General features: G+C 57.4%; 52 protein-coding genes, 2 tRNA genes and 1 pseudogene (1 of these 55 running past the window's edge). 31 read left to right on the forward strand and 24 right to left on the reverse strand.

Annotation, left to right across the window (positions count from 1 at the left end; translation table 11 throughout):
- The 5 genes from DM826_RS01805 to DM826_RS01825 form a co-directional block, all read left to right on the forward strand.
- On the forward strand, positions 1-635 hold the 3' portion of the coding sequence (locus tag DM826_RS01805) for a cation:proton antiporter (RefSeq protein WP_120100740.1). It extends 1,045 nt beyond the left edge of the window; the window shows 635 of its 1,680 coding nt (coding positions 1,046-1,680); its start codon lies beyond the left edge, outside the window; the stop codon is at positions 633-635.
- A complete protein-coding gene (locus tag DM826_RS01810; protein ID WP_120100743.1) occupies positions 635-2,464 on the forward strand; it encodes a Na(+)/H(+) antiporter subunit D in 1,830 nt (609 codons plus the stop codon). The genes DM826_RS01805 and DM826_RS01810 overlap by 1 nt, the downstream gene beginning before the upstream one ends.
- Before the next feature lie 41 nt (positions 2,465-2,505).
- Complete coding sequence (gene hisD, locus DM826_RS01815) at positions 2,506-3,774, forward strand: histidinol dehydrogenase (RefSeq protein ID WP_120100746.1); 1,269 nt, start codon at positions 2,506-2,508, stop codon at positions 3,772-3,774.
- Positions 3,775-3,832: 58 nt separating this feature from the next.
- Positions 3,833-4,198 carry a HesB/IscA family protein gene (locus tag DM826_RS01820; protein ID WP_120100748.1) on the forward strand — a complete coding sequence of 122 codons (366 nt, stop codon included), beginning with the start codon at positions 3,833-3,835 and terminating at the stop codon, positions 4,196-4,198.
- A gap of 75 nt (positions 4,199-4,273) precedes the next feature.
- Positions 4,274-4,600: a hypothetical protein gene (locus tag DM826_RS01825; protein WP_120100751.1), complete on the forward strand. Its 327-nt coding sequence runs from the start codon at positions 4,274-4,276 to the stop codon at positions 4,598-4,600.
- 23 nt (positions 4,601-4,623) lie between these two features.
- Here DM826_RS01825 and aglJ read toward each other — a convergent pair whose 3' ends face one another.
- A complete protein-coding gene (aglJ, locus tag DM826_RS01830) occupies positions 4,624-5,634 on the reverse strand; it encodes an S-layer glycoprotein N-glycosyltransferase AglJ (protein WP_120100753.1) in 1,011 nt (336 codons plus the stop codon).
- A 146-nt stretch (positions 5,635-5,780) separates the two neighbouring features.
- Here aglJ and DM826_RS01835 point away from each other — a divergent pair, with 146 nt between their 5' ends.
- The 6 genes from DM826_RS01835 (at position 5,781) to ftsY (ending at position 8,867) form a co-directional block, all read left to right on the forward strand.
- Positions 5,781-5,933: a 50S ribosomal protein L39e gene (locus DM826_RS01835; protein ID WP_120084282.1), complete on the forward strand. Its 153-nt coding sequence runs from the start codon at positions 5,781-5,783 to the stop codon at positions 5,931-5,933.
- 2 nt (positions 5,934-5,935) lie between these two features.
- Entirely contained in the window at positions 5,936-6,211 is a 276-nt protein-coding gene (locus DM826_RS01840; protein WP_120084123.1) for a 50S ribosomal protein L31e, read from the forward strand.
- A 6-nt stretch (positions 6,212-6,217) separates the two neighbouring features.
- Entirely contained in the window at positions 6,218-6,883 is a 666-nt protein-coding gene (locus DM826_RS01845; RefSeq protein WP_120100756.1) for a translation initiation factor IF-6, read from the forward strand.
- A 132-nt stretch (positions 6,884-7,015) separates the two neighbouring features.
- Positions 7,016-7,192, forward strand: coding sequence for a 50S ribosomal protein L18Ae (gene rpl18a, locus DM826_RS01850; RefSeq protein ID WP_120100759.1), 177 nt, complete (start codon positions 7,016-7,018; stop codon positions 7,190-7,192).
- Positions 7,189-7,662 carry a prefoldin subunit alpha gene (gene pfdA / locus DM826_RS01855; RefSeq protein WP_120100762.1) on the forward strand — a complete coding sequence of 158 codons (474 nt, stop codon included), beginning with the start codon at positions 7,189-7,191 and terminating at the stop codon, positions 7,660-7,662. Before rpl18a ends, pfdA begins: the two co-directional genes overlap by 4 nt.
- Positions 7,663-7,697: 35 nt before the next feature.
- Complete coding sequence (gene ftsY, locus DM826_RS01860; protein ID WP_120100765.1) at positions 7,698-8,867, forward strand: signal recognition particle-docking protein FtsY; 1,170 nt, start codon at positions 7,698-7,700, stop codon at positions 8,865-8,867.
- An 83-nt stretch (positions 8,868-8,950) separates the two neighbouring features.
- Here the strand turns inward: ftsY and DM826_RS01865 are convergent, their stop codons facing one another.
- Entirely contained in the window at positions 8,951-9,811 is an 861-nt protein-coding gene (locus tag DM826_RS01865) for a hypothetical protein (RefSeq protein WP_133304617.1), read from the reverse strand.
- A gap of 51 nt (positions 9,812-9,862) precedes the next feature.
- Positions 9,863-11,341, reverse strand: a complete 1,479-nt coding sequence (locus DM826_RS01870; protein ID WP_120100769.1) for a S8 family peptidase — start codon at positions 11,339-11,341, stop codon at positions 9,863-9,865.
- A 191-nt stretch (positions 11,342-11,532) separates the two neighbouring features.
- Between DM826_RS01870 and DM826_RS01875 the strand changes: the two genes are divergently transcribed.
- Positions 11,533-12,930, forward strand: coding sequence for a signal recognition particle protein Srp54 (locus tag DM826_RS01875; protein WP_120100771.1), 1,398 nt, complete (start codon positions 11,533-11,535; stop codon positions 12,928-12,930).
- Positions 12,931-12,968: 38 nt separating this feature from the next.
- Here DM826_RS01875 and surE (DM826_RS01880) read toward each other — a convergent pair whose 3' ends face one another.
- Complete coding sequence (surE, locus tag DM826_RS01880; RefSeq protein WP_120100774.1) at positions 12,969-13,802, reverse strand: 5'/3'-nucleotidase SurE; 834 nt, start codon at positions 13,800-13,802, stop codon at positions 12,969-12,971.
- Between the two features lie 43 nt (positions 13,803-13,845).
- Positions 13,846-14,229 carry a secondary thiamine-phosphate synthase enzyme YjbQ gene (locus DM826_RS01885; protein WP_120100776.1) on the reverse strand — a complete coding sequence of 128 codons (384 nt, stop codon included), beginning with the start codon at positions 14,227-14,229 and terminating at the stop codon, positions 13,846-13,848.
- A gap of 80 nt (positions 14,230-14,309) precedes the next feature.
- Here DM826_RS01885 and DM826_RS01890 point away from each other — a divergent pair, with 80 nt between their 5' ends.
- Positions 14,310-15,287: a nucleoside recognition protein gene (locus tag DM826_RS01890; RefSeq protein WP_120100779.1), complete on the forward strand. Its 978-nt coding sequence runs from the start codon at positions 14,310-14,312 to the stop codon at positions 15,285-15,287.
- A gap of 32 nt (positions 15,288-15,319) precedes the next feature.
- Here the strand turns inward: DM826_RS01890 and DM826_RS01895 are convergent, their stop codons facing one another.
- The 5 genes from DM826_RS01895 to DM826_RS01915 all read right to left on the reverse strand — a co-directional run bounded on the left by DM826_RS01895 (position 15,320) and on the right by DM826_RS01915 (position 17,727).
- On the reverse strand, positions 15,320-15,730 hold the full coding sequence (locus DM826_RS01895; RefSeq protein WP_120100897.1) for a GNAT family N-acetyltransferase: 411 nt from the start codon (positions 15,728-15,730) through the stop codon (positions 15,320-15,322).
- Between the two features lie 225 nt (positions 15,731-15,955).
- Complete coding sequence (locus DM826_RS01900) at positions 15,956-16,264, reverse strand: DUF7123 family protein (RefSeq protein WP_120100781.1); 309 nt, start codon at positions 16,262-16,264, stop codon at positions 15,956-15,958.
- On the reverse strand, positions 16,261-16,542 hold the full coding sequence (locus DM826_RS01905; protein WP_120100783.1) for a hypothetical protein: 282 nt from the start codon (positions 16,540-16,542) through the stop codon (positions 16,261-16,263). The genes DM826_RS01900 and DM826_RS01905 overlap by 4 nt, the downstream gene beginning before the upstream one ends.
- Before the next feature lie 209 nt (positions 16,543-16,751).
- The gene (locus tag DM826_RS01910; RefSeq protein ID WP_120100785.1) at positions 16,752-17,174 is read right to left on the reverse strand and encodes an RNA-binding domain-containing protein; all 423 of its coding nucleotides are present in this window, start codon (positions 17,172-17,174) and stop codon (positions 16,752-16,754) included.
- A complete protein-coding gene (locus DM826_RS01915) occupies positions 17,164-17,727 on the reverse strand; it encodes an AAA family ATPase (RefSeq protein WP_120100788.1) in 564 nt (187 codons plus the stop codon). Before DM826_RS01915 ends, DM826_RS01910 begins: the two co-directional genes overlap by 11 nt.
- 90 nt (positions 17,728-17,817) lie before the next feature.
- On the opposite strand from DM826_RS01915, the gene DM826_RS01920 reads away from it, so the two are divergent.
- The 3 genes from DM826_RS01920 (at position 17,818) to DM826_RS01930 (ending at position 19,692) form a co-directional block, all read left to right on the forward strand.
- Positions 17,818-17,892, forward strand: a tRNA-Arg gene (locus DM826_RS01920).
- 227 nt (positions 17,893-18,119) lie between these two features.
- Positions 18,120-18,518 carry a PAS domain-containing protein gene (locus DM826_RS01925; protein ID WP_165853224.1) on the forward strand — a complete coding sequence of 133 codons (399 nt, stop codon included), beginning with the start codon at positions 18,120-18,122 and terminating at the stop codon, positions 18,516-18,518.
- Between the two features lie 94 nt (positions 18,519-18,612).
- Positions 18,613-19,692, forward strand: a complete 1,080-nt coding sequence (locus tag DM826_RS01930; RefSeq protein ID WP_120100793.1) for an NAD(P)/FAD-dependent oxidoreductase — start codon at positions 18,613-18,615, stop codon at positions 19,690-19,692.
- Positions 19,693-19,704: 12 nt separating this feature from the next.
- On the opposite strand, the gene surE (DM826_RS01935) is transcribed toward DM826_RS01930, so the two are convergent.
- On the reverse strand, positions 19,705-20,526 hold the full coding sequence (surE, locus tag DM826_RS01935; RefSeq protein WP_120100796.1) for a 5'/3'-nucleotidase SurE: 822 nt from the start codon (positions 20,524-20,526) through the stop codon (positions 19,705-19,707).
- Positions 20,527-20,638: 112 nt separating this feature from the next.
- Here surE (DM826_RS01935) and DM826_RS01940 point away from each other — a divergent pair, with 112 nt between their 5' ends.
- Complete coding sequence (locus DM826_RS01940; protein WP_205738781.1) at positions 20,639-21,007, forward strand: DUF5798 family protein; 369 nt, start codon at positions 20,639-20,641, stop codon at positions 21,005-21,007.
- Between the two features lie 36 nt (positions 21,008-21,043).
- On the opposite strand, the gene DM826_RS01945 is transcribed toward DM826_RS01940, so the two are convergent.
- Both DM826_RS01945 and DM826_RS01950 read right to left on the reverse strand, forming a co-directional pair.
- Positions 21,044-21,469 carry a CoA-binding protein gene (locus tag DM826_RS01945; protein ID WP_120100798.1) on the reverse strand — a complete coding sequence of 142 codons (426 nt, stop codon included), beginning with the start codon at positions 21,467-21,469 and terminating at the stop codon, positions 21,044-21,046.
- A gap of 56 nt (positions 21,470-21,525) precedes the next feature.
- On the reverse strand, positions 21,526-22,374 hold the full coding sequence (locus DM826_RS01950; protein ID WP_120100801.1) for a geranylgeranylglycerol-phosphate geranylgeranyltransferase: 849 nt from the start codon (positions 22,372-22,374) through the stop codon (positions 21,526-21,528).
- A 118-nt stretch (positions 22,375-22,492) separates the two neighbouring features.
- Here DM826_RS01950 and DM826_RS01955 point away from each other — a divergent pair.
- Both DM826_RS01955 and DM826_RS01965 read left to right on the forward strand, forming a co-directional pair.
- A tRNA-Arg gene (locus DM826_RS01955) sits at positions 22,493-22,567 on the forward strand.
- A gap of 1,342 nt (positions 22,568-23,909) precedes the next feature.
- On the forward strand, positions 23,910-24,389 hold the full coding sequence (locus tag DM826_RS01965) for a hypothetical protein (RefSeq protein WP_120100806.1): 480 nt from the start codon (positions 23,910-23,912) through the stop codon (positions 24,387-24,389).
- Positions 24,390-24,443: 54 nt separating this feature from the next.
- Here the strand turns inward: DM826_RS01965 and DM826_RS01970 are convergent, their stop codons facing one another.
- The gene (locus DM826_RS01970; protein ID WP_120100809.1) at positions 24,444-25,322 is read right to left on the reverse strand and encodes an alpha/beta fold hydrolase; all 879 of its coding nucleotides are present in this window, start codon (positions 25,320-25,322) and stop codon (positions 24,444-24,446) included.
- A gap of 380 nt (positions 25,323-25,702) precedes the next feature.
- On the opposite strand from DM826_RS01970, the gene DM826_RS13135 reads away from it, so the two are divergent.
- Positions 25,703-25,840 carry a hypothetical protein gene (locus DM826_RS13135; RefSeq protein WP_205738782.1) on the forward strand — a complete coding sequence of 46 codons (138 nt, stop codon included), beginning with the start codon at positions 25,703-25,705 and terminating at the stop codon, positions 25,838-25,840.
- 1,057 nt (positions 25,841-26,897) lie between these two features.
- Here the strand turns inward: DM826_RS13135 and DM826_RS01975 are convergent.
- The 3 genes from DM826_RS01975 to DM826_RS01985 form a co-directional block, all read right to left on the reverse strand.
- A complete protein-coding gene (locus DM826_RS01975) occupies positions 26,898-27,632 on the reverse strand; it encodes a cytochrome c biogenesis CcdA family protein (RefSeq protein ID WP_120100811.1) in 735 nt (244 codons plus the stop codon).
- Positions 27,629-28,171 carry a TlpA family protein disulfide reductase gene (locus DM826_RS01980; RefSeq protein WP_165853225.1) on the reverse strand — a complete coding sequence of 181 codons (543 nt, stop codon included), beginning with the start codon at positions 28,169-28,171 and terminating at the stop codon, positions 27,629-27,631. The genes DM826_RS01975 and DM826_RS01980 overlap by 4 nt, the downstream gene beginning before the upstream one ends.
- A gap of 121 nt (positions 28,172-28,292) precedes the next feature.
- Positions 28,293-28,661, reverse strand: coding sequence for an ArsR/SmtB family transcription factor (locus tag DM826_RS01985; RefSeq protein WP_120100816.1), 369 nt, complete (start codon positions 28,659-28,661; stop codon positions 28,293-28,295).
- A 154-nt stretch (positions 28,662-28,815) separates the two neighbouring features.
- Here DM826_RS01985 and DM826_RS01990 point away from each other — a divergent pair, with 154 nt between their 5' ends.
- Positions 28,816-29,337 (forward strand): GbsR/MarR family transcriptional regulator, encoded by a 522-nt coding sequence (locus DM826_RS01990; RefSeq protein ID WP_120100900.1) that lies wholly within the window; start codon positions 28,816-28,818, stop codon positions 29,335-29,337.
- Between the two features lie 21 nt (positions 29,338-29,358).
- Here the strand turns inward: DM826_RS01990 and DM826_RS01995 are convergent, their stop codons facing one another.
- From DM826_RS01995 to DM826_RS02005, 3 genes are all read right to left on the reverse strand, one after another.
- Entirely contained in the window at positions 29,359-29,910 is a 552-nt protein-coding gene (locus tag DM826_RS01995; protein ID WP_120100819.1) for a hypothetical protein, read from the reverse strand.
- 132 nt (positions 29,911-30,042) lie between these two features.
- Positions 30,043-30,348 carry a DUF7562 family protein gene (locus tag DM826_RS02000; protein ID WP_120100821.1) on the reverse strand — a complete coding sequence of 102 codons (306 nt, stop codon included), beginning with the start codon at positions 30,346-30,348 and terminating at the stop codon, positions 30,043-30,045.
- A 2-nt stretch (positions 30,349-30,350) separates the two neighbouring features.
- Positions 30,351-32,015, reverse strand: a complete 1,665-nt coding sequence (locus tag DM826_RS02005; RefSeq protein ID WP_120100823.1) for an NADH-quinone oxidoreductase subunit D — start codon at positions 32,013-32,015, stop codon at positions 30,351-30,353.
- Positions 32,016-32,098: 83 nt separating this feature from the next.
- Between DM826_RS02005 and DM826_RS02010 the strand changes: the two genes are divergently transcribed.
- The 3 genes from DM826_RS02010 to DM826_RS02020 all read left to right on the forward strand — a co-directional run bounded on the left by DM826_RS02010 (position 32,099) and on the right by DM826_RS02020 (position 34,144).
- On the forward strand, positions 32,099-32,785 hold the full coding sequence (locus DM826_RS02010) for a helix-turn-helix domain-containing protein (RefSeq protein WP_120100826.1): 687 nt from the start codon (positions 32,099-32,101) through the stop codon (positions 32,783-32,785).
- Positions 32,786-33,220: 435 nt separating this feature from the next.
- Entirely contained in the window at positions 33,221-33,466 is a 246-nt protein-coding gene (locus DM826_RS02015) for a DUF7861 family protein (RefSeq protein ID WP_120100829.1), read from the forward strand.
- 72 nt (positions 33,467-33,538) lie between these two features.
- Entirely contained in the window at positions 33,539-34,144 is a 606-nt protein-coding gene (locus tag DM826_RS02020) for a class I SAM-dependent methyltransferase (protein WP_120100832.1), read from the forward strand.
- A 14-nt stretch (positions 34,145-34,158) separates the two neighbouring features.
- Here DM826_RS02020 and DM826_RS02025 read toward each other — a convergent pair whose 3' ends face one another.
- Positions 34,159-34,881, reverse strand: a complete 723-nt coding sequence (locus tag DM826_RS02025; protein WP_165853226.1) for a ZIP family metal transporter — start codon at positions 34,879-34,881, stop codon at positions 34,159-34,161.
- Positions 34,882-35,046: 165 nt separating this feature from the next.
- Here DM826_RS02025 and DM826_RS02030 point away from each other — a divergent pair, with 165 nt between their 5' ends.
- Complete coding sequence (locus DM826_RS02030; protein ID WP_120100836.1) at positions 35,047-36,414, forward strand: restriction endonuclease; 1,368 nt, start codon at positions 35,047-35,049, stop codon at positions 36,412-36,414.
- A gap of 253 nt (positions 36,415-36,667) precedes the next feature.
- Positions 36,668-36,814, forward strand: a pseudogene (locus DM826_RS02035) (IS1595 family transposase); the annotation flags it as partial.
- Positions 36,815-36,864: 50 nt separating this feature from the next.
- Here DM826_RS02035 and DM826_RS02040 read toward each other — a convergent pair.
- Positions 36,865-37,419, reverse strand: coding sequence for an adenylate kinase (locus tag DM826_RS02040; RefSeq protein WP_120100840.1), 555 nt, complete (start codon positions 37,417-37,419; stop codon positions 36,865-36,867).
- Complete coding sequence (locus DM826_RS02045) at positions 37,419-37,709, reverse strand: DUF5789 family protein (RefSeq protein WP_120100844.1); 291 nt, start codon at positions 37,707-37,709, stop codon at positions 37,419-37,421. Before DM826_RS02045 ends, DM826_RS02040 begins: the two co-directional genes overlap by 1 nt.
- A 167-nt stretch (positions 37,710-37,876) precedes the next feature.
- Between DM826_RS02045 and DM826_RS02050 the strand changes: the two genes are divergently transcribed.
- From DM826_RS02050 to DM826_RS02060, 3 genes are all read left to right on the forward strand, one after another.
- A complete protein-coding gene (locus DM826_RS02050; protein ID WP_120100847.1) occupies positions 37,877-40,192 on the forward strand; it encodes a hybrid sensor histidine kinase/response regulator in 2,316 nt (771 codons plus the stop codon).
- A gap of 246 nt (positions 40,193-40,438) precedes the next feature.
- Positions 40,439-41,221: an SDR family oxidoreductase gene (locus tag DM826_RS02055; protein ID WP_120100850.1), complete on the forward strand. Its 783-nt coding sequence runs from the start codon at positions 40,439-40,441 to the stop codon at positions 41,219-41,221.
- A 1,027-nt stretch (positions 41,222-42,248) separates the two neighbouring features.
- Positions 42,249-42,968 carry an SDR family NAD(P)-dependent oxidoreductase gene (locus tag DM826_RS02060; protein WP_120100853.1) on the forward strand — a complete coding sequence of 240 codons (720 nt, stop codon included), beginning with the start codon at positions 42,249-42,251 and terminating at the stop codon, positions 42,966-42,968.
- Between the two features lie 163 nt (positions 42,969-43,131).
- Here DM826_RS02060 and DM826_RS02065 read toward each other — a convergent pair whose 3' ends face one another.
- Positions 43,132-44,838 carry a sensor histidine kinase gene (locus DM826_RS02065; protein WP_165853227.1) on the reverse strand — a complete coding sequence of 569 codons (1,707 nt, stop codon included), beginning with the start codon at positions 44,836-44,838 and terminating at the stop codon, positions 43,132-43,134.
- A 353-nt stretch (positions 44,839-45,191) separates the two neighbouring features.
- Between DM826_RS02065 and DM826_RS02070 the strand changes: the two genes are divergently transcribed.
- Both DM826_RS02070 and DM826_RS02075 read left to right on the forward strand, forming a co-directional pair.
- Complete coding sequence (locus DM826_RS02070; RefSeq protein ID WP_120100858.1) at positions 45,192-47,519, forward strand: response regulator; 2,328 nt, start codon at positions 45,192-45,194, stop codon at positions 47,517-47,519.
- Positions 47,520-47,728: 209 nt separating this feature from the next.
- Complete coding sequence (locus DM826_RS02075) at positions 47,729-48,247, forward strand: hypothetical protein (protein WP_120100864.1); 519 nt, start codon at positions 47,729-47,731, stop codon at positions 48,245-48,247.
- Positions 48,248-48,466: the final 219 nt, after the last annotated feature.

Here is a 48,466-nt window from a genome sequence, read left to right on the forward strand (position 1 = left end):
CTGCTCACGCGTTCATGAAGCTCACCCTGTTCTTCTGTGCGGGGATCATCCACGTCGAAACTCATACCGACTACATCAGCGAGATGGCCGGCATCGGCAAGCGGATGCCACTGACGATGCTGGCCTTCGGCGTCGCCGCTGCGGGGATGGCCGGCATTCCGCTGGTCGCCGGCTTCGTCAGCAAGTGGTACATCGTGATCGGAGCCTTCGAGGGCGGCAACGGGATCTTCGCGGGCGTGCTGTTGCTCTCGGGGATTCTCAACATCGCGTACTTCTGGCCCATCGTCTACCAGGCATTCTTCGAGACGCCCGATGATACCGACGAGAAACCGCTGGTCGAAGGCCCCTATGGCGGCCGCGACCGCGTGGTTGCTGATGGCGGCGACGCTGCCGATCACGCTGTCGACGATCATCATGCTGACAGCGATCACGACGATGGCCACCACCACGGCGGCCCACCAGCGGGCGGCTGGGAAACCCGCGACTGGCGCGGCGGCGAGAGCACGTGGTTCATGCTCGGCCCGATCCTGACGGCGGCCTCGCTGTCGCTAATTTTGGGGGTCGTGCCCCATACCGCCGTCTTCCTCCGAATCGTCGAGACCATCGTCGGGAATCTACCGGGGGTGATGGGCTGATGACCGCCCCGTTGACCGCCGTTCCGCCGGGGGTCGTCCTGCTGGCGGTCGCCGTCCTCGTCGCGCTGCTGCCGCGCCGCACCGGCCACGCGCTGGGTATCGCTGCCTCCGCCGTGACGCTGGTGTGGGTGTGGACGATCCCTGCGGGAGCATACCTCCAAACCCAGTTCCTCGGCTTCGAGGCGGTGCTGTTCAACGTCGATCAGTTCTCCCGACTGATGGGGATCATCTTCGCACTCATCGGCGTCGTCGCCGTACTGTACTCCTACGCCAGCGAGGCCGAGAGCCTGCAAACTGCGTTCGCGCTCTCGTATGTCGCCACCAGCTTCGGGGCCGTCTTCGCCGGCGACTGGCTCACGCTCATCTTCTGCTGGGAGCTGATGGCCGTCACCAGCACGCTGCTCGTCTGGCACTATCGCGGGAAGGCAGTGCGAGCGGGCTACCGCTACGCCATCTTCCACGGGATCGGCGGCACGCTGCTGATGGCCGCCATTCTCCAGACCTACGAGGCGAAAAGCACCTTCCTCTTCGCGTCGGTGCCTGGCGGCCCTGAGGTGGCTGGCATCGCTGCCGGCCTGCCGGCCGCACTCGCGGCCATCGGGATCGGTGTCAACGTCGGCTTCATCGGCCTGCACACCTGGCTTCCGGATACCTACCCCCGACCGCATATCGCCGCCAGCGTCTTCCTCTGTGTGTTCACGACGAAGACCGGTGTCTACGGGATGTACCGGGCGTTCCCGGAGGGCCACCTCGCCATCGCCTACATGGGCGGCGGGATGGCCGTCTTCGGGGCGACGTTCGCGCTGTTCCAAAACGACATGCGACGGCTGCTCTCGTATCACATTCAGTCGCAGGTCGGCTACATGATCGCTGGCGTCGGCATCGGCGGCGCGCTGGCGCAGTCCGGCGCGTTCGCCCACGTCTTCAATCACATCCTCTACAAGGGACTGCTGTTCATGACTGCCGGCGTCGTCGTCTACCGGACAGGCGAGGAGAACCTGAAGAAACTCGGCGGGCTGGCACGGGAGATGCCGATCACCGCCGGCGCGTTCACGGTTGCCGCGCTGTCGATCGCCGGCTTCCCCGGGTTCAACGGCTTCGTCAGCAAGGGGATCATCATCTCGGCGAGTCACTACGCCTTCGGTGCGGGGCCGCTCCCGATCGGTGAGTACCACACGCTCGAATGGCTGCTGTTGCTCGGTGGGATTGGCACCTTCATGTCGTTCATCAAGTTCGGCTACTACGCCTTCTTCCATGGCACTCATGACGGCAGCGTCGCCGACGCGAATACCGGCCAAAGCGTCGCCATGCTGGCGGTGGCAGGACTCTGTGTCTTCTACGGGATTGCCGTCCCCACATTCCCGCTTGCGTCGATCCTGCCTGCCAACGTCGGGCTGTTCGGTCTCCTGCCGTTCGACGTGACAAGCGACGCTGTTGTCGCACATGTGTACAAAACCTATACCGTCGGTCACATCGTCGAGGGCGTCGTCCTTGCGGCCGCAGGGCTGATCGGCTTCCGACTCACGAAGAAACCGCTCTCGAAACTCGGTCGCGTGCCCGATATTGATGCGATCTACAATCGAGTCGTCTTCTACGGTGGCCGCAGTGTGATCGTCGGCGTCACCGAACTCTACGCTGCCGTTGATCGCGCTGTGATGGGTGCCATCGCCCGCGCCAAAGCCGTCGGCACCGACCCGCAGGCGACCGTCCAGCGCCTCGGCTTCGGCAGCGACGAGCAGCCGCCGATACTTCGCTCGGGGATCGGGCGGAGCGTCTTCGTGTTGCTCGCGGTGGTGAGTCTCGCCGTGGCGATCCTGTTGCTCGGCTAGGGGATGGAAACGGTTTTTCGCCGGCCACCCGAAGCCGCCGTATGAGCTACCGAGTCATCGCGGATCTCTCGCCGGCCGAACGGACGGCCTTCTTCGAGCGCGACGCCGGCATCGACGCAGTTCGGAGCGACGCCGCCGGTATCATCGACCGCGTCAGCACGGAGGGCGATGTCGCGCTGCGTGACCTCGCCTCGAAGTATGACGATGTCGAGGTCGGCAACCTCGACGTTACCGATCTCGCCGAACGCGCCCACGAGGATGTTGACGACGAGATTCTCGATGCTATCAAGACCGCCGCCGCCAACATCCGCGAGTTCCACGAGCGACAGGTGCCCGACGACTGGCGCGAGAACTTCGACGGCCGCGAACTCGGCCGCCGGTTCCGCCCGCTTTCGGCGGTCGGCGTCTACGCGCCCGGCGGCACCGCCGCCTACCCCTCCAGCGTGCTGATGGGCGTCATCCCAGCCAAAATTGCTGGCGTCGACCACGTTGCCGTCGCTACGCCGCCGGCCGACCCCATGAACCCGGTTACGCTCGCAGCAGCCCACGAAGCGGGTGCAGATGCGATCTACGCCGCCGGCGGCGCGCAAGCGATCGCGGCCCTCGCCTACGGCACCGAAACGGTCACCCCAGTACAGAAGATCGTTGGCCCGGGCAACAAGTGGGTGACCGCCGCGAAGGCCGAGGTTCGCGGCGACGTGGAGATCGACTTTCTCGCCGGGCCCAGCGAGATCCTTGTCGTCTGCGACGAGACAGCTGACCCAGAGCTTGTCGCCAGCGACCTGATCGCCCAAGCCGAACACGACCCCAACGCCTCCGCGGTCGCTGTTACCGCCGACGAGGCCACCGCTGAGGCGATCGACGATGCGCTCGATGAGCAGGTAGAGGAACGCGACCGCGCCGAGATCATCAGTGACGCCCTCGACAACGACGCCAGCGGCGTCCTCTTGGCGCGATCGATGTCGGAAGCCGTGTTGTTCGCCGAGGAGTACGCTGCCGAACACCTCTCGATTCAGGCCGACGACGACGAGGCGATCCTCGATCGGATCGACTCGGCGGGCAGCGTTTTTCTCGGCCCGAACACGCCGGTGGCTGCCGGTGACTACGCCTCCGGCACGAACCACGTCCTCCCAACTAACGGCGGCGCAAAACGGTTCGGTGGGCTCTCAGTCGACGCCTTCCTGCGGTCGACGACAGTCCAGCGACTCGATTCGGAGGGCCTCGACGAGCTCTCGAAGTCGATCACGACGCTCGCGGAGGCCGAAGGGCTGGAAGCCCACGCCGAAAGCGTTCGCCGCCGCTTCGAGTAATGGCTCCTGATTACGTTTCGCCGTCACTGTTAACAGGCTCGGCTGACGATGGCTGGGTATGAGCACGAGCACCGCCGACGGCAGCCCCGAGGAGGCCGTCGAAGTCACGGAGCAGGCTGCCGAAAAGGCCCTCGCGTTGATGCAAGGTGAAGGGATGGACACCGATGTCGGCGGCCTCCGGCTGTTCGTCCAACAGGGCGGCTGTGCCGGCCTCTCCTATGGGATGCGCTTCGACGACGAGCCAGAGGACGACGACACGATCACCGTTCATCATGGCCTGCGTGTCTTTGTCGATCCCTCAAGCCTGAACTACATCGGCGGCAGCAGCCTCCAGTACGAGGACGGGCTGCAGGCCGAAGGGTTCCACGTCGAAAATCCCAATGTCGTCTCCGAGTGCGGCTGCGGTGAAAGTTTCAGAACCTGAGGCGATTTGTTTCGTTTCGGCCACAACGCGGCTGGTGTGGCTGGGTTTTTACGATCCGAGCCCAACGTGTCACTAATGGCAGCGAGGCCGCCCCAAAATGAGACGTCGGAGCCCGAAGTAATCGCGTTCGGCATCGCCGCGCTCGCCGCCCGGCTTGAGACAGCCGATATCGACTACCCGGCGACAAGCCGCGATGTCTGTGCGGCCGTCGCCGACACCGAGATTCCGGTTGACAGCACCGGCAACACCGTTGAGTTGGCGACCGCACTCGACCGCCTGCCCCAAGATGAGTTCGCCAAGCAATCGGAGCTGCTTGATATGCTACATCCGGTCTTTGAGGAACAGCGCAAACAGGCCGCCACAAGCGTTGTTGGTCGACTCCGGGCCCTGTTGCCGATCTAACCGGTCAATCTAATTGCCGGTTGTTATCGATCTGACTTGGCGACCGGCTGGTCAGCCTCGCCCTCTGTCGGCGTCGGCTCCGGTCGGTCTGTCGTCGTTGCTGATCGGTCGTCGGTGAGACTGCTGTCGAGGCGATCGATCCGGTCGCGCTGTTCGCGATGCAGCGACTGGATCATATCCGCAAGGAAGCCGAAAATCAGGAGTTGCACACCGAGCAGCAGCATCGCAACCCCGCCGATAGCGATAAGCTGGTGGCTGATATTGACAGTAAGCCACCGCCAGATGACAAACGCCAGCATGACGACGCCGACGGTCGTCGAGCCGAGGCCAACGCTGCCGAAATAAAACAGCGGGTTGTTGGTTTTCGCGTTTCGGTACAGTTCAAGCAGGATGATGCTACCGTCCTTGATCGGATGGAGGTTGGTCGCCGAGCCATCGGGTCGGGGGCGGTAGGTGATCGGGACGACCGTAGTGGTGATGCCATGCTTCGCACACTGGATCGCCATCTCGGTTTCGATACCGAAGCCGTCGGCCGTCAGCGTCAGTCGCTCGAAGGAATCGGTTGTGAACGCACGGTAGCCTGAAAGGATGTCGACGTAGTTCTCGCCATAGATCACGCGGAAGATAGTGTTGAAAAAGCGGTTGCCGATCTTGTTGAGCGACGTCATCGCGCCGGACTGCATGTCGGCAAACCGGTTGCCGATGACGTGGTCGGCCTCACCGGCGATCAGTGGCTCCAACATCGCCTCGGCGTCGGCGGCGCGGTAGGTCATGTCGGCATCGACCATGAGGACGTACGGCGCGTCGATGTGGGCGACAGCCTGCCGAACCGCCTGCCCCTTGCCGCTGCCGGTCTGGGTGATGACCGTTGCACCGGCCTCCGTGGCGAGCTCCCGTGTCCCATCACTGGAGCCGCCATCGATGACGAGAATATCGGTGAAGCCGGCGGCCTGATAGCTGGTGATCACATCGGTGATCGTCGTGGCCTCGTTGAGCGCCGGCAGCAGGATACAGACATCCGCACTCGAAGCCATTGTCGTGGTGTCGGCACCCGAGCCCTAAAACCCTGTGTGGTTGCAGGCGGGTGGGCCGCGTTGGTGCCGCCCCATGCGTTGTGTGGCCACGTCGATCCGTCGGGATGGACAGGATTTTAAGCGGTGCTGTCCGAGAAGCTGGTACTATGGGAAAGAAATCGAAAGCGCAGAAAAAGCGGCTGGCGAAGCTTGACCGCCAGAACCGACGGGTGCCGACGTGGGTCATGATGAAAACCGATATGGAAGTTTCGCGCAACGCGAAACGCCGCAACTGGCGGCGGGGCGACACTGACGAGTAACGATGAGTACGAGTGATTTCGAGGAGCGCGTCGAGACGGTGCCGCTCCGCGGCGTGAAGGCTGTCCCGACCCAAGAGCGTGCCGACCGCGCGATGACAATCATCCGCGAGCACCTCGCACAGCATTTCAACGTCACCGAAGACGAGGTTCGGCTCGATCCCTCAATCAACGAGGCGGTCTGGGAGAACGGCCGACAGAACCCACCATCGAAGCTCCGGGTTCGTGCGGCCCGGTTCGTCGAAGACGACGAGACGATCGTCGAAGCGGAACTCGCCTAACGCACCGTGTTACGCACGTCTGTTGCCGGCTCGCCGTACGTCGGTGTCTTCGCGCATGCGAGCACCGGCTGTCTGCTCGTCCGGCGTGATATCGACGACGAGACAGCCGAGGCGATCGCCGACGAACTCGGCGTCACAGCGGTATCGACGACGATCGGTGGCTCGGGAACGGTCGGCTCGTTGGCTGCCGGCAACGACAGCGGGCTCGTTGTCTCCAGTCAACTCACCGACCGTGAACGGGAGACGATCGCCGACGCTGCCGACGGCGTCATCGCCGAACTCCCCGGCCGCATCAACGCTGCCGGCAACGTTGTCCTCGCCAACAACACCGGCGCGTACGTCCATCCTGAGCTCGACGACGAGGCGGTCTCGGTCGTCGAGGAGACCCTCGACGTGCCGGTTGTTCGCGGCGGGCTCGGTGATCGACAGACCGTCGGCACCGCTGCCGTCACCAACAACACCGGCGTGCTGTGTCACCCGCAAGCGCGGGAGACCGAGTTGACAACGATCGAGGAGCACCTCGATGCCTACGTCGACCTCGGAACCGTCAACTACGGGACACCGCTGTTGGGCTCGGGGCTGCTCGCCACCGATGAGGGCTTTGTTGTCGGTGAGGAGACGACCGGCCCGGAGATCGGACGGATCGAAGACACCCTCGGCTTCATCGAGTAGCGGGCCACCGCATCGGCTATCGGTTTTCGCGTACAGTGTCCACTCCACCGCGTCGATGAGTGCCATCGGGGTGTCGGTCAGCCTCGCCCCGAGTAGGAAGATACTTCCCCGTTGCTGCCGGAACAACGAGGCATGAGTCAGTTTACGATTCGCGGCGAGTTCGACGGCCGAACCGGGCCGCGAACCTTCACAAAGGAGATCGACGCCGAAAACGAAAATGTCGCCCGCGAGCACATCCTCTCGCAGTTTGGCAGCGAGCACGGGCTCAAACGAACGCAGGTCACGATTCAGGAGGTGTCCGCACAATGATGGGAAGCGGTGGCGGCGGTCAGCAGCTCCAGCAACTCCAGAAACAGCTCGAAGCACTCGACGCTGAGGTCGAAGAACTAGAGGCCGAGATCGACGAGCTCGAAACCGAACACGCCGAGATCGACGAGGCGATCGACGCCCTCGACACCCTCGATAGCGGCTCGACGGTGCAGGTGCCGATCGGCGGCGACGCCTACCTTCGCGCGGAGATCCAGGATATCGACGAGGTCATCGTCAGCCTCGGCGGCGGCTACGCGGCCGAACAGGAACAAGACGACGCCGTCGACGCCCTCCGCTCCAAACAGGACACGATCGAGGAGACCATCGAGGAGACCGAAGCCGAGATCGAGGAGCTCGAAGACGAGACCGAAGACCTCGAAAAACAGGCCCAGGCGATTCAACAGCGGATGCAGCAACAGCAGCAACAGCAGATGTCGAAGATGGAAGAGATGCAGGGCGGCGACGAGTAACACCCACCTGCACCCTGATCTACTGAGGACAAGCCGTGTTTGATGGACTCAAAGACAAGCTGAACTCGTTCCGCGAGGATGTCGAGGAAACCGCCGAGGAGGCGGCCGACGACGCGGACGAGCCAGCCGACGACGTCGATGAATCGACCGCGAGTGCCGACGCTGCCGAAACTGAGGCTGCCGACGCCGAGAGTGTCGCTGTCGACGACAATGATTCCGACGACAGCGCGGCCGCGGCTGCTGCCGAGACCGACGCTGAGACACCCAGTAGCGACGAAAGCGATAGCGACGACGCCGACGACTCGTCATCGGGGCCGGGAACGCTGAAACGCGCGGCCGCCTTCGCGACCGGCAAGGTCATCATCGAGGAAGACGATCTCGAAGATCCACTGTGGGAGCTTGAGATGGCCTTGCTGGAGAGCGACGTGGAGATGAGCGTCGCCGAGGAGATCCTCGATACCGTCGAGGAGACGATGATCGGCGAGACGCGCAAGCAGGTCGAAACGACCGGCGAACTCGTCGAGCGCGCGCTCCACGACGCCCTCGTCGATGTGATCAGCGTCGGCCAGTTCGACTTCGACGAGCGAATCGCCGAGGCGGACAAACCGATCACGATCGTCTTCACCGGCGTCAACGGCGTCGGTAAGACAACCTCGATCGCCAAGCTTTCGGAATATCTGGCTGATCGCGGCTACTCGTCGGTCATGGCCAACGGCGACACCTACCGCGCCGGCGCGAACGAACAGCTTCAACAGCACGCCGAGAATCTCGACCGAAAGATCATCACCCACGAGCAGGGTGGCGATCCCGCCGCCGTCATCTACGACGGCGTCGAGTACGCCGAGGCCAACGACGTGGATGTCGTCCTCGGCGACACAGCAGGACGGCTCCACACCAGCGACGACCTGATGTCACAGCTCGAAAAGATCGACCGCGTCGTCGACCCTGATATGACGCTGTTCGTTGACGAGGCCGTCGCCGGCCAGGACGCCGTCATGCGCGCCCAGGAGTTCAACGACGCCGCCGCAATCGACGGGACGATCCTGACGAAAGCGGATGTCGATGCCTCCGGCGGCGCGGCGATCTCGATCGCCTACGTCACCGGGAAACCGATTCTCTTCCTTGGAACCGGGCAGGGGTACGAGCATATCGAGCCCTTCGAGCCGGAGGAACTGGTCGATCAGTTGCTCGGCAACGACGAGTAGAGCGGTCTGATCGCTGCTTTTGACGAACAAAACTGTAGACCTGTGGCGTAGCCGCCGGCCTGTGTTCTGATTGTAGGTGGTGTTCAGGCAGAGATCTCTCGCTCAACAAGCTCCCACGACTCGATCGTGGGCTGACTACAGTACACACTGCGGTTGCCGGTCTGACTATCGGCCAACCGCGGGTCGCCAGCGAGTGCCATTGCGATCGAAAGGCGATCCGTGATCGGTTGTTCGTACTCGATGACCAGCTCAACGGTTTGGGGCTCACTGAAACATTCCCTGCCGGGTGGCGAAAGCAGATTCGAGCCGACGGCCGGTTGGTCGGCGACGAGCAGATACGTCCGCTCCCAGCCCCTCGCCCACGTCGGCGTCGTCGGCGTGATCTGGCCGATCTGCTCGACCTCGTGGGCCGTTGTGAGAAATCCGTCGTCGATGTACGCTCGCAGCGGGCGCATGCGAATGTCACTGTTGTTCTGCAGTGTGAGCTCGATGCTGTTGACGATGTCGACGCTACTGTTGTTTTCAAGGCTGAGCTCGTAGTCGAGATCGATCGTCGGCTGCCACGGCCGCCGCGTCAGTTCCGTCTCCCCGTCGTAGAGCACGAGCTCATGATCGAGTGATTCGACAGTTGCGATCGGGTGAAGGATGGCATCAACCCCGTCCTCCAGTGGTACACGGACAAAGCGTTGCTCCGGACGGAGCTGTGTCTGAAAGACGCTGTTACCCGATTCGGTGACAACGACCAGCCGCGTCGCGCCGTGATCCTCGACCAGTTCGACAAGGAGGTCGACAACGCGAGGATTGGCGCGTTGTTCGGTACTGAGCGAGGCGATGTATGTCGGCTCCGAAGCTAGTGCTGTTTCACTCGCCGCACAGCCGCCAAGCGCGGTCGCCACCCCGGCGGCGAGTGTGCCCACCACCGCACGCCGCGAAACCGGACTCACAGATCTCCCTTGCCGCTGAGAAAATAAACCGGCATCGCTGCCGCGTTGCGATCAGTTGCGACAGACATCGACCGGAATCGAGAGACTTGTGTTGGCTGTCGTGACCGTGATCGAGGACGTTCGAGGCGCGGCACAGGCGATCCCACGTGTGCCCCGAATCGTTGTGGTGGCTGTCCCATTGAGCGTGACACGGCGAGAGCCAACCCGCTCGCCGTCCACGGAGAGTATCACGAGTTGGCTGTCGGTGACGTTGCCGACGTTTTTGATCGTCGCCTCGAAGGCAACAGGCTCGTTTCGGCCGAGGCGATGATCCGTTGGGCCGTCGTGTGTGAGTCTCGTGACCGCGAAGTATGGGGGTCGATCAGCGACCGCTGCGACCGCGTCGTAGCCGTCGATGACACCGTAGCCGTATCGTGTGTCTGGCGGCGTCGCTCCTGGGTAGCGAGCGGTCGCCAAGAGCGCGCGATCGATCTCGGCCGGTGTGAGGTGGCGATCGCTGGCGGCCTGCATGAGCGCGACCACACCCGCGGCGTGGGGCGCAGCAAAACTGGTTCCTGCGGTGCGCGTGAAGCCACCGTCGGCGGTTGTTGAGATGGTCGTCGCGGGGGCGACGACGGTCGGCACGACGTACGATTCCGGCCAGTCGTACTCGTAGATCGGCCCCGCCCCCCAGCGAGCGCGTGTTGAGATGATGTTGCCGACTGAGTAATCCTCGACAGCCCCGGTGGCGTTGGTCGCGCCGACCGACAGCGCGCTGTAGACGCTGCCCGGCGAGGTGATGCCGCCGTCGCCCTCGTTGCCGGCGGGGACGACGACATAGATCCCCGCGTCGCGGGCCCGCTCGATCGCCTCGATGTATCGATCGTAGTAGACGCGCTTGTGGCCGATGTTGATCAGCAACACGTCGGGCCGCTGGGGATGGTCGATCGCCCACTCGACACCGCGGAGGACGGTCGTGGTTCGGGCGGTGCCGTCGCCGTCGATCACCTTCCCGTGGAGCAGCGTTGCGTTCGGTGCGACCCCGAAGCGTGTCCCGTCTGGTGTTTCGGTGCCGACGAGGACGCCGGAAGTGATCGTGCCGTGGTTGCGATCGTCGAGGGGCTCACTCCGGTTGCTAACGAAATCTTTCCAGCCGTCGTCGGCCAGTGTGAGTGACTGGTGGGCGTCGGTGGCAACTCCGGAATCAAGGACGGCGATCGTTGTGTTTTCGCCGCGCGTGTCGAATGCGGGCCAGACCTCGTTGACACGGAGTAATTCCAGCGCGGTGGTCGTGTTCGTTGCCGGCGGGGGCCCGATGGTCGACGGCGTGACCGTCTGTGACTCGGGAGCCGATCGGAGGCTTTCATCTGCAGGCGGTCGGTCGCTGTTCGACTGGAACGCGTCGGCAGAGGAGGTTGAAAGACGGTCTGCAGTGGGTGATTGCGGGTTGATTGTCTCGGCAGGAGCACTGGAGACAGGGGTGGCAGTCGCACTGAGCAGTAGCAGCGTGCTGCAACAGACCAGAGCAACAATCCTCAGAGCGTGTTTCATACTATCGGGAACTGCAGCGTGAAGTAGAGCCCGTAGGCTGTTGGTGGCTGTAGATGTTGCGGTGTAGTGTACGTCTTCAGAACCAGCCGATGAAGAAGTCGTCCAGGAGCCGAGCCTGGCAGAATGTCCGAGAGCGATCAACGCCGCTGGACGAACAACACTTTAGCTATCGGGCCGCGTAGCACGCCCAAATGGTACTCGATGATCTCGGGAGTTCGCTGCGGGGCACCCTCGATGACCTCCGCGGGAAATCCCGGCTGGAGGAAGACGACATCCAAGAGGTCGTCAAGCAGATCCAACGCTCGCTGCTGGAGGCCGATGTCGAAGTCGACCTCGTGATGGAGCTGTCGGATTCGATCAAAGGTCGCGCACTCGACGAGGAGCCGCCTGGCGGCACCTCCGCCCGGGATCACGTCCTCAAGATCGTCTACGAGGAACTGGTCGAACTCGTCGGCGACTCCACCGAACTACCCCTAGAGTCCCAGACGATCCTGCTCGCTGGCCTGCAGGGCTCGGGGAAAACGACCACCGCCGCCAAGATGGCATGGTGGTTTGCGAAGAAGGGCCTCCGGCCGGCGATCATCCAGACCGACACGTTCCGGCCCGGCGCGTACGATCAGGCCAAGCAGATGGCCGGCAACGCCGAGGTCGACTTCTACGGCGATCCCGACTCCGACGACCCGGTGCAGATCGCCCGCGACGGTCTTGAGGAGACCGAGCAGGCCGAAGTCCACATCGTTGATACGGCGGGTCGGCACGCTCTCGAAGAGGAGCTGATCGCCGAGATCGAGGAGATCGACTCGGTTGTCGACCCCGACACCCGGCTGCTCGTGCTCGACGCCGCAATCGGTCAGGGAGCCAAAGAGCAGGCCCAGCGATTCGAGGAGGCCATCGGCGTTGAGGGCGTTGCGATCACCAAACTTGACGGAACAGCCAAGGGTGGTGGCGCGCTCACCGCCGTCAATGAGACCGATTCGTCGATCGCGTTCCTCGGCACCGGCGAAACGGTGCAGGATATCGAACGCTTCGAGCCCAACAGCTTCATTTCGCGACTGTTGGGGATGGGCGACCTCAAACAGCTCTCCGAGCGCGTCGAGCGCGCGATGGAGGAGACGGGCGCCGAGGACGACGACTGGGATCCCGAGAGCATGCTTGAGGGGAGTTTCACCCTGAAAGATATGCAAAAGCAGATGGAGACGATGAACAAGATGGGTCCGCTCGATCAGGTGATGGATATGATCCCCGGGATGGGCGGCGGGATGATGGATCAACTCCCCGATGACGCGATGGACGTAACCCAAGAGCGGATGCGGGAGTTCAACGTCATCATGGATTCGATGACCGACCACGAACTTGAGGAGCCACGCTCGATCAGTGCCAGCCAGGTCGAACGCATCGCCCGCGGCTCGGGCACCAACACCGAGCGGGTCAACGAACTCCTCGAACAGCACAAGATGATGGATCGCACCCTCAACCAGTTCCAGGGGATGGGTGACGGCGACATGCAGCGGATGATGAAGAAAATGCAAGACGGCGAGGGCGGGCTTGGTGGCCTCGGTGGCGGCGGTGGCCCCGGCGGCATGATGTGAGCTGTAGACCGTCCTGTCGCACAGCCACGGCCGATCGACTATGATTCTTCGAGCGGGTACCGATCCAATGCGGCAACGAAATCAGCCGGCGGATCGACCACGCTTTGTGGCATCCCAAGCGGGGTAACGCTGATCTCGCCGTCGACGATGGCAGCGCGATCACTCCACGACGGGTAGTCACCCGCGTAGTTGTCGAGGCCGATCGGGAACCCCTCACCCTCAACCGGATGGGTTGCCCAGTAGTTGCTCTCGAAGACGTTGGTCTCACCCTCGCAGTCGACGACGCGGGTATCGTAGTCTGCCAGCGGTTTGGTCACCGCGAGCCTGTTGCTCCCCGTCGCTGGGGCGTTGACGTTGAGATAATCGACCCCGCCGTCGAAGATGGCGGTATCCTCGATCAGGGTGAGGAGATCACGGGTTGCCGCGCCGATCGCGTCAAACGAGTTGTCGCCGTCCTCGGGAAAGTACGTCTCGTGGTCGTAGCCGGAGACCGCGACCGCCGGTGTGCCGAGAAAAGCCGCCTCGACGGCCGCGCCGACCGTCCCCGAATGGCCCAGAATGTAGCTGCCGACATTCGGCCCGTTGTTCGCGCCCGACACGACGAGGTCGATATCCTCGGCTTCGGGAATGTGGCGGAGACCGACGGCGACACAGTCGGCTGGGGTACCGTCGACAACGTAGCCCCACTCGTGGTCGTCGATGGTGATCTCGTCGGCGCGCTCATAGGAGAGATCGGAGCGAGACCGCCCCACTCCGCTTTGATCGCTGGCGGGCGCGACGACCGTCACCTCCCACGTCGGCGTCAGATGCTCGTAGACCGCAGCAAGGCCCGGACTTCCAATCCCGTCGTCGTTGGTGAGGAGGAGATGCATTGAGCGCAGGTTCGGCGGCCGTCGATAAAATTCCGCCGACCGGTTAGTGAACGCGGATAGTGAGCGTCCGGCTTCGTGGCCCGTCGCATTCGACCGCGAGGATCGACTGCCAGCGACCGAGTTGAAGCTCGCCGTCGGCGACAGGGACGGTCACACTCTCGCCGACGAGCATCGCCCGAACGTGGCTGTCGGCGTTGTCGTCGATCTGGTCGTGTTGCCAGCCGTCGTCAGCAACGAGGTCATCGAGTGCAGCCCCCAGATCATCGAGCAGGCGGGATTCGGCCTCGTTGACGACGACACCCATCGTCGTGTGCTGGCTGAAGATGGTACAGACACCGCTGGCATCGTCGGGGAGCGTCGCCGCCACGCGGTCGGTGATATCGAGACACTCGGTTCGGCTGTCGGTCTCAATTGTGAGTGAGGGCATACGCGCTGTCTGTCCCAGAGCGTAAAAACCACAGCGTCGAGACCGACGCGGCTTTGGGCGCGCCGTTCGGAGAGTCGGCTGTGCTGCCTGTCGACTCCGTTTCGGTCGTCGTCGACGCGCTCATCGAGGTGGCCCCGCGTGTCGCCCGGATCGCCGTCCTCGTGTCGGTGTCAGTCTATCTCGCCAACGTTGCTGTCGCCTTCGGGCTGGTCGAGAAGATCGCCGGCCTCTCGCGGCTGTTGACCGGCCCGGCCAACCTTCCCGATGAGGTCGGCACCGCGATCCTAACGACGACCGCCTCAACGACGGCCGGCTATTCGATGCTGGCCGATCTGCGGGAGTCGGGCTATCTCGACGACGAGGCGACGCTGATCGCCGTCGTGATGAACACGTTCTTCGGCTTCGCCCAACACGTTTTTACCTACTATATTCCGGTGCTTATCCCGATTCTCGGGTTGCATGTCGGCGTCCTGTATGTGAGCTCGCGCGCACTGATTTCCTTGGCGATCACGCTAGTCGGCATCCTCGCTGGCGCGCTGTTGCTCTCGGAGGCCAATTTCGGTGATGATGTCCAGCTTGATCCCGACGCCCTCGACGACGAGGAACAAACACCCAAACAGCGACTGCTGGCAGCGTGGGATCGGACGCGGCCGACGTTGCGGCGGCTCGTCCCACGGCTCGTCATCATCTACACGCTGGTCACGCTGCTGGTGGGCCAGTATGATATTACGAACATCACCGGCTCGGCTGATCCGCTCGTCGCGTTGGTCGGACTGCCAGCAGCCGCTGTGCCGGTGATTGCTGTCTACACGCTCGATACAACGTCGGGGGCGGCGACAATCGCACCCTTGTTGGGCGATGTGTTCACCCCCCGGCAGGCGGTGGCAACGCTGCTGCTTGGCGGGATCATCTCGTTTGCCGTCTCAACGTTCAAACGATCGATCCCCTTCCAGTACGGCATCTGGGGCGCTGAGTTCGGGACAAAGGTGATCGTCGTCAACACGGCCCTGAAAATCGTTTTTATCAGTCTTACCGTCATCGTGCTGCTGGCGATCTAGCCGGTGGCGACCACAGCCTGCTGCCGGTGGTGCTACCGTGTCGACAACGCACGCTCCATCTTCACATGCGGAATACCGGCCTCCTCGAAGGGATCGCTGACAGTTCGGTAGCCCAGCTTGTCATAGAAGCCCTCGACACGCTGCTGGGCGTGGAGAACGCAGTGGCTCGCGTTGGCGTCGACACCGATAGCCTCGACAGCGTCCATCAGTCGGCGTCCCCATCCCTCGCCGCGGGCTGACCGCCGCACAGCCACCCGCTCGGCTTTCACTGTGGAGTCGTCAATTTGTCGTGCGCGGGCAACCCCGACTGGTCGGTCGTTGACAACGAGAAGCAGGTGGGTCGCCTCGGTCTCAGCATCGTCCCATTCGAGAGACAAGTCAACGCCCTGCTCGGCCACAAAGACGGCCCGCCGGATCGCAAACGCCGCAGTCAGTGTGCCCATACCGCGGTCGGTCAGTGCTGCCGCTGTGCTGTCAACTACGGTGTCGATGATATCGGAGGGGTCAGCAGCCGCGTCGCTGCCGGTTTCGACATGGCGTTTGGCCGTCGCGACAAGGTCACTCGATGGCTTGGAGACTCGATAGCACTCGCACACGCTGTGGCTGTAGTGGTGACTGTCGTATCTATCTACGGTTCGAAGGAGTGTGGGTGACGGTGAGCCGGCCGGTCAGTTGGTTCGTTCGACGCGCCACGTTGTCGCGCTGGTGTACGACCAGCGTTCGATCGAGAGGTCGGCGACCGAGTCCTGGAGTTTGAGGATCAGCGCGCCGATCTCCTTGGCTGAGAGATCAACATCGTCGGCGATGAACTTGCTTTTGAAGTACACCTCGCCGTCGGCAGCCTGCTCGCGGAGATAGGACGCGAGTCGCTGCTGTTTCGTCGCCGTCGACTCCGTGGTGGCGTCGTCGGCGTCGTCGCTCGATCGGTCGGGGGCTGTGCGTGCGTCGTCAGCGGGGGTGTGGTGGGATGTGCTCATAGATCGTGGGTGTTGTAGTTGTGGCCAGCGACCAGTGCAAGCAGGTGACAGCCGAGGAGGCCAAGCCCGACGAGGCCGGGGGCGGGGCCGATCTCGGCGGCAAGCACCGGGAGATACACCATCGGGAGGACAATCGCAGCCCAAAACCCAAGCCAGCGAACGGTGGTGTGGAGGGCTCGCTGTCCATGCTGGAGGAGGTGCTGTCCGCGGCGAACAGTGCTCGTGGCTGCACTCGTCGCAGCCGTTTCGATGCGTCGCGTCGATTGGAAGCCTTTCATGTCGTGCTCACCGTCTATCCATCCCAACGACCCATACCCACATATAGTGGCCAGAGCGTTGGAGTAAATTCACCCCAAAAAACGGTAAAAAAGCCGATTACGCGATCGTTTAAGACGCTTTGAAAATCCTTTAGACTGTTTAGAAACAGATTTGCGTCGTTTTCGACGATCCTGTCAGAACAGAAGATAGTCAGGTGTTAATGGCCGACCTACTCCGCTTTCGACGCTGGATCGACGGGTGTACCGTCCTCAGTCGGTGGCGCGACACGATCGATCATCGACGCGACATCCGGCTCTCGAACCGTCACCGACACCTCGATATCACCGAGCTCGTCGGGGTTGCCGACCGCGAAGTTGATCACACCCTGGAAGGCCGCCTGTTTTTTCAGCGCGAAGCTGAATCCCTCGTCGTCGGCGTGTTTGTGGAACTCTCGGCGGGCGGTATCGAGGATTTCCTGTTCGTACAGGAGATCGGAAAAGGGATCGAGGGTGTGGGTTTCGCCGACGAGCAGCCCCGGTTCGTGGTCGAACTCGGCCTTTGGGAAGACGTTGCCGACAGCGTCGGCGACCCGGTCGGTAACCTCGGTGTCGTTGACCGGTGCCTCGATCCGCACGTCAATGCTATAGATCATCGGTTCCCACCTGAGAGAGCAGTTCGCGCGCCGCAGCCCGGAAGGCATCGAGGCTGTCAGTGTTCTCGATTCGGTAGTCGGCGGCATCCATCACGTCGCCCATGCCAAAGCCAAGTTCGCGCTCGTCGCGTTCACGGAGCGCTTCGAGATCGGTGTCGGTTCCGTCTCGACCCCGCTCGCCGAGTCGCTCCGCACGGAGGTCGAAGGGGGCTTCGATGCTGACGATCGAAAATTCGTCGCCGAATTGGTCGGTGAAGGCATCGACCTCGACCATCGATCGCAGGCCGTCGACAACGACTGTGTCGGTGTCCTCGTCGGCCAGATGCTCGCGGATATGTGGCAGCGACTGCTCGGCGATCGCTGCCGGGCCGTGTTCGTCCCGAAGGGCTTTGGCAACCTCACCGTGGGCCTCGGCGGGGTCGCGCCCGCGGTCACGGCAGGCCTGCCGGATCACATCCCCCATCGTGACGACCGGCACACCCGCGTTGCGGGCCACGTCGGCAAACTCGCCTTTGCCGCTGCCGGGGAGGCCGACGGTTCCGAGTACGTGCATACTCGCGGTAGCGGACTGCGGGACTTAGGTGTGCTGACTCGCTGTCTCGAACCCAAACGGCTTTTTACGAACTGGCGTGAGCATCCGATGGGGCACATAGCTCAGTCTGGACAGAGCGTCGGACTTCTAATCCGACGGCCGCGGGTTCAAATCCCGTTGTGCCCGCTGTGAGCCCGCTGCTGCGGTACTCCGGTGCTGTGTTCCTCTTGGCAACGATCGTCGATAGTTCAGAAAGAACAACTGTGTTTCCAAAATAGGTTGATTATCACTATTGTTATTCAGTATATCATGGACAATCATTGTCGAAAATGGCGGAAAACTTATTACTCGCAACCGAGTACCACCGGGTGCGGAAGAGGCACTCCACACCACACCCCGCTGTCAGCCCCACCATGACCGCAACATCGAATCAGTTTGTGACCCAGTTCGGGCAGCTCTTACACCAGATCGACGACGCCGTCGTCAAATTCGAGATCGAAGACGGTGAGCCGATGATCGTCGATGCCAACCACGCCTTTCGAGATCTGTTCAGCCCCGACATGAAGCGCGTGATCGGGCTCCCGCTGAACGATCTCATCGTCCCCGCCGACCACGAAGCCGAAGCCCAGCAGTTCGACGAGCGCACGGCCGACGGCAAATCAAACGTCGCGTTCGTCACCCGCGCGGCCGCCGACGGCGAGACTACCTTCCTCTACCGTGGCATCCCCTACGGCGACAACCAGGGGTTCGCCATCTACACCGATGTGACCGACAAGGTCGACGATCACGAGGAACTGCTGGAACTCTTCTAACGCGGCCGAGCAACTCCCGACTGCGTCGCGTCGGGATTGGTCCGGTATCGTTGCACGCACAACCTACATACGATCCCTGTGCGTAGAGACACCCATGTCAACAGAGACACCTGCAGCCGACCACCGGCGACTCGTGATCGCCGGCAGCGGAATCGCCGGCCTGTCAGCGGCGATCTACGCCGCACGATCGAACAACGAGCCGCTCGTCTTGGAGGGCGACGAACCCGGCGGCCAGCTCACGCTGACAACCGACGTCGAGAACTATCCGGGCTTCCCTGAGGGCATCTCCGGACCGGATCTCATCAACGAGATGAAAACCCAAGCAGAAAAGTTCGGTACGGAGATCGAAAACGGCGTCCTCGAAGATGTCACTGTCGACGGCGAGGGAGCCGACCGCCAGTTCCGGATCACGCTTAGCGACGACACGGTCTATACGGCCGACGCCGTGATCGCCGCCTCCGGAGCGAGCGCGCGAACGCTCGGGATTCCGGGCGAAGACGAGTTGATGGGGTGGGGACTGTCGACGTGTGCGACCTGTGACGGCGCGTTCTTCCGCGATGAGGAGATCATCGTCGTCGGCGGTGGCGACGCCGCCATGGAGGAAGCCCACTTCCTCACGAAGTTCGCCTCAACGGTCTACATCGTCCATCGACGCGAGGAGTTCCGCGCGGAGGACGTGTGGATCGACCGCGTGATGGAGAAGGTCGACGCCGGCGAAATCGAGATCATGCGCAACACCGAGGTGACCGAACTCCACGGCAGCCAAGAGGACGGCATCGACCACGTGACGATGGTCTCGAATCCCGAGGGGCACCCGACCGAGAAACTCGACGACCCAGAGACCGAGGAATTCGAGTTCGACGCCGGCGCGGTGTTTTATGCCATTGGTCACACCCCAAACACCGACTATCTGGACGGCATCGGCGTCGACACCGACGACGATGGCTACCTCATTACCGAGGGTGGTCGCGGCGGCGGCCAAACCAACACTGGCGTCGACGGGCTGTTTGGTGCGGGCGATGTCGTCGACTTCCACTACCAGCAGGCTGCCACGGCCGCGGGGATGGGCGTGCAGGCCGCCCTCGATGCCGACGACTACCTCGACGAGTTGGATCGCAAACAGGCCGCCGCAGCGACCGATGCCAGCGCGGCCGCCGCTGAATCGGACGACTAAGCGAGCAAGCGGCTATTCTGCGTCGGCGTTAGTTTCAGTGTTCGACGTGTAGTCAGCGACGATCTCGTCTAAGGCGTCGTGGTGCTGCGTGGAGTGTGGCGCGGTCAGCGGCGAGACACTGATCTCGCCGTCGGCGACCGCCCGGCGGTCGGTGCCGACCGGGTCGTCGACGCTGTCGCCACGCATGACATCCCAGATGCCATCCTTGAGTTCGATCTCGCGGCCCCCGTTCTGTTCAGCACCCATCTCATACCGCATCGAGGGACGGGTGACCCGCATCGGGATCGAGCCGGTGACGCCAGCGTTGTCGCGGAAGGGAACGTTCACGTTGAGGTAGTCGGCAACGTCGAAAACGTCGCTCGTCGTGGCTTGGTCGACGAGATAGGTCGTCGCATCGCGTGCGGTGGTGAAATCATCCGGCTCCGTCGCCAGCGACGCCCAGTCGTCGCCACCTTCGATATACATCGACACAGAGATCGCGGGGACGCCGAAGAACGCCGCTTCGACGGCCGCACTAACGGTGCCAGAGCGTCCCAAGACGTAGGCCCCGAGGTTCCCACCTTTGTTGCAGCCCGAAACAACGAGATCAACGTCGGGACAGATCGAGCCGAGCCCGGCGATCACACAGTCGACCGGGGTGCCATGAATCGCATACCCGTACTCGTGGTCGGCGAACTCGACTACCTCCGAGACCGTTCGACCGACCGCGCTCTGGTCGTCAGCCGGCGCGACGGCGACAACGTCGCCCACCGCAGAGAGTCCCTCGTAGAGCGCCCGGAACCCGACGCTGTCGATCCCGTCGTCGTTGGTCAACAGAATTCGCGGCGCGTCCATACATCCCGTCACAGCGGCAGCACGAAAAACACTCGGGCGGGGCGAGAGCCACGACACACGCGGTCACAACGACAACCACAACACACACAACGTGGGCGGCCAACGATGAGACATGGGACTCGGAAGCACCGCCAAGAAGATCCAAACGGTGGCTGACACCGCCGAGAAGATGTATCGCCGACTCAACGCCCTCCGCAAGGAGGTCGAATCAACCAAACGGACAGTCGAGGACACCGGCGGCCGAGTCCAGTCGCTCGAAGCCGAGATCGCCGAACAGCGCGTGATTCTGGAAGCTATCGGCGAGGAACTCGACGTCGATATCGAAGGCGCTGTCGACGAGGCCGATCTCGATGGCGACAGCGAGGCGACGACAGACGATAGCGAAGAGATTCCGGTCGAAGAGTCTGATGACGACGATGACCCGGTTGACTCGATTGCTGCCGACGGCGACGGCAGCGACGACGCCGAGACGAGCCAATAAGCGACGGCTGACTTGTCCAGATTCGACGCTGCCGAATTACTCAGCCAGCAACCGTTGGTGTTCGACTTTCATACATCGATCTTGAACCGTTGTGAGCCCAGCAGCCTCGGCGTCGGCAAGGGCTTCGTCGTTGGTGATGCCGAGTTGGAGCCAGATGGCCTCGATATCGCCCGCAGCGTCATGACGGGCAAGCGTCTCCTCTACGATACCGGCGACCTCTTCGCTCGGCCGGAACACGTTGACGAGATCGACCGCCGCGTCGACGTCGCTGAGTGAATCGACAGCCGGTTGACCGAGGACGGTGTCGGCATAGGGATTGACCGGATGGATCTCATAGCCCTGGCGCTGGAGATAGGCGGGGATCTCGTGGGCGGCCTTCCCGGTGGTCGTCGAACAGCCGACGACAGCAACTGAATCGAGGTGGAGCACGTCGCTGAGCGCGTCATCGTCAGTGACTGGCATACAGGAACTACGACGTCCCGCGACAAAGAGTCACCGGCGGTGGCGTCGACAGCAACTCAGCCAACGACGACCATCGCTCGCCCGACCACGAACGCCGCGGTCGCAAGGAACATACCACGTTTGAGCCACCGCTGGCTCACGGTCGGATCGCGGAACGAGTAGAGTGCGGCCCACAGCATGACTGCATCAGCAGGGGCGACCACAAGTAGATAGCTCAATCCGAAGGTGTCGTCAAGATACGGGAGCACGCTCGCGGCGACAGCAACCACGAGCACGGCGACGCCGGCCCACAGCGCGGGGGTTCGGCCGACAACAATCGGAAACGTTCGCAGCCCCTCCTGTCGGTCGCCAGCGATGTCCTCCACGTCCTTGACAATCTCTCGGGTGAGCGTGGCGACTGCGGCCAGCAGGAACAACACGCCCGCGCCAAGGGGGTCGCCGAGAGCCGCGCCACCGAAGAGAAACGCACTGCCGGTAAGATAGGCAACAAGCGCGTTGCCGACGAGTGGGCGGCCTTTGAACCACTCAGTGTAGGCGACGAGCGCGAGGAGATTGACGACAGCGATCCCGATGGCGACCAGCGGGAGCGTCAGCGCGGCGACGGTGGCGACCGCGAACAACCCGATACTGACCGCGAGCGCACCGCGGGCGGTGATCGCACCACGTGGGATCGGCCGGTCGGGTTGGTTGACGGCGTCGATATCGCGGTCGAAGTAGTCGTTGATCGCGTTGCCGCCGCCGGTCGCGGCGACGGTGGCGATGACTGCTGCGGTGATGGCAGCCGGCGCTGCAGCGACGCCGCCGCTGACGAACGCGCCGGTAAAGGTGAGCACGCCGGCGGCGACCGCATTGCCGGGGCGGGTGAGTTCGACCGCCGCTCGGAGCGGAGGCGACAACGACGCCATACGCTCCGGTGGTCGGTGATGGTGAATAAATGAGGTGGTTCCGGGAGCCGTGTGATCGACTGGCCCACGATAGCGAGACCGACGCCCTTATTATTCGAGCATCGGAAGAACGCAGTGCGGGCGCTTAGCTCAGCTTGGACAGAGTGCTTGGCTTCGGACCAAGTTGTCGCGGGTTCAAATCCTGCAGCGCCCATTCGTTTTCGGAATGAACCAAATCTATGATGTGCTCGGTTTTATTTCACTATGTTTTAGATTCGCCATATATCGTTCCTGACCAGGTGAGCAGAGAGTACGATACCGACCGATTGATTTGCTGAATACAGCCTCTGTATCGGTCACCCGGGATTTGTCAACTACCAGATTAAATGATCCGCCAGTGCTGGATACACGGTGCTTATCTGGCAATTACCCTTGATGGCTTTGCTTCCAATAATAACCACCATGTGAAAGGCCAGTCTTTCCGCTATTCTTTTCGCACTGTTTCGACTGATTCTTTAATCATATCACTGGTGACCTCGACAGTGTCACTATCAGTGTCTGGCCCTGAGAGCCTGTAATCGTACACGTGATACGAGCCATACACGTTTGATACTTCAAGAGTGGTGCCAACCGGATGCGACCCCACAGATTCAGTGAGTGTGACACGCCGTGTTACCATGGTCAAAAGATCGACTTTGCGCAACTTATGCAAATTGCATGGTGGATACCGATACTTATGCAAGAGAGGTAGCCAGTGAAATTTGAGGTTCGTTTTTACTGGATTTTGCTACCACGAATGCAACCGCTTTACCTGTAGGCTGTCACGAAGAACCGGCTAGATGGATACTCTCAATCACCCTATGCACCCCCTCAGACAGCCATATATAATCGTCTTGGTCAGACAAGCAGATAGATCATATGTCCTGTCTGAGTAATGACCCCATGGATGGTGTTCTAAACGAGGCATCAAACACAGTCCACAAACAAGAGGTAGGCAAACAAACACTCGAAAGTCCCTGTGGAGCAACGAATAACCTCTCAAAAGACCAACTCAGTCAGGCCACCATTGATCAACTTGTCTCAACAACGACGACAAAATGTGGCCGATGTTTTGAGGATAGTGGTGGGTATTAGCTGACGAACTCGATGCATCACGTCCGACGATCTCCCGCCGGCTTAATCCGTTTGAATCAACGGGGCTGATCGAGAGTACTGTTGCACTATCTGCGACGGCCACCATCGGAAACGATTTCACGCCGTCGTAGATAGTGCAACTCCCACGTTCAACAGCGGTGGAATTGAGATTTCGGCTGTAAGCTAACTGTACGTCCTCATCGTTTGTAGCCGACAGGGGTTCACGTACAACCTGTGACGATAGGCAGAGCCAGACAATGTAGATATGAGGTTACCACTGCTGGAATCAATCACTTTCGACTTCGAAACTATCGTCAGCAACCCTGATCGTGGCGTTATCGATTTGCGGCTGATGGTTGCACCTGGAGTGGAGATAAAAACGTTTCAGAGAGTATTTATCATTTCTAACGTAACAAGTCTGTGTGAGTTCCAATATCTTTCTGGCACGATCCACACCCACGGATTTCGATGCGACGGTTCGCTCAGCAGTCGAGACCGATGAATACCCAGAGCTGCCTGAACAGATTGCTGAACTGGAGTCAGTACGTTTCTTCGGGGCCCCGGAAAGTAGGGCCGATACCTTCGAAAAAATGACCGCGGGTGATCTGGTTGCATTCCATCAGGATGGCGAATACGTCGGCGTTGGCCGGATCAAAACCACCTTCGAGGACGACAACGAGTGGGCTACGACGACAGTGTGGGATGATACATCCACGCCACTAATCTACACAGTAGCGGATTTCATTCCGGTCGCCGTTCCCACAACAGCAGTCCATCGGATCTTCGGCTATGCGGACGGCTATTCGCCACCAGCATTGATGCGTGTGGCTGCAAACCGTGTTACCAACCGATCGGAAGCAATCAAACAGGCCCTCAAACAATATACTGCCAAATATAGCTAACCAACTATTTGCCCCTGTTTGACCTCATTGTTAGGTAGCTTAGGCAGGGATTGATCACTTACCCCACGCCTCACATATTGTAGGAACGGATTCAACAAGTGTTTGGAGGTGATCTCCATTCTCGGTTACTCTTAGCGCTCCATTCGTTTCTTCGGCAAACTGCTGGGCATTCTCGATTGGGACGTTTGTATCATTGTCGCCATGCCAGATGACTATCGGGACATCGAGTGCGCTGAACTCAATTTCCCACTCTGTTGCTGTATTCCGGAATTCAGTGACCACACCCTGTCGTGAGTTCGCAACTGCTTCGAGGAAATCCGCCTTGACGACTGCCGCCACCTGCTCATCAATTGGGGTGTCAGGATCGGCACCTCGATACTGCGATACGACAAACGAGGGATCACGTCGGTTTGCCATCCAAGCCTGTCCTCGAAAGAGGCCACGAAGCACTGTCGGAGTGTGTGTAGCAAGCATTCCGAGAGCCCGCTGCATCGCAGGCGTAGCGTCACTGGCTGCTGGTGGGGTTGCTCCGGAGACGATGTCGACCCTTGCAACTCGATCATCATCGGTAGCCGCGGTGGCAATCGCATGTTGACTGCCCCCTGAGAAGGCAAGCAGGGCCGTTGTCTCAATCTCAGCATCGTCAAGGACAGTCGTAACATACCTCCCCGCGTCGGTGATCGATCGCGTTGGACACGGATCTGACTGGCCAAACCCCGGTCGATCAAATGTGAGCAGTCGGACACCGGCTGTTGCCGCAATGTCGTCAAACAGTGCCCCTAACAATCGAGAGCCAGGCGTACCGTGGAACAACACAATCGGGTTCCCCTCCGGATCGCCGTACTCGCCATAGGCGATGGTATCGCCATTCTCGAGTGTGATCGTCGACGGGTCAACAACGGCTGGTTTGTTAGCGACTTCTTCTGGAACCATTGGCGGAGACGAACGCTATCTAGCTGTCAGCAGCGGCAGTCTGGTCTTCGCCCGTTGAGAATTCTTCAAGCTCTGTAGCGTTACTTCGTCGTTTGAGACCGTACGCTACGGTGAGTACCACAGCAATGATACCGGCAATGTACTTCTTGTTGAGCGTCATAGGCAGTTCAAATTTTGTTGTAAACCCTCTTGAAACGTTACTCCGTGTTTCTGGCCGTGCAACGCTGATCTGCTCTCAGTTACACTGGTGGAGTCGCCTTTATATACCTCGCTGCGGGACGGTGTATAATGTTGCCCCCGACAGACACTGACTAAATCAAACCACCAACCTATTGCACTACTGCCACACATCAATATACCTGAACGGTCTCTATGAGGCGATGGGCTCGATTGCGGCTGCCGCCCATGCCAACGGCGAAACCATCGATGAGAACATTCGCCCGGAAGATAATCTCAACGTGCAACACGGGTTCGATATCTTTCGTAGATCGAATGTTCTGCTCGATTGTGGTCTGTGAGAGCCCACCACCGGGTTCTGCTTCTGAACGGTGTGACACCACCAGAGTCGACGTGGCTGGCAGCGGTTCTTGAACGGATGAGGCGGAATACAGCTCCGCCCAGGGTGAATTATGGCAACACGTCGACTCTACAAGCCTGGTACCACAGGGTAGGTATAAAACGTGGAGAGTCTGTTTCTCACACAGAAATTGGCCTCATTGCAGCATGTAAATATGGGTGAAAACGTGACCGTCCTCTCACAAGATACCTCACTTGGTGAGAATATCAACGTCGATTCAAGAGGTGATTTATATTAAAACGGTAGCTGAGCTAGATTTCAACGCGACTTATTTTCCGATGCTGCCATCCACGACGGATGATCGACTGCAGTCCTTCCAATATCCGAAAACTGAACTCGTTGAGTTATTTCCCGAGGCCCTGATCGGTAGCGTACTGTTCGAGTTGAACGCAGCTCACGGACGACGCCTTCTGTTGTCACAAACAGTGTCATTGAGGCGTTTGAACGAATTCCGGTATCGTTCAATGCGGCCGAAAGTCGGTACAATTCAGCCTCATCTCTTGAGACAGTATCCACGGTCACATTTTCATGCGTTGTTAGTTCGTACAATAAGGGCCGATGGAGGGCTGAGTTCAACCGAACTGAGGAATTGAGCAAGTCTACAACACGGATGTTACTCCCATTAGTTGTCGTTCTCCGCTCAACCGTCGTGGTTCCGTTACGGTATGTTTCCACCGTTGGGATCACCGCGTACTGTTGGGGTGCAGCCCCTGACACTGTCGTAGTTTGGACTGAATACCCTCGGATTGAGGAACCCCTATTAATTTGCCACGTTCGGTTTGTTGTCACAGCAAATTCAGGGTCGGTACCCCGCATTGTACGCGTTGCTGTGACAGTAAATGAGGTTGATTCAAGCGCTTCAGTATGGGCTTCGATTAGGGCTGTCGTGTCGGTGACACCCTCATCTGTGATCCCAGGTGGAGTTGGTGAACCAGACGAACCGACACAGCCAGCGACGAGGAGACAAACTATCAATACGGCTCCCAATCGGTGAGGACTCATGCCGCGATCACCGGCGGGAAGCCATAGACGAAATAGTATATTTCAGCGATCCCTGAAACGGCGAGTAAGCCACCAGACAAACGATATATCGTGTTGGTGTGTTTGCTAAGTTTGGAGACAACGGATGCACTGCCGAGTGCGGACGCGACTGTCAGGATGATCAACACAACACTCATCCCGAGTGCGTAAGCGAGTGCCAATCCGAGTCCAAATGACGGGCCAGCTGCGATGCCTTTGAGTATAATTGCGATGAAAAGCGGTGCAGTACACCCCGCGGCGGCCGCCGCATACAACACACCAAAAACGAAGAACCCACCAACGGAGCGGCGACGTTCCGGAAGCTGAACCAGCGATCGATCGATTTTCCAGCCGAGTGCCATCGCACCGCCACCGAGGATGAATATTGTTCCGACGACGACCTCAAGCACTGCGATATCAGCGAGGGCCGCAGCACCGAGCGTGATCGTCGTTCCGGCCAACGCCACATAGACCATTGTCATCCCGAGTGCCGCCGCTAAACTGACAATTCCAGCACGGAGAAGCGGGCTGCTCAGACGGGAGACGAATGTAGCATCCGGAGACTCGCCATCGCCCACGGTTGCCGATGCGGTATCGCTGAGAAAATACGACAGATATCCAGGCAGCAGCGGAAACGCACAGGGAGCGAAGAACGTCGCTGTCCCTGCTGAGAAGGATAGTGACAGTAGCGAGAGTGTATTCGGTGTCGTCATGTGTTTTCGATTAACGGGGCGATTTGTTCGTTCAAATTCTTGAAACTCCTAGCAAGGATACCATGTCCGTCATCTGTGACTTCAGTCCCATCTCGATCGAACAATAGATTAGTTGGGTAGCTGTTGGCGTTCCATTTGTCAGTAGCTTTTAATGAAGGATCATTGACAACAGACCATGTACCATCGTGTTTCTCCCAAAAGCCTGTAATGAGTTCTTCATCTACCTCCGGTGTTATTGACACCATATGGAGGGTATCCGGATCGTATTCGCTTCGGAGACGACGAAAGACCGGCATCTCCTCAATACAGGGCTTACACCAGGTAGCGAAGAAGTTCAACAACGTTACTGTGTTGTCGGGAACCAACACGACCTCGCCGGACGGGAACTCACCTGTCGTGACGACTGACGGGAGTGATATGTTCGCTTCTGTGCTTTGATTTTTACCGAGTGCGCTGCAGCCAGCACTGCCGACAGCGAGTGTTGTACCAACCGTCGCGAGCACTGACCGTCGATTAGGTTGTAATTGGGAGTTGGTCATGAGTCTGGGGTCGTAATTGTGCGTAATGCAATCCATTGAGCTGGCGGTGGGGTGTCAACCGGAAGGGCCCGCGACGGAACGGGCCTGAATGGGGAATGTAGCGAACATGAGCGCGGCCAAATCAGAGGGTTTGCTCGATAGATTTGTAGCCGTCAGTCGATTTGAGCCGAAGTTCCAGCCTCATACTCGTTGGAGCGTACACAGTCATCTCGGTTCCTTTAGCGGAATACCACGTCCCAACCTCATCGATGAGCTCCGCCTCAAGGAGATTAGTGAGATGATATTGCACATTCTGGAGGGAAGTATCCACCCGATCAGCCAATTCTGAGGTTGTCGCGGGCTTAGTCGCCAACGACGTGAGAATCTTTCTGGCTTTCTCACAGGCCAACGTCTCGAGGATGGCTGTTGCTCCGTCGTCTTCCAGAAAGAAAGCTGACTCAGATTGAGGATTGTGTTCGATGGAGGGCCGAAGTGGGAGTGGGGTGGACATAATTTTGGAGGCCGGTGGTATGTGTGGAACAGGTTATTTTGTTTGTTCGGCTCGTATCGAACAAACGATCCAAACAATTTAATGCTTTCGATCCGTGGTGATTTCTAATGCCCGTAAATCAATTATATCCCGCCGTACATCCCGCTACCCACTGATCATGGATGACGAAATAGCCGTTGTCAAAGAAGATGTGATCGAATCAATGGAACGATCAGCGGAGGTCTATGGTCTCAGTCGGAGCGCTGGTCGTGTCTATGGTGTGCTGTATTTTGCTGACGATCCGGTTTCAATCCCCGAACTCGTTGAGGAAACGGGCTATGCGAAATCCACCATCAGTAACATCACACGCAAATTAACCCGCATAGGGATGATCCACCGCCGATCCTCCGAAGGAGGCGGTCGACGTGTTCGGTTTGCCCCAGAAACCGACCTCTGGTTTGTTATTCAAGATGTCTTCACCCAGTACGTAGACCGGGAAATGGAGATGACACAACGAACACTGCAACAAGCACTTGACGACTTGGCAGAACGTGATATAGACGCTGTGGAACAAGATCGTGAGCGAATTGCTGAGTTAGCAGACACGTATGAGCAACTCCAAACGCTTCTTTCGGTTGCAATGGATAATTCGGCGGAAGACGTGATTGCTGCGATTGAGCAGTCTGATCTCGATTAGAGTTCCTGTCGGAGTGAGTCGTTACCAAGAAACGGTATACGTACAGGTGTCTCCGCCTGATCGCCGACACTCATCTCCTCGTTCCTCAACAAATACGAACGACTCAACAGGTGCATTTTGCTGAGCGACTGCCCGAACCAGTCCCCGGTCGTAGGGACATGGATAAGGGGTTCTGCTTGTTACCTTCGCTGTTTGCTCATCAACTCGCTCAAACTGATAGGAACCGATGTCATCACCACGATGGTTCAGTTGATAGGCTTCGTTTATCGCAGCAAGGTGTTCTTCAACGGTGGCAGGTTCGGACGGCCAGTCAGCGACATCAGGGATTTGTTCCCCCAGTCGATCCAGAATATGTGGTTCTGTTTCTTCGGCGAGTATTTCAAACGCGTTCAACCACGCTTGTTGGGGATACCACTCATCCGATGATGGCTCAACCACACCGTTTTCTGCCAATGCGTCACGTGCCAATTGCTGGTACTCCGCCGAGAACCGTGCCAATGCATCGTCGATCACAGTGCGGATGGTCTGCCCGTGAACATCAACACCATCATCGAATGCGTCGTACTCGGCCATTAGAAAGGCTCACTTCTGGTTGAATAAAAATCCTTGACCTGTCGAGCGTCTCCGTCGGGGTATCTGATTGCATCGATGACTGGTGTGGAGGCGTGTGGGGATGGGTTGTCGTCGTTATATAATGACAGCGGCTCATTGCATCGATTTCCCGGTGGGATCGTCATCAGTCATCGATTCGCAGAACTGTCGGAGGAACGTCTTGCGGTCGGTTCGGCCGGCCCCAGCCGTCATGAGGATTTCTTCCAATCCCTTCCTGTTTTGATGACAGTGCTGACGATGACACGGTTTACAGAGATACTCGAAGTCTTTGCCGTCGCGGTTCCACCGGTCGCCGTATTTATCGTATTCACGGGTTTTCTCTCGGGTGACTGTCTCGCCGCAGGCAATACAGGTCACCTTCCCATCGGAAGTATTCCTCCCCAGCGTGAGTGTAGTCATTGTTAGCGATCCACCTCCCCCATAATCGTATCGAGGCTTCCAAGCGTTGCAATCAGATCAGGAAGTTGTCCGCCAGTCGCCATTTCTGGAAGGGCCTGTAGATTCGAGAATGAGGGGCCGCGAATCTTGAACCGTGCTGGCGTTTCGGTGCCGTCAGCACGAATGTAGATCCCCAACTCGCCTTTTGCGGCCTCTACAGCCCGATAGATTTCGGTATCATCATCTGGCTTGATTGTGCGGGGCACGTTCGACTGGACGGTACGATCATCTTCGGGCCAGTCTTCGAGTAGATCAATACACTGTGCGATGATCTTTGCTGACTCTTCGACTTCCCGCAGCCGCACGAGAAAGCGAGAATAATTGTCACCGTCAGGCTCGGTGATTACATTCCAGTCAAGTTCGTCATAGTAACCATACGGATCATCGCGTCGGAGATCATAATCGATGCCTGAGCCACGGGCGACGGGGCCGGTGACACCATTGTCTTTGGCTGTTTCAGCCGGCAATACACCGGTATCGATCGTTCGTGTCTGGATGATCTCATTGCCTGTCGTCAAAGTATGAATGTCTTGTAGTCGGTCTGGAAGCCCATCTAAGAATTCACGCACCAACTCAAAAAACGCCTCACGTGGGTCTGGAAGATCCCAGACCACTCCACCAAGGCGGAAATAGTTAAACATGAGCCGTTGCCCCGTGAGTTCTTCTAAGATTTCTTGGACACGCTCGCGTTCTTGAATCGCATACATGAACGTGGCTGTGAAGTCACCGGAGACATCGAGGGCGTACGCCCCGATCGCCAACATGTGAGCCAGAATCCGGCTCAACTCCGCCGACATCGTCCTGATAATTTTTGCATAGTCGGGCACCGAAATGTCAGCGAGATCCTCAGCAACGCGAGCGTAGGCGTATTCATTAAGCAAGCCGCCACCGCTCCAGTCCCATCGATCTGGATACGGCATGATTTGGTAGCGATAGGTTCCCTGTTCGCACATCTGTTCTTCACAGCGGTGAATATACCCGATATCAGGGTCGACACCTGCAACTGTCTCACCGTCGAGCGTGACCTTGAGATGCATCACCCCATGGGTAGCCGGGTGATGTGGGCCGATATTCAGAAACATCGTGTCACCAGCCGTGTCGGTTTGCTGCTGTGCTATCGCTCCATGGATATCACCGTCCTGTTCACGCAGTGGGACAATCTGTGGCTGATCCTGATCGAACGCTGCTGAGAGAGGATGGCCTTGCCAGGTTTCTGGGAGAAGTATTCGTCGGAGGTTTGGATGCTCTTCATACTCAATGCCGACGAGATCGTAGGCCTCTCGCTCATGCCAGTCGGCCGTACGAAATACGCTCGCTCCGGAGACTGATCTTGGCTTGTCTCGGCTGACTGGAACAACGACACTAGCTTCACGAGTTGGATCGTCGTACGATCGAAGATGGTAGATTGTCTCGTAGCGGTCGGTGTACTCTTGGGCCGTCACACAAGCTAAGTGATCAAACTCTCCGTCCGTCTTGAGTGCAGAAAGTGCGGCTGGGAGGTTAGGTGGCGCAACACGACCGGCTGGGGCGTTACTGTGATCTTCATATGCGGTGATGAACTCTGATGCTGGTTCGAGAACGCTTGGACAGGCAACTGACCCATCGGGTTCAGAGAGTTGGTCGGGCATAGGTAAGCACTAGGACTGGGTTGACCCAACGTTTCTGCCGGATAGAGCCGGATGTTTTTATCTCCCCCTTCAAAGCAATCGATATGAAGTACCTCCAACTGACGCTACGATTTCCGTCGGGGGTCATGCATCCAATGCATCGATTCATCGATGAATCTGATGCAATTGATCGGGATGTACTCGTCCACGGACAAACAGTTGGCAAACAGGACACATTCTTATTTTACGTAGAAGGCCAACGAGAGCCGTATGAAAATGCGCTTCGAGCAGCAGACCAAATCACTGACTTTGAAATCACTGATGTCGATGCTGAAGGATTCTATTGTTTTCTCACGCAGACACGCAACACAATTGACGAGGCCATTTTTGAAACGTTTTATCGGACGGGCGTAATCGTTACGCCACCAATCGAGTTTCTCCCAGATGGAATCGCGAAGGTCACTGTTATCGGGAAACCGGACGCCTTGCAGTCCACGATCGATGATATTCCAACCGCAATTGAAGCGACGATAGATCGTATCGGGGAGTACAATTGGGATCAAGCGTTGTTCGACCCAGGGTTGACGGATCGACAACAACAGGTGGTGGAAGCGGCTGTCAATTCCGGCTACTATTCGGTGCCTCGAGAGAACGGTATCGAAGCGGTCGCTGAAAATCTTGATTGTTCGACAAGTACTGCAGGAGAACATCTCCGGAAGGCTGAATCACGGTTGGCACAGGAATATATGGGACTGACTGACGAATTTGGTGAGTCACATCCAAGTCATTGATATTATTCCACGGCTTCTCTCATCGCACCCTTCGGTACCGCTTCAGGAGCGAGACCAGCTTGCCAGTGGGCCACTCAATTGAAGCAGTGTTTTAGTCACCCTGACATTGAAATTTCATATATCATATATTTTCTTATGAGCGTACTGACCGACTGACCGACGTTGATGTAATGGACTTCGAGTGTTCCCTTGGCTGGGTGGGTTTCGATTGTTGGGTCGCCGGCGGCTTCGGTATCGCTAGCCGTTGGATCGCCCGGAACAGCACCGCCACAGCCAGCGAGAAATATGAGCCCAACCACAAGCAGAATCTGCCCTCGACTGCCGATCCAAGCATACCTGAATCTGGGTTGCCGCAGTGTTAAGTCTGTGTCACAACAGAACTGTGATGTCCAATCGCCACGAACTGTGACCAATGGTTAGAGTTTGGTGGTATACATGACTCACGACCGCATCCATGCCCAGAAACCAGACCACCACATCGAACGCTGGTCGGTTGGGACTATTGACACAATTGAACAGCGGGATGGCCACTGTGTCGTTACTGTCAGTACTGAAGACGACGAGCTCGTTGAACTAGTTGTCACTCTGGCGGTTCGCGATCTCTTTGTTCGCCGGTTGGAACTTGCGGAAGGTGCGTCTCCAGAGGGTGAGCGTGTCTGGTTCCGCAAACACGGCGGGTGAGAAGGCAGCCCAGATGAACAGCTTACCGACCCTCGCGTGCGATTGATACACTTGGATGCCCTCCTATACGCAATGGCTGTGTTATCTGAGGTTGACCGGCGAAAGATCGACGATGGAGACGACACATCATTCTATGCTTCTCCGCGGTATGTTACCCACGCCAGCGAAACGTTTCTCAACCGACTAACCAAGCTGTACGACCGCATTCTCACCCCGGGTGATAGGATGTTTGACGCAATGGGCAGTTGGGTCTCGCATTTACCAGAGACTGAGTTGGCTCACGTCGTTGGCCATGGGCTCAACGCTGAGGAGCTTAGAGCAAATGATCGCTACGATGAATGGTTCGTCCAGAACTTCAACGACGATCAGTCACTGCCGTTGGCCGACGACAGTTTTGATGTGGTCTGTTGTGCTCTCTCCGTCCAGTATCTCCAATATCCAGCAGCGATCTTCTCTGAATTCAACCGAGTGCTCGCCGACGATGGAACCGTCGTAGTCAGTTTCACTGATCGGATGTTTCCGACGAAAGCAGTCCGGGCGTGGCGTGCAGCAACGATGGACGAACGGGCTGAATTAGTAAGCTCTTACATGCAAGCTGGTGGGATGACCGTAACCGATCAGATCGCTCAAGACGACACTGAGAGTCCGTTCTATGCTGTCGTTGGCTCTTGTAGGTGAGCTCCCTATGGCTGTCACCCGATAATATCCAGCAAGAAGATCGCCAGAAAACCGACAAAAAACAGCGTCGTCGAAACCATCGTTTGTGGAACCTTTCCAGCCTTCACCAACAATTCCTCCGTTACAAGGTACAACAGTGCCGCGGCACCGAAAGCCAGAACAACCGCAATGATTGCTTCATTGGCCCCTGAAAGAGTGAGTACACCAACGATCACACCCATGGTCATCAATCCGCCAAATGTCGCCGGTACCGCCATTTTCCGCAACGACCCCATCTCCGCAGGCAATGCAACAACAGCGGCTACTCCAAGGAACAACACCTCGATGGTCAGTGCTAATGCAATGATAATGCCAGTAGAGGGGGCCTCGATGAACGTGACGCCGATAAGCACGCCATCGATGAACATATCGATACCAATCGTAATGAGCAGACCAGCGGCCACTGCGTAGGTGCCACCGATACCTTTCTTTTCGATTGTCTTGCTTAATCGGTGGATTGCAAGCATTGCAATGACACCAGCGACAAATCCGACGACGACCACTGTGGGTGACTTGTCGTGGATATCTGGGAGCAGTTCCGCGGCAACGGCAGCGAAGACCACCCCAGCGGCCAGATGTTGGATATTGCTCTCCATCTGCGGTGATGGAGCCCGATAGATGGCGATCGCACCACCGACCAACGCAGCAACAACCGCGAAAGCGGTATATGAGAGAGCCTGTGTGAGCGTTGCGGTCACTGTGTAATCTCGCCGTCTACAGATACTAATAAACCTCCCTCAGGAACGCGCATTGTACAACCCACCGGAACCGATGAGGCGTATCCAAAGTTACCGGCCTCGAGAGTTGTAATTACAGTCCAAACACCCTTGCCAGACCACGTCGATACAAAAAATGAAGAGCCTATGGCGGTCTTAGACAATCTCTCAGGCTTCGAATTCGAGGACGTAGTTGAGGATGTCTTCAGAAATCTCGGCTACGAGAACGTCCGCCAAGCCGACCGCCGGGCAGATGAGGGCCGGGACGTGCTGATGGAAGAAATCGTCGACGGCACACGTCGGGCAGTCGTCGTCGAATGTAAACACACAGAGACGGTCGGCAGGCCCGTTGTCCAGAAACTCCACTCAGCGATTGCGACCTTCGATTTTGATGGACCAAAGCGGGGGATGGTCGTCACAACCGGCCGGTTCACGCAACCGGCTGAGGGGTATGTTGAAGATCTCGAAGCGAGAGACGATCCGTATCCAATCGAGTTGATCGACGGTGAAGACCTCAGAGAGATCGCCGATGATGTGGGGTTGGATCTGTATAACGGCCGGATCGAGATTCTTTGCGATGAGACGCTCCGCCCGTATGACCCCGCAGCGTCGATCACTGCCCCACTCGAAGAAGCAATCGGAGAGATCCAGAATATCGATGGAACTGATCTTCCGACACCACATACAGCGGTCACATTTCAGCCAGTCGTGGAAGTGACCGCCGAGACGGATGCAGTGTTTGAGACCGCTGTTGGGGTAATCCATCGGATCAACCAGCGAACAGAGTTCGTCACCCATGCAGATCGAGGCTCACCACGGGTGGCCGACACCGACGTAGCAACATTGGTCTCGGAGAATCTCCATGCGACTGTTGATTTTGATGACGAATCGCTCCGTGAGCCATTCGATGAGGTCACCGACCAGCGATTCGGACAGACCGAAACCGAGTACAAAGACTGGGCTGTCGATCAGTTGCAACGAGCCCAGACAACGACGGTGACCTACACCGGCGACAACAACGTCACCTACAACAAGACCTGTGAGCCGAACCGTTCGGATATCTCCGTCCAATCGATTGAGGCAGTGTACCTCCCCGAGGTACGGCAAACGACTGATCTTGGTGAGTACAGCTATCCCTACGAATATTACGCTGCTGGGCCCTCACGGGTGACGACCGAGGACGGTTTCCACCGGTGTGTCCACTGTGAAACAGCCGGTAGTAATGAGACCTACACGTACTGTGAGAACTGCGGGGCAATTGCCTGTGGAGATCACATCAAAACGGAGCGATTGACTGATGACCCGGTCTGTACTGGCTGTGCAGTGACTGAAACATTCGCGTTGAAAACGAAGTATTTCTACGACGAGAAGAATCTCGAAGCCTTCCGCGAGGAGTATGCCGATATGAGACTCCACCAGAAGGCGATGGAAAATCCACTGGTAGCCGGGGGTGGGATATTTTTGCTCTTAACTATTGTAGTAGTGGGTGTGGTGACTATCGGCGGTGCGGTATAATCCCCTACTGGCGAGAACACATCAATTATTGTGTTAATATATGATTGGTGCGGAAAACTGAAACAAATTTCATGATCATGTTAGCTGGCGTATTTTTTATCATCGCTCTTGGGTAGAGGATTGTTGATCCCTTCTCAGCAGTAGTTAGAAGTCACAGCAGGCAGGGGTGACGCGACCGCGTCACCCGACGAACGATGATACCAATCAAGACGTTCGTCTCGGAGCGACGGGCCGCGAATCTACTGAGACAGATTCGCTGGCGCGACGGTGGCTCTCGCCACATCGAGGAATCTCTAAGGACAGGCTCTCGCCATGTCTTCGAGCATTTCAGCTCCGCCGTGAAGTGTTCCGAAAGCCAGGAAAAGAAGCACTCAAAATAATCCTCGAAACTGCGCTATGATTCACCAACAATCTACGCCACAAGAGCGTAGTTTCAATCCGAAGGAGATATCACAGGTTGGCTGCTAATCGGTCGGCCGCTTCCGCTATACTGCCTTCGTTTTCTAGGAATTGTACCGGTGCGTCCTGATCTCGTGCATACTGGAGTGCAGCGGATCGGTTCAGGTGTTGTTCGAACGCAATTTTGCGCTCGGTGGCAGTCACAGTCCCTGAATGAGCTTCAGCTCGGCGGTTCAGAATAGTTTCCGGATTGGCCTCAACGAGGATAAACGCCTTCGGCGCAACATCATCCAACACTTCATCGGGCAGTCCCTGTACGTAGCCACTTTCAGTTTCAACCGCCAAGTGCGTTGATAGGATAATGTTCGTCTGAGTAGCTTCATCCGCGATGAACTCACCCGCCCGCCGTTGGAGCCGGCGGGTCTGTGTTTGAGTGAGAGTCGCCAGTTCACTTCGATCAGTCGTTATCCCGGCAGTCGCAGCTTGTTCAAGCATCACGTCACCGAAGTTAATCAGCTTGTAGTCATCTGCGAGCTTGCCTCGAACGGCCTGACACACACTGGAGAGGCCCACACCGGTGACTCCAGACACGAGTGTGACGCTCATCAGAAATTCACCTCCTGATCGTCATCTTGTGAGGGCCCGATGCCACCTCGATCATCGTAGAATTTCCGTCCGATAAACTCATCGCCGACGAAGGTCATCAGACTGCCATAGAGCGTATCAGCTGACTCAAACTCATCAGTTTCGCACCGCTCTATGACGTCGCCAATCGTTTTGTTCTCCCCACCTGGTGCATGAAGTACAGTGTCACCAACCGTGTCTAACACTGTCGCTCGTGTCACAGGAAACTGAAGTTTCCGTGCAAAAAGATCGCGTGTTTCTGGGAGTCGCATACATGACACAGTGTGTCACGGAGTAAATCGATTGGGGTCATCGGGGAATTTTTTATCAACCAGGTATTCAACGTTTCAATATAATTTGCATGAGGGCCAATATATTCACTTATTCAATTAATATCTTCGGTAAACTATTTATTTCGCATTATTATGGGTGTTAACCAGTGACAGATTCCACTATTCAAATCCTCCATGTCGACGATGATCCCCATTTTACCGATCTCACAGCAGACCGTATCGAGACTGCTGGCGACCACTTCATCGTCGAGACTGCGACCAATGCTTCTGAGGGTATGGAGATCATCGACTCCCAATCAATCGATTGTGTCATCTCTGATTACGATATGCCCGGACAGAATGGAATCGAGTTCCTGCGAACGGTCCGAGACACCCACCCCGAGCTACCGTTTATTCTGTTTACTGGTGAAGGCAGTGAAAGCATCGCCAGTGAAGCTATCTCTGCAGGAGTGACCGAATACAAACGCAAAGAAAGCGGGGTCGACCAGTTTGAGTTGCTCGCAAACAGGATCGAAATCGCTGTTGAGCAGTATCGGACGGAACAAGAACTCGCAGATCTGAACAAACGGTTTGAACTCGCGCTGTCGGAGACGGATACAGGAATCTGGGAACTAGATCTCGACACAGGCACCATCTACTGGGATGAGACAAGTGAGCGATTGTTTGGGTACGATCCAAATGACTCTCCGAGCGCCTACGTTGGAGTCGGAACCAGGCTGACCGATGATGAGCCGGGTGGCGATACCATCCCTGCCGACCAGCCCGTTGAATCAGACGTGCGGTATCGGCCTGGCTATGAAGATCGGATTCACCCTGAGGATATAAACCGTGTTTCGGAACAGCTTGAACAAGCTATCAAGACCGGCGAGCAGTACAAGGTAGATTTTCGAGTCCAACCGCCAGATGACTCCGAACGGTGGATCCAAGCACAGGGGGTCGTCGAATACGATGACAGTGATACCCCAACACGGGTCGTCGGCATTCAATCCGATATTACGGATCGAAAACAGCGGGAACGCGAACTCCAGGAGCTCAAAGAACGCTTCGAGCTAGCGGTCAATGGGGCCAACCTTGGGGTGTGGGATTGGAATCCCCAGACCGATGACGTGGAGTTCAATGATAATTGGGCTACGATGCTGGGCTACGATCCTGAAGCGATCAGTTCTGATCTCACAGAATGGGAACAACGGATCCATCCCGATGATCGTGAGTCCGTTGAATCCGCCCTAAATGCACATCTCGCGGGCGAAACCGACTATTATGATACCGAACACCGGATGCGAACCGCTGACGACGACTGGAAAGGGATCCGAGATGTGGGGCGGGTGTTCGAACGCGATGATCAGGGCCACCCAGTTCGAGCAGTCGGCATTCATATCGATATTTCTGACCGGAAAGCCGTCGAAACAGAGCTTACACAAGCCCGTGAACAACTGCGAGAGATTATCGATTTAGTGCCAGATTTGATCTTTGTCAAAAACTACGACGGCGAGTACTTACTGGCCAACGAGACGACAGCCACTATATATGGGATGACACCGACAGAGGTAGAAGGGTCTCACGAACAAGACGTGATCCCATCAGGTGAAGAGTCAGACACGTTCAGAGCGGACGATCAAGCGGTCATCGAATCAGGAGATCCAAAGACTATCTCTGAAGAGGAGTTGACCACCGCCGATGGTGAAACCAAGATACTCCGAACCACGAAGATTCCATATGAGGTACCTGGCACCGGAGAAGACGCAGTATTAGGCTACGGAAGAGACATTACCGAACTCAAAGAATACGAAACGGAACTTGAACGCCAGCGAGATAATCTGAACCTCTTGAATGGCGTTGTGCGGCACGATATCCGCAATGATCTTCAGTTGGTACGTGGCCATCTGCGGATGTTAGAAGACTCTGTTGAAGACGGACAGAACCATCTCCAGAAGGCCTTAGAATGTGTTCGGAGTAGTATTAACATCACTGACACGGCACGAGAGGTCACAGAGACGCTGCTTGAAACAGACTATGAGCGGGTTCCAACCGATCTGAGACAAGTTTTGAGTAGAGAAGTAGAGTCTGTTCAATCAGCTGATGACTCCGCTGTGGTGACAATCGAAGAGACCATCCCAGAGATAGATGTGTTGGCGGATGATATGCTCGGCTCTGTGTTCCGTAATCTACTCACGAATGCTATTTATCACAACGACAAACAGACTCCAAAGGTAAGAGTGACAGTATCTAGTGGTGATACTGTTGCCACGGTAAAAGTCGCTGACAACGGCCCGGGAATACCTGAAAATCGGAAGGACGATATTTTCCATAAAGATGAATGCGGGTTTGAGAGTCAAGGAACTGGATTGGGCCTGTATCTCGTTCAGACACTCGTTGACCGCTATGGCGGTGAAATAAGCTTTGAGAGTAATGACCCCGAAGGGAGTGTGTTTATTGTGAAATTACCAACGTCCGAGAAGTAAGCCAAACGGCGACCGCTGTTTCCTCCAGTTCTGCCTCTCTCGATAGGTATGGAGCTTGAACCCGAGGCGGCTCACGCATGCTTGACCGGTGACCTGTACGTTGACGATTCCTAACACCGTTGACTGTCCCTGCCTCGCTTGAATTTTCTTTCATGCAAAACTATCGTGTTTAATAATCCTTGACTTGCGTTGTGATACTGTGTCACGTATGATCGACATCAGTCCACAAGCAACTGAGGAAGTACAATGAATCAATTACTCACAAACCAGACGGCTGTCGTGACAGGCGGCGCAAGCGGCATCGGCCGTCGGATCGCATTGACGTTTGCCGATCACGGTGCCGATGTCGTCGTTGCTGATGTCCGCGAAACACCACGAGAAGGTGGCGAACCGACCCACGAACAGATCACGACCGAGACAGACCAAACGGCGGTCTTCGTCGAGTGTGATGTAACCGAGCGGGCAGATTTGGAAACCGCTGTTGACGCTGCCGAAGAGCTCGGCGGCCTCAATATCATGGTTAACAACGCCGGGATTCACAGTGAGACACCCTTTTTCGAAATCACAGAAGCGGAGTACGATCAGCTCATGGATATCAACCTCAAAGGCGTCTTTTTCGGGGCGCAGGTCGCCGGCGAACGGCTGATCGAAAGCAACGATGGCGGGACAATCATCAACATGGCAAGCCTGGCGGCAGATCAAGGGGCAGCTTACCAGACGATCTATACCGCTTCGAAAGGGGCAGTGAAATCACTGACCTACGCGCTGGCTGACGTCTTCGGTGGCCATGGAGTTCGCGTCAACGCAATCAAGCCAAGCTTCACCGAAACCCAGATGCTAGAACAAGGGGGAATGGGAGAAGGCGAAGCTGGCAAGCAACTCCAAGAAGCGATGCTGGGTGCGACACCCGCCGGTCGCTTCGGCCAACCCGAAGAGATTGCTAATGTCGCACTGTTTCTCGCCAGTGACCTGAGTGCCTACGTCAACGGTGAGTCGATCTTAGTCGATGGAGGGCTCGGGAATACCTAACCGAGATTCCTGCTGTATCTGGCACTGTTCGACCGCTTCGATATCGAATAAGTCGATCAAAAGCTTGCAAGATGAAGTGTGCGTATCGGTTGCCTGTTTTCTACTGGGCAGTGTTAGCGTGAGCCGCTCAATATACGGGGTTCACCAGTTGATCGGCACTGGGACTTTACAAAAGTAATGCGAAGCATTACTTCTCAGCATGCTGTCGGCGATTGAATAGAACGAGTCCAGAAGCGAAACCGGCTACAACGGCCGGAATAACCGCTCTAAGTAGGCCTCCGTCAAGTAGTAACAATTCCAGAAAACTCGATATTACCACCCAAGCCACCACGTTCATCATGATGAACACCCACCAATTATCTAAGTTCAACAGGGACACATCCACGAATTTTGTTTCAAACTCTAATCTGTGCTGGTATGGTCACGCGGATATCAAGCGGCTGTTTCAGCAACGAGTAGCCGAATGAAACGACGGTGCTTTGCTGCGTAGATCCTCTACAGCTGGCACAGCAGTTCCTGGCAGCAGCCAGATAAGATGATCTCACTAGCTCCGGTCAGAATCTTGCCCGAACGGTTGGAATTCTGCGCGTCCTATTGGTAGGAGAAACCCGTGTCATCTACTACAAGCAACTTCGATGTCGTGGTCTGGGGGGGCACCGGCTTCGCTGGTTGACTCGTCGCCAAACATCTCACCAGCTACTACCCCGCTGCTGAACTGGCTGTCGTTTGGTGGGCGGAATGAATCAATTGGGGACGGTCAGGATCAGGTAAAATACGATATCGCCTGTGCCTCCGATTCGAGCTTGTTGAATTGACCGCTCTCACAGACATCACACGCCGGAGGCTTCTCAATATCCGCATAGACTGTTTCGCAGCCAGCACACGAGAAGAATTGCAGGCAAAGCACACTGTCTCTTAGAGGCGATCAGTCAAAACGACAGCGATCAGCCGAGATCACGAAGTTGCGTCGGGGCTGTGTCGATCTGCTAGTCCAGACTGTTTTGGGTTCACGGATCCAAGCACGTGTATGACACAGACAGCCGTAATCGCAGGCGTCGGCCCGGGATTGGGTGCATCGATAGCGCGAACCTTCGCAGCCAATGGGTGTAATGTCGCACTGTTCGCTCGGAGCGAGGATTATATCGAAGCACTCGCTGACGACCTGCCGGATTCCGGCGACGGACTGGCCGTCGCAACTGATTTGCAGGATGTTGCGGCCATCGAATCAAGCTTCGAGACGGTCAGAGATGCCTACGGAAGCGTGGATATCCTCGTCAACCACGCCAGCGCAGCCGCATGGAAGGGACTCACCGATATCTCTCTGGAGGAGTTCGAAACTGCATGGGAGGTCAACGCACGTGGCGCGTTCATCTGTTCACGGGAGGCTATCGACGATATGCTTGCAACCGGGGGCGGGACGATCATCTTCACCGGTGCGACATCGGCTGTCCGGAGTCTTGGGGGGACGATTGGGTTTACCGCAGCGAAGTTCGCCGCCCGTGGCATGGCGATGGATATCGCCCAAGAGTTCGGCCCTGAAGGAATCCATGTTGCCCACGTTGTGCTTGATGGACAAATCGATACGCCCGACCTGCAGACGGGCGATCCAGACCGCGATCCTGACACGTTGTTGGATCCCGACTCGATTGCTGAAACCTACTGGCACCTCGTCGAACAGGATGACCACAGTACACAGCCGTTTGAGGTGCATCTCACAAACGGCCCACAAAATACCGAATTCATGTAATGAAATTCGATCCGGATTCCGAGGATCGGAGTTCTCTGAGTCCGTAGACGACAAAACAGAGTCCACCAACGGCGGCCGCAAGTGCCCCTAGGAGTGTCCCAATGACCCACGAGGGACTATAGCCTCCGACGGCGAGCGCAGAGGGAAGGCGCCAAGCGCATGGTTATCCGTTTCGTAGGTCGACCCCAGAAATCTCAAATCGTGCCCCGCCATCGGTACTCTCGGTGACGGTTATCTCCCAACCGTGGGCGGAGATGATCTCCTGAACGATCGCGAGGCCAAATCCGCTTCCGCTTGTTTTGTCGGTATACCCACTCTGAAACAGCGTGTCTTGCTTATCTGCCGGGATACCCTTTCCATCATCGGCCACAAAGAACCCCGAACGCCGGGCGTCTCCAGGCGGTGTGTTGTCTGCTCCAAGCAATCCCACACGAACAGACACGGGAGTGTCATTATGCTCAGCGGCATTCACATAGAGGTTCTCAAACACTTCGAACAACCGATCTCTATCGGCTTCAATCAGGAGTGAATCAGGGATCGAAACGGTCAGCTCACAGTGATCAATATCACTGTATGTCCAAGCTGTTTTGGCAGCCGTTTCTAAGGCGACCGGGTCGGTATCCTCGATTGATTGACTACTCCGAGCCATCGTGAGCAGATCCTCGATCAATGTGTCCATCCGCCCCAAAGCCTGATCAAGCTCGTCTATCCGCTCGTTTTCATACTCCCGTTTGATCAGTTTGAGACGGGCAATAGCGACGTTAAGCGGGCTTTGGAGCTCATGGGAGATAATACTCGCAAACTCATCGAGATACTCATTTTGTTCTTGAAGCTGTCGCTGACGCGCTTTCTGCTCAGTGATTTCATGCAGTCGAATCAACTGCCCTGAGTGGGTGTTCGAATCATTTGTAATGGGCACGCTTTCGCTGGTGTACGTTCGCTCCGTGCCGGCCATACTGAGAGTAAGTTCACCAGACTCAGCCGTCATAAACCACTCAACTGGCTCCGGGAGCGGCTCAAAGAACGCCGCCGCCGACATACCACGCCAGCCCGCTGGCGCGTTAACCAACTCACGGGCTGCGAGATTGCAGTCCACAACGCGGTTGGTGTCATCAAGCATGACCACCGGATCGGCGAGTTGTTCAACGAGTTGCTGCCGTCCGATCGGAGCAACGCCAAGAAGACGGTACCGAAAGATAGCCACCGCAAAGCCGACAGCGGTTACCCCGAAGGCGATATGCGTCGGGTTCCATGTTGGAGGGACGACATCAAGAAACAAGAGCGTACTGACGCCGATCGGAGCCCCGGCACCGACACCAAGTGCAACAGCCTGGCCGGTGTAAATATCGCCCTTGTTTTTGAGGAGATACCGCCCTAAGATACCGCCGCTTACGACCGTGATCAGGTAGTTGTACAAGAGGAACACGCGAAACGCCGGTTCCAGTGTCCGATCGAGGATGATCCACTCAGCGAAGGTGATCCCCGCAATTGTCACTGGCCCTCGTGTAGTGACCCCGTTGACCTCAGTCCATAACTCTGGCTCGATAAGCACCAGCAAACTGGTGGCACCGATCGTAGCAACAGCAAACCCCACTGTCCATCGATTGACCCAACGCGTATACCCTGAATATGTCAGCGCAAACCACGCCAACGAGTATGAAAACAGAAGCGCGACGACGGCATTGCCGAAGTTGATACCGGCTAAGATGAATGCTGGGATCGTTACCGTGTGAATGAAAATAGCCGTAAGCTGCCAGAGATTGATCGCAAACAGGAGTCCAATAAAACTGAGAAGTTCTGGTGTCCGACGGCGTTGATGATATTGTTGAAAGCTATAGAGCAGTAGTATCATCGTGAGGAGTAGCGTCACACCAAGGACAGGCACTTGTGGGTGTAATTGAAATGCCATACTGAGAGGGTGGTTACGTGAAAGATATTGTAAACTGGGTAAAAAAGGTGGCAGTTCCCGCTATACTGTATCTAATGAACAGCACAGCCGCAAGTTCGTTGAGAGTTCTCGAGAATAGACAGTAACCACGGGCGACGATATGTGTAGCGTCAGCTTCCTCCCCGACCGCAAGGGTTGGGGCATCCGCCTTGTACCGCCTGTGAATCACCGATGCAATCGACGAATCCCCGCGATTGCTGTCTTGGCAGGCTCATGTTCTAGACTGCTAATATATATGACCACAATTGATATCACTTCCATCAATAGGTAGGGGTATGGCTGACCCAGACGATATCGATATTCTCCATGTCGACGATGATCCTGAGTTTTTGTCTGTGGTCGCTGATTTACTCGAAAAAGCAGCTAACCGGATCACCGTACACACTGCTGCGACAACGAGTGAAGGTATCGAGCAGATCGAGGCGGCAGCCCCTGATTGCGTTGTGGCTGACTATAAGTTGCCTGGGCAGACTGGCATTGAGTTTCTCCGAACCGTTCGTGAGACTCATCCAGACCTCCCGTTTATCATGTTGACGGGAAGAGGAAATGAAAACGTTGCCAGCGACGCGATCGCCGCCGGTGCGACCGACTATCTGCAAAAGAAGACCGCCTTCGATCAGCATCAGGTGTTGATTAATCGGATCACCAACGCTGTCGAACAGTATCACGCCACCAAGCGGGCGTCTAATCTCCAGCGAATTCGCAATCTTGTCAACGACATCAATCAGGCACTTGTCCGGGCTGAATCCCGATCTACGGCAGAAACGCGTGTCTGTGAGATCATCAGCGACGCCGACCCATACCGGTTTGCATGGATTGGGGGCGTCGATGAAGCTACCCAGGAGGTGATCCCCAGAGCGTCAGCTGGGATCGAAGCAGCTTACCTAGATGCCATTACCGTGACCGTCGACGAGACGGCCACTGGCCGGGGGCCTGGTGGAACGGCCATCCGTGACCAGCGGGTGGCAGTCTCCCAAGATGTGTCGGACGATCCGACGTTCGAACCGTGGCGCGATGAAGCACTGGAACGCGGCTACAAAGCTGTGGCTGCTACCCCCTTGGCGTACGAAGAGACCCTATATGGTGAGCTAGTTGTCTACGCTGATCGGCCCAACGCATTCACCGAGGATGAACAACAACTCCTGTCGGAACTCGGCGATGACATTGGCCATACAATTCACTCATTAGAACTGCAAGCGTCGCTTCGCGAGGAGCGCAACCGCCATCAGGCCCTCTTTGAGAACGCGCCAACGCCGGTGATAGCTGTTGATCAAACTGACCCAGAGTACCATCGCATCATCGACGTTAATGAGGCCTTTACCGATGTGTTTGGCTATAGCGCAGACCAAGTTATCGGGTCAGATGTCGCTGACGCTGTCGTGCCAAAAGAGGGATTAGCGGAACACAAGCAGTATCGACAGCGAGCGTTGGCCGGCGACTCAGTCATCTCAGAGGTGAAACGTGAGACGGCGACGGGTGTTCGTGAGTTTCTGTTACACGTTATTCCATTTGGGACGGCCGATGACGACCCCACATACACATTCGCCTGGTATACCGATATCACCGAGCGAAAAGCACGGAAACAGGAGCTTGAGCGGACAAACACCGTTCTCCAGACGATGGTTGACAATCTCCCGATGGGGGTGCTCATTGAGGACGCTGATAGAGAAATCATCCTCGCCAACGACCAACTTGGTGAGACACTTGGCGTCCCGATAGACGGCGAGGAGCTGATCGGACGTGATTGTGCGCGTGCCGCTAAGGAGATCCAACACCGATTCGCTGAGCCAGAGCAATTTATCGAGAAGACTGAGACCCATCTCCAACAGCGGGACTTTGTAACAAATGAAGAACTTGTCCTTGCTGACGACAGCGTGGTTGAACGCGATTACGCCCCGTATACACTCCCGAGTGGACAGGCCAGCCTGTGGCTGTACCGTGATGTCACCGAGCAAAAACAGCGGGAACAAGCGCTCCAGCATCAAAACGAGCGGCTTGAAGAGTATGCGAATATCGTCGCTCATGATCTTCGAAATCCCTTGAATACAGCCTATGGTCAACTCCAATTGGCGCAAAACGAGTTCGACAGCGAGCGGCTGTCACGTGCGGCCAGCAGCATCCAACGCGGCTTGGATCTGGTTGACGATATGCTCACGCTCGCCCAACAAGGGGACGATGTCGATACGTTGCGGCCTGTTGCTCTGGACACGGAAGCCACCCATTGTTGGGAAACAGTTGCTACTGAAACGGGGACGCTGGAGGTCGCGAGTGACGTGACGATCGAAGCAGATCCAAGCCGCTTCCGACAGCTCTTGGAGAATCTCTTTCGGAATGCCGTCGATCATGGGGGCGCGGATGTGACGGTTCGGGTCGGCGCACTTTCAGATGGGTTCTATGTGGAGGATGATGGCGATGGCATCCCCGAGGATCGCCGTGAGTCGGTGTTTGAGGCCGGCTCGTCGGGCGGTACCGATGGCACTGGATTTGGGTTGGCGATCGTCAAACAAATCGCCCGTGCGATGGAGTGGGAGGTTGCAGTCACGGCAAGTGATGATGGTGGCGCGCGGTTTGAATTCCGGAATGTTGTCACACACGAGGAGTAAGCGATCTCGTCTCTCGCTCAACTCACTCGTCGAAGCGCGTGTGGATGCAAGAAGAAAGCACACTGAGCTGCCGTGTTGTATGCTGGGTGACGATTCCGTATTATTAATTTGCTGGAATACCAAGGTGCAAATCGAACCGATCTGACTGACGGCATCGTGCGGAGAATAGTTGCTGCAGTTGACGATGTTCCACTACGAGGACAAGCCCAATGCCTGCAAGCTCACAGCCGGTTCAGCAAGATCGTACCGTGACACAAGAGGAGCACTATGCCGTCTACGACGGTGAGGACGGTGGTATTTGCCACACCGACGACGGTATCGTACGCAGCGATAGCCGCGAAGAAGCAGCTGAGAAGCTGTCCGCTGTTGCCGAGCAGCTGGGGATCGCAGCAGACCGGCTTGCAGTTGTGCGGCTAACGATCACACCGGTCGAGACCGCCTCGACAGAGACCGATGGCGACGAGACGCACGACACCGGCGCTGATCGCACCACCGGTTCGCTCATGGTCACCCGCGGCCCACACCGGCAAAACAGAAAACTCGTCGAATACCGTCAGGCGGAGGATGGTGCCTGGGCAGTCAAAACACCCGAAGACGACGAGTTTTGGATCTTTATGCGCTCGGGCACTGAGCGTGATGTGCACCAACGTATCCGAGCAAAATGGGATGCCACCTACAGCAACCCCGACGCATTCACCGATCAGAGTTGTCCGACAACAGATCTCTGAGAGCCGCGTCACAACCGGCCGGTAGCGTCACGCCAGCGCTGAGGAGCACGCCACAGCGAACTACGTGCAGGGAGAACGTCGCAAAGCGGCGTTTTCAGTAGTATCAGTCGATCACATCGAGCAGCTCACCACTGCCGATAGCCGATGCTGAATCGGTGGTTTCGGTGACTATCTGAGCGTTCAGGTGTCGTGAACAGGATCTTCCAGCTTCTACAGTCG

It is taken from the genome of Halonotius aquaticus (assembly GCF_003605575.1).
GTDB classification, from domain to species: Archaea; Halobacteriota; Halobacteria; order Halobacteriales; family Haloferacaceae; genus Halonotius; species Halonotius aquaticus.

Excerpts from the sequence above, each read along its gene's own strand:
- DM826_RS01810 (WP_120100743.1), top strand. The coding sequence starts at position 635 with ATGACCGCCCCGTTGACCGCCGTTCCGCCGGGGGTCGTCCTGCTGGCG.
- hisD (WP_120100746.1), top strand. The coding sequence starts at position 2,506 with ATGAGCTACCGAGTCATCGCGGATCTCTCGCCGGCCGAACGGACGGCC.
- DM826_RS01820 (WP_120100748.1), top strand. The coding sequence starts at position 3,833 with ATGAGCACGAGCACCGCCGACGGCAGCCCCGAGGAGGCCGTCGAAGTC.
- DM826_RS01825 (WP_120100751.1), top strand. The coding sequence starts at position 4,274 with ATGGCAGCGAGGCCGCCCCAAAATGAGACGTCGGAGCCCGAAGTAATC.
- aglJ (WP_120100753.1), bottom strand. The coding sequence starts at position 5,634 with ATGGCTTCGAGTGCGGATGTCTGTATCCTGCTGCCGGCGCTCAACGAG.
- DM826_RS01835 (WP_120084282.1), top strand. The coding sequence starts at position 5,781 with ATGGGAAAGAAATCGAAAGCGCAGAAAAAGCGGCTGGCGAAGCTTGAC.
- DM826_RS01840 (WP_120084123.1), top strand. The coding sequence starts at position 5,936 with ATGAGTACGAGTGATTTCGAGGAGCGCGTCGAGACGGTGCCGCTCCGC.
- rpl18a (WP_120100759.1), top strand. The coding sequence starts at position 7,016 with ATGAGTCAGTTTACGATTCGCGGCGAGTTCGACGGCCGAACCGGGCCG.
- pfdA (WP_120100762.1), top strand. The coding sequence starts at position 7,189 with ATGATGGGAAGCGGTGGCGGCGGTCAGCAGCTCCAGCAACTCCAGAAA.
- DM826_RS01870 (WP_120100769.1), bottom strand. The coding sequence starts at position 11,341 with ATGAAACACGCTCTGAGGATTGTTGCTCTGGTCTGTTGCAGCACGCTG.
- DM826_RS01875 (WP_120100771.1), top strand. The coding sequence starts at position 11,533 with ATGGTACTCGATGATCTCGGGAGTTCGCTGCGGGGCACCCTCGATGAC.
- surE (WP_120100774.1), bottom strand. The coding sequence starts at position 13,802 with ATGCATCTCCTCCTCACCAACGACGACGGGATTGGAAGTCCGGGCCTT.
- DM826_RS01885 (WP_120100776.1), bottom strand. The coding sequence starts at position 14,229 with ATGCCCTCACTCACAATTGAGACCGACAGCCGAACCGAGTGTCTCGAT.
- DM826_RS01895 (WP_120100897.1), bottom strand. The coding sequence starts at position 15,730 with ATGGGCACACTGACTGCGGCGTTTGCGATCCGGCGGGCCGTCTTTGTG.
- DM826_RS01900 (WP_120100781.1), bottom strand. The coding sequence starts at position 16,264 with ATGAGCACATCCCACCACACCCCCGCTGACGACGCACGCACAGCCCCC.
- DM826_RS01905 (WP_120100783.1), bottom strand. The coding sequence starts at position 16,542 with ATGAAAGGCTTCCAATCGACGCGACGCATCGAAACGGCTGCGACGAGT.
- DM826_RS01910 (WP_120100785.1), bottom strand. The coding sequence starts at position 17,174 with ATGATCTATAGCATTGACGTGCGGATCGAGGCACCGGTCAACGACACC.
- DM826_RS01915 (WP_120100788.1), bottom strand. The coding sequence starts at position 17,727 with ATGCACGTACTCGGAACCGTCGGCCTCCCCGGCAGCGGCAAAGGCGAG.
- DM826_RS01925 (WP_165853224.1), top strand. The coding sequence starts at position 18,120 with ATGACCGCAACATCGAATCAGTTTGTGACCCAGTTCGGGCAGCTCTTA.
- DM826_RS01930 (WP_120100793.1), top strand. The coding sequence starts at position 18,613 with ATGTCAACAGAGACACCTGCAGCCGACCACCGGCGACTCGTGATCGCC.
- surE (WP_120100796.1), bottom strand. The coding sequence starts at position 20,526 with ATGGACGCGCCGCGAATTCTGTTGACCAACGACGACGGGATCGACAGC.
- DM826_RS01940 (WP_205738781.1), top strand. The coding sequence starts at position 20,639 with ATGGGACTCGGAAGCACCGCCAAGAAGATCCAAACGGTGGCTGACACC.
- DM826_RS01945 (WP_120100798.1), bottom strand. The coding sequence starts at position 21,469 with ATGCCAGTCACTGACGATGACGCGCTCAGCGACGTGCTCCACCTCGAT.
- DM826_RS01950 (WP_120100801.1), bottom strand. The coding sequence starts at position 22,374 with ATGGCGTCGTTGTCGCCTCCGCTCCGAGCGGCGGTCGAACTCACCCGC.
- DM826_RS01970 (WP_120100809.1), bottom strand. The coding sequence starts at position 25,322 with ATGGTTCCAGAAGAAGTCGCTAACAAACCAGCCGTTGTTGACCCGTCG.
- DM826_RS13135 (WP_205738782.1), top strand. The coding sequence starts at position 25,703 with ATGGGCTCGATTGCGGCTGCCGCCCATGCCAACGGCGAAACCATCGAT.
- DM826_RS01975 (WP_120100811.1), bottom strand. The coding sequence starts at position 27,632 with ATGACGACACCGAATACACTCTCGCTACTGTCACTATCCTTCTCAGCA.
- DM826_RS01980 (WP_165853225.1), bottom strand. The coding sequence starts at position 28,171 with ATGACCAACTCCCAATTACAACCTAATCGACGGTCAGTGCTCGCGACG.
- DM826_RS01985 (WP_120100816.1), bottom strand. The coding sequence starts at position 28,661 with ATGTCCACCCCACTCCCACTTCGGCCCTCCATCGAACACAATCCTCAA.
- DM826_RS01995 (WP_120100819.1), bottom strand. The coding sequence starts at position 29,910 with ATGGCCGAGTACGACGCATTCGATGATGGTGTTGATGTTCACGGGCAG.
- DM826_RS02000 (WP_120100821.1), bottom strand. The coding sequence starts at position 30,348 with ATGACTACACTCACGCTGGGGAGGAATACTTCCGATGGGAAGGTGACC.
- DM826_RS02005 (WP_120100823.1), bottom strand. The coding sequence starts at position 32,015 with ATGCCCGACCAACTCTCTGAACCCGATGGGTCAGTTGCCTGTCCAAGC.
- DM826_RS02010 (WP_120100826.1), top strand. The coding sequence starts at position 32,099 with ATGAAGTACCTCCAACTGACGCTACGATTTCCGTCGGGGGTCATGCAT.
- DM826_RS02015 (WP_120100829.1), top strand. The coding sequence starts at position 33,221 with ATGACTCACGACCGCATCCATGCCCAGAAACCAGACCACCACATCGAA.
- DM826_RS02020 (WP_120100832.1), top strand. The coding sequence starts at position 33,539 with ATGGCTGTGTTATCTGAGGTTGACCGGCGAAAGATCGACGATGGAGAC.
- DM826_RS02030 (WP_120100836.1), top strand. The coding sequence starts at position 35,047 with ATGGCGGTCTTAGACAATCTCTCAGGCTTCGAATTCGAGGACGTAGTT.
- DM826_RS02040 (WP_120100840.1), bottom strand. The coding sequence starts at position 37,419 with ATGAGCGTCACACTCGTGTCTGGAGTCACCGGTGTGGGCCTCTCCAGT.
- DM826_RS02045 (WP_120100844.1), bottom strand. The coding sequence starts at position 37,709 with ATGCGACTCCCAGAAACACGCGATCTTTTTGCACGGAAACTTCAGTTT.
- DM826_RS02055 (WP_120100850.1), top strand. The coding sequence starts at position 40,439 with ATGAATCAATTACTCACAAACCAGACGGCTGTCGTGACAGGCGGCGCA.
- DM826_RS02060 (WP_120100853.1), top strand. The coding sequence starts at position 42,249 with ATGACACAGACAGCCGTAATCGCAGGCGTCGGCCCGGGATTGGGTGCA.
- DM826_RS02070 (WP_120100858.1), top strand. The coding sequence starts at position 45,192 with ATGGCTGACCCAGACGATATCGATATTCTCCATGTCGACGATGATCCT.
- DM826_RS02075 (WP_120100864.1), top strand. The coding sequence starts at position 47,729 with ATGCCTGCAAGCTCACAGCCGGTTCAGCAAGATCGTACCGTGACACAA.